This is a genomic window from Anabaena sp. UHCC 0187, from assembly GCF_009712035.1.
In the GTDB taxonomy this organism is placed as follows: domain Bacteria; phylum Cyanobacteriota; class Cyanobacteriia; order Cyanobacteriales; family Nostocaceae; genus Dolichospermum.
Map to the genome: position 1 here is coordinate 216339 of NZ_VILB01000001.1, position 57671 is coordinate 274009.

At 35.7% G+C, this 57671-nt stretch carries 46 protein-coding genes, 1 tRNA gene and 1 riboswitch (1 of these 48 only partly in view); of the genes, 20 read left to right on the forward strand and 27 right to left on the reverse strand.

Annotation, left to right across the window (positions count from 1 at the left end; translation table 11 throughout):
• Positions 1-545 precede the first annotated feature (545 nt).
• Positions 546-1694, forward strand: coding sequence for a phosphotransferase family protein (locus tag FJR11_RS01070; protein ID WP_168501873.1), 1149 nt, complete (start codon positions 546-548; stop codon positions 1692-1694).
• A gap of 34 nt (positions 1695-1728) precedes the next feature.
• Complete coding sequence (locus FJR11_RS01075) at positions 1729-2811, forward strand: T3SS effector HopA1 family protein (RefSeq protein ID WP_168501874.1); 1083 nt, start codon at positions 1729-1731, stop codon at positions 2809-2811.
• 98 nt (positions 2812-2909) lie between these two features.
• Here the strand turns inward: FJR11_RS01075 and FJR11_RS01080 are convergent, their stop codons facing one another.
• The 11 genes from FJR11_RS01080 to FJR11_RS01130 form a co-directional block, all read right to left on the reverse strand.
• Positions 2910-3674 carry a peptidylprolyl isomerase gene (locus tag FJR11_RS01080; protein WP_168501875.1) on the reverse strand — a complete coding sequence of 255 codons (765 nt, stop codon included), beginning with the start codon at positions 3672-3674 and terminating at the stop codon, positions 2910-2912.
• 321 nt (positions 3675-3995) lie between these two features.
• Positions 3996-4262, reverse strand: coding sequence for a hypothetical protein (locus FJR11_RS01085; RefSeq protein ID WP_168501876.1), 267 nt, complete (start codon positions 4260-4262; stop codon positions 3996-3998).
• Positions 4263-4336: 74 nt separating this feature from the next.
• Positions 4337-4606 carry a hypothetical protein gene (locus FJR11_RS01090; RefSeq protein WP_168501877.1) on the reverse strand — a complete coding sequence of 90 codons (270 nt, stop codon included), beginning with the start codon at positions 4604-4606 and terminating at the stop codon, positions 4337-4339.
• A gap of 139 nt (positions 4607-4745) precedes the next feature.
• Positions 4746-6278, reverse strand: coding sequence for an HlyD family efflux transporter periplasmic adaptor subunit (locus FJR11_RS01095; RefSeq protein WP_168501878.1), 1533 nt, complete (start codon positions 6276-6278; stop codon positions 4746-4748).
• Positions 6279-6375: 97 nt separating this feature from the next.
• A complete protein-coding gene (locus FJR11_RS01100; RefSeq protein WP_168501879.1) occupies positions 6376-9111 on the reverse strand; it encodes a peptidase domain-containing ABC transporter in 2736 nt (911 codons plus the stop codon).
• 21 nt (positions 9112-9132) lie between these two features.
• Positions 9133-9729, reverse strand: coding sequence for a helix-turn-helix domain-containing protein (locus tag FJR11_RS01105; RefSeq protein WP_168501880.1), 597 nt, complete (start codon positions 9727-9729; stop codon positions 9133-9135).
• Between the two features lie 1416 nt (positions 9730-11145).
• Entirely contained in the window at positions 11146-11529 is a 384-nt protein-coding gene (locus tag FJR11_RS01110) for a HetP family heterocyst commitment protein (RefSeq protein ID WP_168501881.1), read from the reverse strand.
• A 449-nt stretch (positions 11530-11978) separates the two neighbouring features.
• Positions 11979-12116, reverse strand: coding sequence for a hypothetical protein (locus tag FJR11_RS01115; RefSeq protein WP_168501882.1), 138 nt, complete (start codon positions 12114-12116; stop codon positions 11979-11981).
• Positions 12117-13986: 1870 nt separating this feature from the next.
• Positions 13987-16410: a GH116 family glycosyl hydrolase gene (locus FJR11_RS01120; protein ID WP_168501883.1), complete on the reverse strand. Its 2424-nt coding sequence runs from the start codon at positions 16408-16410 to the stop codon at positions 13987-13989.
• 81 nt (positions 16411-16491) lie between these two features.
• Positions 16492-16564 (reverse strand) — tRNA-Arg (locus tag FJR11_RS01125).
• A gap of 51 nt (positions 16565-16615) precedes the next feature.
• Entirely contained in the window at positions 16616-17824 is a 1209-nt protein-coding gene (locus FJR11_RS01130; protein WP_168501884.1) for a M23 family metallopeptidase, read from the reverse strand.
• Between the two features lie 346 nt (positions 17825-18170).
• Here FJR11_RS01130 and FJR11_RS01135 point away from each other — a divergent pair, with 346 nt between their 5' ends.
• Complete coding sequence (locus tag FJR11_RS01135; RefSeq protein ID WP_168501885.1) at positions 18171-18620, forward strand: hypothetical protein; 450 nt, start codon at positions 18171-18173, stop codon at positions 18618-18620.
• On the opposite strand, the gene FJR11_RS01140 is transcribed toward FJR11_RS01135, so the two are convergent.
• The 4 genes from FJR11_RS01140 to FJR11_RS01155 all read right to left on the reverse strand — a co-directional run bounded on the left by FJR11_RS01140 (position 18617) and on the right by FJR11_RS01155 (position 23993).
• Positions 18617-19825, reverse strand: a complete 1209-nt coding sequence (locus tag FJR11_RS01140) for a NupC/NupG family nucleoside CNT transporter (protein WP_168501886.1) — start codon at positions 19823-19825, stop codon at positions 18617-18619. The genes FJR11_RS01135 and FJR11_RS01140 overlap by 4 nt on opposite strands.
• A 36-nt stretch (positions 19826-19861) precedes the next feature.
• Positions 19862-21589 carry a gamma-glutamyltransferase gene (gene ggt, locus FJR11_RS01145; protein ID WP_168501887.1) on the reverse strand — a complete coding sequence of 576 codons (1728 nt, stop codon included), beginning with the start codon at positions 21587-21589 and terminating at the stop codon, positions 19862-19864.
• A 199-nt stretch (positions 21590-21788) separates the two neighbouring features.
• Positions 21789-22529, reverse strand: a complete 741-nt coding sequence (locus FJR11_RS01150) for a phytochelatin synthase family protein (protein ID WP_168501888.1) — start codon at positions 22527-22529, stop codon at positions 21789-21791.
• Between the two features lie 63 nt (positions 22530-22592).
• A complete protein-coding gene (locus tag FJR11_RS01155) occupies positions 22593-23993 on the reverse strand; it encodes an amidohydrolase (RefSeq protein WP_168501889.1) in 1401 nt (466 codons plus the stop codon).
• Positions 23994-24075: 82 nt separating this feature from the next.
• Here FJR11_RS01155 and FJR11_RS01160 point away from each other — a divergent pair, with 82 nt between their 5' ends.
• Positions 24076-24846, forward strand: a complete 771-nt coding sequence (locus FJR11_RS01160; protein ID WP_168501890.1) for a cysteine hydrolase family protein — start codon at positions 24076-24078, stop codon at positions 24844-24846.
• 31 nt (positions 24847-24877) lie between these two features.
• Complete coding sequence (locus tag FJR11_RS01165; protein ID WP_168501891.1) at positions 24878-25333, forward strand: cupin domain-containing protein; 456 nt, start codon at positions 24878-24880, stop codon at positions 25331-25333.
• Between the two features lie 124 nt (positions 25334-25457).
• Here the strand turns inward: FJR11_RS01165 and FJR11_RS01170 are convergent, their stop codons facing one another.
• From FJR11_RS01170 to FJR11_RS01180, 3 genes are read right to left on the reverse strand one after another with little or no spacing between them, the layout of a single operon-like run.
• Positions 25458-26729 carry a hypothetical protein gene (locus FJR11_RS01170; RefSeq protein WP_168501892.1) on the reverse strand — a complete coding sequence of 424 codons (1272 nt, stop codon included), beginning with the start codon at positions 26727-26729 and terminating at the stop codon, positions 25458-25460.
• Positions 26730-26746: 17 nt separating this feature from the next.
• The gene (locus FJR11_RS01175) at positions 26747-27553 is read right to left on the reverse strand and encodes an SDR family oxidoreductase (protein ID WP_168501893.1); all 807 of its coding nucleotides are present in this window, start codon (positions 27551-27553) and stop codon (positions 26747-26749) included.
• A gap of 38 nt (positions 27554-27591) precedes the next feature.
• Positions 27592-28053, reverse strand: coding sequence for a hypothetical protein (locus tag FJR11_RS01180; RefSeq protein WP_217358202.1), 462 nt, complete (start codon positions 28051-28053; stop codon positions 27592-27594).
• Between the two features lie 86 nt (positions 28054-28139).
• Between FJR11_RS01180 and corA the strand changes: the two genes are divergently transcribed.
• On the forward strand, positions 28140-29291 hold the full coding sequence (corA, locus tag FJR11_RS01185) for a magnesium/cobalt transporter CorA (RefSeq protein ID WP_168501895.1): 1152 nt from the start codon (positions 28140-28142) through the stop codon (positions 29289-29291).
• Positions 29292-29811: 520 nt separating this feature from the next.
• Here the strand turns inward: corA and FJR11_RS01190 are convergent.
• The 3 genes from FJR11_RS01190 to FJR11_RS01200 form a co-directional block, all read right to left on the reverse strand.
• Positions 29812-30168 (reverse strand): Rieske (2Fe-2S) protein, encoded by a 357-nt coding sequence (locus tag FJR11_RS01190; RefSeq protein ID WP_168501896.1) that lies wholly within the window; start codon positions 30166-30168, stop codon positions 29812-29814.
• 83 nt (positions 30169-30251) lie between these two features.
• Positions 30252-31304, reverse strand: coding sequence for a hypothetical protein (locus FJR11_RS01195; RefSeq protein WP_168501897.1), 1053 nt, complete (start codon positions 31302-31304; stop codon positions 30252-30254).
• 35 nt (positions 31305-31339) lie between these two features.
• Complete coding sequence (locus tag FJR11_RS01200) at positions 31340-31744, reverse strand: hypothetical protein (protein WP_168501898.1); 405 nt, start codon at positions 31742-31744, stop codon at positions 31340-31342.
• Positions 31745-31912: 168 nt separating this feature from the next.
• Here FJR11_RS01200 and FJR11_RS01205 point away from each other — a divergent pair, with 168 nt between their 5' ends.
• From FJR11_RS01205 to FJR11_RS01220, 4 genes are all read left to right on the forward strand, one after another.
• Positions 31913-33400, forward strand: coding sequence for a dolichyl-phosphate-mannose--protein mannosyltransferase (locus FJR11_RS01205; RefSeq protein WP_168501899.1), 1488 nt, complete (start codon positions 31913-31915; stop codon positions 33398-33400).
• Between the two features lie 240 nt (positions 33401-33640).
• Positions 33641-35950 carry an ATP-binding protein gene (locus FJR11_RS01210; protein WP_168501900.1) on the forward strand — a complete coding sequence of 770 codons (2310 nt, stop codon included), beginning with the start codon at positions 33641-33643 and terminating at the stop codon, positions 35948-35950.
• A complete protein-coding gene (locus FJR11_RS01215; protein WP_168501901.1) occupies positions 35895-36341 on the forward strand; it encodes a response regulator in 447 nt (148 codons plus the stop codon). Before FJR11_RS01210 ends, FJR11_RS01215 begins: the two co-directional genes overlap by 56 nt.
• 72 nt (positions 36342-36413) lie before the next feature.
• Positions 36414-37577, forward strand: coding sequence for a hybrid sensor histidine kinase/response regulator (locus FJR11_RS01220; protein WP_168501902.1), 1164 nt, complete (start codon positions 36414-36416; stop codon positions 37575-37577).
• A 93-nt stretch (positions 37578-37670) separates the two neighbouring features.
• Here the strand turns inward: FJR11_RS01220 and FJR11_RS01225 are convergent, their stop codons facing one another.
• On the reverse strand, positions 37671-39266 hold the full coding sequence (locus FJR11_RS01225; RefSeq protein ID WP_168501903.1) for a B12-binding domain-containing radical SAM protein: 1596 nt from the start codon (positions 39264-39266) through the stop codon (positions 37671-37673).
• Between the two features lie 124 nt (positions 39267-39390).
• Here FJR11_RS01225 and FJR11_RS01230 point away from each other — a divergent pair, with 124 nt between their 5' ends.
• The 4 genes from FJR11_RS01230 (at position 39391) to FJR11_RS01245 (ending at position 41688) form a co-directional block, all read left to right on the forward strand.
• Positions 39391-39816 carry a hypothetical protein gene (locus FJR11_RS01230; RefSeq protein ID WP_254444644.1) on the forward strand — a complete coding sequence of 142 codons (426 nt, stop codon included), beginning with the start codon at positions 39391-39393 and terminating at the stop codon, positions 39814-39816.
• Positions 39817-39821: 5 nt separating this feature from the next.
• Entirely contained in the window at positions 39822-40139 is a 318-nt protein-coding gene (locus tag FJR11_RS01235; RefSeq protein ID WP_168501904.1) for an RNA-binding protein, read from the forward strand.
• Positions 40140-40352: 213 nt separating this feature from the next.
• Positions 40353-41312, forward strand: a complete 960-nt coding sequence (locus tag FJR11_RS01240) for an SMEK domain-containing protein (protein WP_168501905.1) — start codon at positions 40353-40355, stop codon at positions 41310-41312.
• A gap of 175 nt (positions 41313-41487) precedes the next feature.
• On the forward strand, positions 41488-41688 hold the full coding sequence (locus FJR11_RS01245) for a hypothetical protein (protein WP_168501906.1): 201 nt from the start codon (positions 41488-41490) through the stop codon (positions 41686-41688).
• A gap of 229 nt (positions 41689-41917) precedes the next feature.
• On the opposite strand, the gene FJR11_RS01250 is transcribed toward FJR11_RS01245, so the two are convergent.
• From FJR11_RS01250 to hemE, 4 genes are all read right to left on the reverse strand, one after another.
• Entirely contained in the window at positions 41918-42190 is a 273-nt protein-coding gene (locus FJR11_RS01250; RefSeq protein ID WP_168501907.1) for a DUF2281 domain-containing protein, read from the reverse strand.
• Between the two features lie 137 nt (positions 42191-42327).
• Positions 42328-43284 (reverse strand): NAD(P)-dependent oxidoreductase, encoded by a 957-nt coding sequence (locus FJR11_RS01255; RefSeq protein ID WP_168501908.1) that lies wholly within the window; start codon positions 43282-43284, stop codon positions 42328-42330.
• A 476-nt stretch (positions 43285-43760) separates the two neighbouring features.
• Positions 43761-49046, reverse strand: a complete 5286-nt coding sequence (locus FJR11_RS01260) for an AAA family ATPase (protein WP_168501909.1) — start codon at positions 49044-49046, stop codon at positions 43761-43763.
• 179 nt (positions 49047-49225) lie between these two features.
• Positions 49226-50278, reverse strand: coding sequence for a uroporphyrinogen decarboxylase (gene hemE, locus FJR11_RS01265; RefSeq protein WP_168501910.1), 1053 nt, complete (start codon positions 50276-50278; stop codon positions 49226-49228).
• A 778-nt stretch (positions 50279-51056) separates the two neighbouring features.
• Between hemE and FJR11_RS01270 the strand changes: the two genes are divergently transcribed.
• The 5 genes from FJR11_RS01270 (at position 51057) to FJR11_RS01290 (ending at position 56539) form a co-directional block, all read left to right on the forward strand.
• On the forward strand, positions 51057-51845 hold the full coding sequence (locus tag FJR11_RS01270; RefSeq protein ID WP_168501911.1) for an NYN domain-containing protein: 789 nt from the start codon (positions 51057-51059) through the stop codon (positions 51843-51845).
• Between the two features lie 97 nt (positions 51846-51942).
• Complete coding sequence (rnc, locus tag FJR11_RS01275; protein ID WP_168501912.1) at positions 51943-52629, forward strand: ribonuclease III; 687 nt, start codon at positions 51943-51945, stop codon at positions 52627-52629.
• Positions 52630-53085: 456 nt separating this feature from the next.
• A riboswitch (cyclic di-AMP (ydaO/yuaA leader) is annotated at positions 53086-53199 on the forward strand.
• Positions 53200-53363: 164 nt separating this feature from the next.
• The gene (locus FJR11_RS01280; protein WP_168501931.1) at positions 53364-54008 is read left to right on the forward strand and encodes a universal stress protein; all 645 of its coding nucleotides are present in this window, start codon (positions 53364-53366) and stop codon (positions 54006-54008) included.
• Positions 54009-54122: 114 nt separating this feature from the next.
• The gene (locus FJR11_RS01285; protein WP_168501913.1) at positions 54123-55460 is read left to right on the forward strand and encodes an SLC13 family permease; all 1338 of its coding nucleotides are present in this window, start codon (positions 54123-54125) and stop codon (positions 55458-55460) included.
• Between the two features lie 329 nt (positions 55461-55789).
• A complete protein-coding gene (locus FJR11_RS01290) occupies positions 55790-56539 on the forward strand; it encodes a pentapeptide repeat-containing protein (RefSeq protein ID WP_168501914.1) in 750 nt (249 codons plus the stop codon).
• 314 nt (positions 56540-56853) lie between these two features.
• Here FJR11_RS01290 and FJR11_RS01295 read toward each other — a convergent pair whose 3' ends face one another.
• Positions 56854-57393: a DUF721 domain-containing protein gene (locus tag FJR11_RS01295; protein WP_168501915.1), complete on the reverse strand. Its 540-nt coding sequence runs from the start codon at positions 57391-57393 to the stop codon at positions 56854-56856.
• A 254-nt stretch (positions 57394-57647) separates the two neighbouring features.
• Here FJR11_RS01295 and FJR11_RS01300 point away from each other — a divergent pair, with 254 nt between their 5' ends.
• Positions 57648-57671: the 5' end (the start) of a hypothetical protein gene (locus FJR11_RS01300; RefSeq protein ID WP_168501916.1), read on the forward strand. It continues 1158 nt past the right edge of the window; 24 of the gene's 1182 nt are visible here — the first part of the coding sequence; its start codon is at positions 57648-57650; the stop codon falls past the right edge of the window.

Below are 57671 nucleotides of genomic sequence, written 5' to 3' on the forward strand. Positions count from 1 at the left end.
CTCTCTAGCTAAATCATTTAGCCATAGTCATAGCAATAATTACTCTGGTCATTAAAATTTCTGGGATAAATCAACAAAATTAAATTGCTGATTTATTCCCTAAAAATCTGGTTCAGTCAAGAATTTATCATTCTTATTCTCCTATTATTTAAGAGCAATCAGAATTTTAGATAACTCACTGAACTGGATTAAATAATCAGTTGTCACCTATTGCCTACTTGCATTTTACGGCTATCATAGTAATTAATTGGCATTACACAAATGGCAAGAATTATAATTTCTGACCTAACAATTTCGGAAAAATTATTAATTCATGAAATTAGTAATATGGAATCTGTTTCTATATTCGGTGGAAACAGTAGTAATTTTAATGAATTAGTTAAATTCGGAATTAAGTCCATGGAATTCATCTTGTTAGCCTATGCTATAGATTCAATCTCTTATTTAGCAACTTCATTTAACAAGCATAATTAAACATCATTTTCTAAACAATTAGCCTTCGTCAATTAATCGACCCATTGTTAACTAATTTTCGATTTAAAACCATGCCATTTCTTATAAGCTCTGCTAACGTTTTTGACTACCTGGTTGATCATGAAATTTGTTATCCACAGGATCAATCATTAAGTCAAATTGAGTTAAAACCAGCTAAAAACTTTAATTTATTAATCAGTTTACCAGATGAACGTCAACTCTTAGTTAAACAAGAGCGTCATGATCGAGATGGTAAAACTTTAGGTGAATTTAAAGATGAATGGAGAATTCATGATTTTTGTCAAAAATTTCCAGAAATAAATTATTTACGTTCATATTTATCAGAAGCAGTCTATTTTGATTTAGAAAACTCCATTATGGTGTTTAACTATCTAAATCAATATCAAGATTTGGCAGAATTTTATGCCAAAGATCATATATTTCCTCCTGAGATTGCTGAGTTACTTGGTAAGACTATTGCCGCATTTCATCGAACAACAATAGAGGATCAAAATTATCAAACACTTTTTGGAAAATCCCTAGAAAATCCACAATTAGACAAAGGATTAAATAGAATTACACCACAAATATTTGGTAATCTTCCTGCTGATGGATTAAAGTTTTTTGCTCTCTATCAACGTTACGATAATTTAGCAAAAGCAATTGCCGAATTAAATCGGGCTTTTATGCCTTGTTGCCTGACTCATAATGATCTCAAGCTCAATAATATTCTTTTATCTTTAAACTGGGAAACAGAAATTGAGCATCAATCACCTGGCAATAAAAATATTCTCCGCTTGATTGATTGGGAAAGAGGTAATTGGGGAGATCCTGCCAATGATTTAGGGACAATAATTGCTAGTTACTTGCAAATTTGGTTATATAGCATCGTGGCTAATAAAACCATACCTATTGAAGAATGTTTGCGTTTAGCTGCTATTCCATTACCAATGATTCAACCTTCTTTATCAGCGTTAGTTACTGGTTATTTAGCTAACTTTCCAGAAATTTTAGAACGTCGTCCAAATTTCTTACAATTAGTGATGCAATTTAGTGGTTTAGCATTAATTAGAGCGATTCAGGCTAAACTTCAATATGAAAAAACTTTTGGTAATTCAGGTATCTGTATTCTTCAAGTTGCCAAAAGTTTATTATGTCGTCCCCAAGCATCTATTTCCACAATTTTAGGGACTGAATTTTCAACAACAAACAATTTATAAAAATTTATCTCTTGCTGAGAGAAGGAAATCCTGTATGCAAGTATTAGATTCTCTAGATCGTCAACTTTTCCAACTACCGCAGAAATTACAGACATCACTGCAAAATATTGCTAATCATCTGGAAATCGAATCATTTTATTCTATTAAGCATCCAGAATACAAATTATTGGAATTACCAGAATCAGTAATATCTAGGTTTCAAGATTTACCATTGGATATTCAAAATAAACACTTGAGTATTCAATTACGTAATTTCTTGTACAGTGCTTATTACAATGGTTCTTGGCATAACTCTACTAATGCTGATAAGGAGGACAGTAATCTCAGTAATAATAGCTTATTTGGCATAGATTTGGCTTTTTATGAACGACTACATACAAGTAATGTAGGTCTAGGCTATTGGAGTAAAAATTGGTTAGTAATTAATGAAGAAGCTGATGGATGTTTAGTGGTGCATAAAAATGGTTTAACCTTGCATATTGAGCGTGATTTATATTTATCAGAGATTGATAAATCTGCTACTGTTGGTAATTTAGTTGCCATTAAAATGCCTAAGAATTTAGTTCAAAATGGATTTTATATGGCAGTATCTAATTTAGGAACTCAAGACAATCAAGATATTGTCAGAATTTACTTTAATCTATCCTCAGATGGTGCAGTATCTGTCATGGAGAGCATCACAAGAGAACTCAATAATATTCCAGTTGCTTTCTCATTTAAAGCTCTATATGCTCCTGATGAATATGAACGTTATGATTCAGCAGTGCTTTATTTTAGTAAGCATGAATATAAAACTATTCACCCTATATTACAAAGGGTATATTCAGAAAATCAAGATAGTTTTTCCCCCCAAGTACCGTTGTTTACCAAGCAACTAGCACCAGGATTAGGTTGTGCTGAAGAACCAGAAAATAAATTTGGTGAAAAAGAAAGTTTTGGTACTCATCGTTGTCAAATTATTGCGAATGGTTTAATTGCTGCTTGGCAAGGGGGTAATAATAATCCTGAGAGGAGAATGGAGGCTATTTTTGAACAATTTGCATTGCAAAAAATTAAATTACAATATCCTTATCTTAATACCCATTCAGAGGATATATATATGACCTTAGATGAATGATGATGATACTGATTTTTTGATCATGTAAAAACTGAGAATCTTCAAGTAACCCAAAGATTCTCAGTTTTTTAATTATCTAATTTTAACTAGCTCAATATTTATGCCGAAGAGGAAGAATTTGTATCGTCTCCTAATGTAGCAACAATTTCTAATTTACTAATTTTTTCTTTTAACCAGTTGGTAAATAAATCACTAAGAATTACTACACGGGTTGGGTCATTCAATTGGGGTTCGATGATTTCTTCAACTATAATCAAATGCGCTCCTTTGGGTGTAATTATTGGTTTGAGAACTTCTGGGGGATGAGATGCAAACACTGCGGAAGCAATTTCTGGTCTAAAATCACTACGTTTACGGATACCTTGATATCCTCCAGCCCTTCTTATTTCAGGATTTTGGATATATTGACGAGCAACTTCTTGAAAACTAATTTCTCCTTCTTGGAGAGCATAAAATATTTCTAGGGATAAGTCTTCGTCATCTAATATCACTTCATAGGTAACTGCTGCACTGTAATCTAGTTGGTGAGCGTAAAAGAATGGTTCAACCTTATCAGCAAATAAATGATGGGCTAATTTTGCAGATACAAGATTTAGATGTGCTATTTCTTCAAAATTGTCCAAAGAAAGATAATGTTTTTGTAACCATGCCCAGGTGTCTTCTGCTTTAATTAAATTGTTAGCTAATCGTAAGTTATCTGCGGACTGTTGTAGTTCTGCTATCTCGATAACAATACCTTCTTTTTCAGCAGTTTCAGTAATAATTTTTCTAGTAGCAATTGCTTCTAATAAACTAGGGATTTGACAAGATATTTTAATGTGATAAATAATATCTTCCTTGGATACTTTTATGATATTTGACATGATCTAATTCCTCAATTTACTACATTTATTAAAAATTCATTTTTTGAGCTTGTTTAAATAAATTATTGACGTATTTATTATATTTACCTGATATGTTAGTTTCTTATCTCTATCTAATGATACTTTTAATATTTTCGATAATTTATAAGTAGGTGTCGGTTAGATCAAAAAAATCTGTAAAAAAAAGTAAAATTGCCCAAAACCTTTTTTCTTTTACCTTATCATCATGACAATGTTTAACGCTAACCTACTTAACAGAATAATTACTAAACTTAAATCCCCAATTTCTCCAAGAAATCAGGGATCTGATTATTGAAATATTCAGACTATTAAATAGAGGGCTGTTCTTGAAAAATCAAGAGTAAAAATCTTGTTGTCAGAGAAACTAAATGGACCTCTATATGCTGACTCAACGCTATTTATCCCATCATAAACAGTCGTTATCAGAACATCAGAACTACGCCCAAAAGGTAAAAAACCAGTTAAAATACCAGTACCTAATATCTCCTCTGCTTGCTCTGAAGTTAAGTCATACAAAAATGTTTTCTGCTCAATAAATTGTAAGTCAGAAATTATGATTGTAGCCATGATCTTATTTCCTAATCAAAAAGTGAGCAGTTAGCCTTTATGTGAGAAAATGAACTTTAAATTTGCGGAAATAATCAACGATATATCCGAATATTAGCCGTTCGGGAATAATCTACTGTATTAATTTTATTGTCACGAAAGTTGTTCCCTCCTTCATAGGTTGTTGATACGGTATTGATACCATCATAAACAGTATTTATCAAAATATTCGGATTTAACCCCCAATTAGGATTATTTCTCCAAAATATCCCTCCTAATATAATATTTAGTTCCTTTGGTTCTAAATCATCAATGAAGGTTTCTGTATGAGTGGGATATAAGTCATAAATTACTATTCTTTCCATGAGATTATCCTCTGAATCTTGAGTTAAGTTGACTATTTCATTTTTACATAGCTTGTAAGTTAATGATCTAAAAGTTGCATATTAACGTCTTTTTTGTCAGACATAATTACATGATTTTTGTCTTTAATTTTAATTACTATTAAAGCTCTAAACCATTTTTCTGCAACTTTTTAAATGGATCTAAAATGAAGTCAATAACTCGACGTTGACGGATAATTACTTCAGCACTTGCTGTTTGTCCAGGGATGAGAGCAATCTGCTTGTTACCAACTTGAATATAAGGATTTTCCAAAGCAATATCTAATTCATAAGTTTCTATGCGATTGGAACTATTTTCCTGAATTTTAGAGTTGGGTGAAATCCAAGTAATTCGCCCTGATAAAATTCCATATTCTTGGAAAGGATAAGCATCAAATTTAATTTTTACTGGCATTCCTACCTTGACAAATCCACTATGTTGACTAGGCATCCGTGCCTTCAAAATCAAAGCAGCATTTTTAGGCGCAACTTGAGCAATCATTTGTCCTGGCTGCACTACAGAACCAGGTTTTTTAATAGGTAGTTCAAAAATCGTTCCATCAATAGGAGAGCGGACAATTCGCTGTTTTAGCTGTAACTGTAGGGATATAATCTGTCCTTTTATTTGCGAGATTTCTGATTGAACGGAAATAATTTGATTTTGTAAGTCTTTAAACTGTTCCTGACTTTTTAATAATACTAATTCTCCTCCTTGTATAGAACTTTTATAACTACTTTCTTGTTCTTTTAATCGCAACCTAGCTTGTTCAATATCTGAATTAACTTGATTCATGAGCGACTGATAACGGCTGAATTCTTCTTTTAACCGTAACTGTGCTGTTTGAATATTAAATTTTGCTTCTTGTTGTAATCTTTGACTTTCTTCGGCAATTTTTTCTAATTCCACTACTTTAGTTTGAGGAATTATACCTTGCTTTAAAAGTAGACGATAACGTTCAACTTCAGAAACATCTCGATTTAACCGACTTGTAACTAACCTATAGTTACTTTGAGTAGATTTTATATTTTGTTTTATTTGATCAACTTGTGCTAATTTCTCTAAGTGTTGGAAATTATAAGCACTTTTTTTTGTCTCAAATATTTGTCTGGCTTGATTAACTTGAGCAATTTTTTCTAATGATTGGTATTGGTTTTGTTGACGTTGAATATTAATCGCCATTAAGACTTGATTTTTTAAGATTTCTAGTTGAGTTTGGCGATTTACTAGTCCTTCTAATTTAGCTTCTGCTTGTTGAATTTCTGTTTGTAGAACATCAGATTCCATTTCTACTAAGATTTGTCCAGCCTTAACGGTTGCACCTTCTTTGACATTAACAGTAACCACACTACCAGTGACAGCACTATCTAATTTTTGTGTTGCACCTTTGGGTTCTATTCTTCCTGTAGCATTTCCTGTTTCATCAACCTTAGTTAACATTGCCCAAGGTAAAATAATTGCTGCAAAACTGACTAGTAAATACAACATTGAACGAGTCCATGCTTTTGGTAAAGCATCTAATAATTCTTCTGTACCATAAAACCAATCCTTAGCTTTATTTAATGTCTGGGTTTGATTTGGGACTAAAGCCGTAGATTCAGTTGGATTCTGTTGGCTTCTACTAGTTGTTGTTTGTGTATAAACTGATGGTGGCATAAGTAATTTTAGGGTGCTATATTTTTGTAGTTGTGGTTTGACGGAGATAGATCCCCAGCTTTTTCAAAAAGTCAGGGATCTGGTTATAATCAAACGATTAATTTGTTTGTGCTAATTTGTTGGTGCTAATTTGTTGTTGGTTGAGATAGAAATAATGTCCTTTTTTGCTAATTAATTCTTCATGAGTACCGCTTTCAACTAAAACACCACGATCTAAAACTAAAATTAGATCCGCATGACGAACGGTGGAAAGACGGTGAGCAATAATTACACTTGTACGTCCTTGAAGAATTGTTTTGAGGTTGTTCTGAATAATGCGTTCAGATTCAGCATCCAGGTGGCTGGTGGCTTCATCTAATATTAAAAGTCGAGGATTTCCTAATAAAGCTCTGGCAATTGCTAACCGTTGGCGTTGTCCTCCTGATAACATTCCTCCACCTTCACCAATTTGGGTTTCATAACCCATTGGCATCCTTTTAATAAACTCATCTGCCCCTGCAAGTTGGGCTGCTTCCATAATCTCTTCTAAAGAGGCTTCAGGATGGGCAATGATAATATTTTCCCGAATTGTTCCTCCAAATAAAAATGTATCTTGATCCACAACTCCAATTTGTGATCGCAGGGAATGTAAGGAAATACTAGTCACATCTTGATTGTCAATTAAAACTCTTCCATCTGTCGGTAGATATAAACCCAAAATCAATTTAGAAAGTGTTGTTTTTCCTGAACCACTGCGGCCAACAACGGCTACAGTTTGTTCTGGTAAAATTTCAAAACTGAGATTTTCGAGAATATTGATTTCGCTTTCGGAATGATAGCGGAAAGTCACATTCTCAAAGCGAATACCCCCGATTAATCTCGGTAAAAATTGCCGAGGTTGATGTTCTAAATCTTCCTCTGGTTCTGCTTCTAAAACATCATTAATCCGTTCTGTAGCAACAATTACCTCTTGTAATTGATTCCATAAAATAATTAATCGTTGAAAGGGCTGAATAATGTTACCCAGCAGCATATTAAAAGCAACCAATTGACCAATGGTAAGTTGGTTTTGAATGACTAACCAAGCTCCAAACCATAATAATCCTGTACTTGCTAAAGATTGAATAGTAGCACTAATTAATTGCAGTTGATTACTAACTAATTGACCACTAAAGTTCTTTTTAATTAAATTATTCAGCAATTCTTCCCAATGCCAACGAACTGTTTGTTCAATTGCCATTGAGCGAATCGAAGAAATCCCCGTCAAGCTTTGAATTAAATAACTATTTTCTAGCGTTCCTGCTGTAAATACCTCCCGACTAATTCGTCGTAAAAATGGTGTGGCAAATAATGTTAACAACACAAATGGTGGCACAATTGCTAATGTCATTAATGCCATTGGTGGACTGTACCAAAACATTAATCCCACATAAATAAAGACCGTCAGCAAATCCAAACCAATAGACAGAGCTTCACCAGTCAAAAAACGCTGAATTTTTTGATTTTCTTGGACACGGGAGACAATATCTCCAACATAACGGGACTCAAAAAATGCCAGAGGTAAGCCAAATGTATGTTTAATAAATCCCACCATTAAGGCGACGCTAATCCGGTTAGCTGTGTGATCTAGTAAATATTGTCTTAACCCATTAATGGCGACACGAAACAAACCGAAAATCAACAATCCAAACCCTACAGTGTTTAAGGTTAAGACGCTACCTTGAACAATTACTCTATCTAATAAAAGTTGAGTAAATAAAGGTGTGATTAACCCAAATACCTGAATTAATACCGAAGCAATAAATACTTCTAGCAGGACTTGAAAGTGTGGTTTAACTAAATCTAATAACTGCCAAAATGGTGTGTTAGCTTCTTCTGTTTTTTTGAGTGAAGCTGTAGGCTGTAATAATAAAGCGTAACCAGTCCAACCTGCTTTAAATTGACTAATAGTTAGCTGACGTTGCCCAATAGCAGGATCGGCAATAATTACCTGTTTTTTGGTAATTTCATAGACAACTATGTAATGTCTACCTTCCCAATGAGCGATCGCTGGTAGGGGTTGTTGGGCAAATTTATCTAAACTAGCTTTGACTGGACGGGTAGAAAAACCCAGACTTTCTGCGGCTGCGCTCAAACTCCGCATGGACGCACCACTACGGCTAATATTAGCAAGATCCCGCAATCTATTAATACTCAGGTTTTTACCCCAGTAACGACCCACCATAACTAAGCAAGCAGCACCACAATCAGCCGCACTCTGTTGTTCAAAAAATGGATAGCGTTTGGTAAATTTACGCCACCAATTTTTGGCACTTACAGTAGGAACAGGAAAGTATTGAGAACGTTTTTTTGGTTCTGTCGGTGTGGCAATTATTGGTGGTGTGAAATTGACACTTTTTACGGATCTTGGAACTTCGATAATCGGAATTTCTGGAGATTGGGGAGTATTAATTAGTTGGGCTTGATTCAGCAACCGATCATAAATACTCGGAAATTCTCCCATGAGCTTATTCAACGTTTTTTGGGGAATATAGGCAATCTTTAAATTCACAGAAGCTCTAGCCACATAATTGCTAAACTCTTGTTCTGGAAATAAAGTTAACTCCCCAAATGATGACCCTGGTGTGAGGGTATTAATTAAATTATTGGCACTATCCAGCAATCTCACCTTACCCGTCAGTACAATATAAATTCCTGGGTTTGCTGTTGTAGCTTGCCAAAATTGCTTTGCTACTGGTGGTTCAATAATTTCTAAAGCCTTGATACAACTTGTAACTGCTTGATCTGATAGCGCATCACCCAAGGTTTGCTTAATGTGTGTAGCTAATTGCTCCTGAGAAAACGCTGATAGCATTTCCTAACCTCCAAAACACTATTATTTATTGGTCTGAATCAGATTAAATGACCAATGAAAACTAGATTCAGGAGCAGAATGCAAATCACTAATTTTAATTGCTAAATCCTGATTCTCAGTAGTTATCAAGGGGAAATTTTTGCGTTTAGTAGAAAGTCCCATTTGTTTAAGTAGACGGTTAATGTGGCGATCGCTAATTTGAATTCCCAATTCCTTCGCTAAATGTTTACTCAACCATTGAGCAGTCCAATCACTAAAAGCATAGCCATATTCACGAGGACTACAATTAACTAATTCTTTCAATCTTTCAATATATTGATGATTAACAATCTTTGGTCTGCCTAATGGGCGCTGATTCCATTTGTGCGCCATACCTGCCTCAGCAATACCTATCCAATACCTGGCCATTTCCTGGGAACAACCAATCATTTCACAAATATGAGTTTGCGATTTTCCCATATCTGCTAACAACATAATTTCAATCCGTCGCCGATATTCTGGTTGCGAATTACTTTGTAAATTTTTTAGCAAAGCCTTCCGCTGAAAAGGTGTTAAAAACTTACTTTCATAAGCATCGTAAATATTAACAACCTGATCTTGATGAGAATAAGATGACATAATTCTTACCAATTGCCTTCTACTTTCAAATTTGGGAAAATCTATCTGTTACAACAGTAGACAAGGCGGTTAGGACATTCAACGATGCTACAACTTAGGCTTTTAGCACTGTCACCTGTCACCTGTCACCTGTTATACATCCATTGCTCAAATACAGATGCAAAAAATTTCACAGATATTCAGTATTTAATCTGTAGGATGTCTTACGAGTATTCATTTAATTCTCAATATCTATGCAACAGGCATAGCTGTTTTGTCCCCCAATAAACAGCATTGTCTGGTAAAACACCTACAGATAAACTCCAAAACTTTCTCTTTCTAATGCCAGATTGATCTACATTAGTTAATCATGCCAAAAATCTACTTAGAGCATGATATTATCCCTAATTTAGATTTAAGGATATTTATAAACACTGGTATTCAGGTTAATCAATCAAACCGAAAATATTTCAGTTTATGCAGTTTTAATTAACCAATAATTACGCAACACCTGTTCCAAAACTTGCAGCCTTAAAGTAGATTAGGTCAGGAAGAATATAATCTATCCCTTACACTAACCTAAAATCAGAAAATTCTCATCAGCAGACTTTCTTAAATATAAAATTGTCTGTCCGATAGCCTATGGTTAACGCCACCCTAGAGCCATTCAGTTTAGATAAAAAAGTGACAAAGCTTTAATTGTTATCTTTAAATTCTGCTATATCTTCTTCTAAAATTTATATAAAAAATGAAATCTTCATCTAAACTTCATGAAAACTTTACATAAAATTTATATAAACTTACATTTGATAAAAATATGTTTGGTAATTTCTAGTAAATCCTTTTGGATAATTTTATATACATGAGAAAAGAAGCTGTAATAAATTTACAGCCTCTCATTTTTGTTATATCAATTGCCAGTTGACATAACAGTAATAATTTGAGAGTAAGAGAATGATTTGATCATGACTTTTCCCTTTCCCCATCTACCTTAGTAACTAAAGTTAGCCAAACCTTAGTTACACCAAATTTAGTAGCAGAAATTCTCTAGCCATCTCAATGTGATTAGGGCAACCCACCACCCTAATTGAAAATTGCTCAGACTTCCTGGGAAAAAGAACCACCTTTAGTCATGGTTCATCAGTCTTGATGTAGAATTTATTTAATTAATCAGAAACTGAATGCTCAAGCAATCAGCTTGGGTTTTTTATGTACAGACAAAAACACTTTTTTTGGGAAAAATGTTATTAGTCCGCCATGAACCTTCGTTTAGGTGACTAAGGTATCTGAATTTTACGCTTACCGAGTAATTCTATAAGATGTTATCAGTGTATATTTGCCATTCTGGCAGATTTTTACCAAGGACTCAGTAATTGCAGTTACTCACATTTCCCATTAGCTGATCTGAGTAACAAGCAATTACGATATGATTGACCACTATGCCGACTTTTTTTCCCTACTGTTAGCGCGTGCTTCTGCCTTTTGCTTGCCGCCCACTTCCATGTAAGCTATATCCTTAATCTTGCTTAAACAGCTAGATGCTAGATTGCTTTCGGATCTTTTCTCTGTGGGTGATTTAGCAATTTTCAGACTTTCATTATTTTGTGGGTTTGAGCGACTCATGCGGGCGTTTTCTTTCAGTATCCGGTTATAAGTGCGATAGGGGATATAGTGCATCGGATTATAGCCCACGAACCGCAACATTAAAAGACAAGCCCAAGAATACTTCCCTGCTAAAATCGCTTCGACTACTTGGTCAAACTGTTCCGGATGAATTTTCTTATCTAAGTTGTTACCGCTGCCAGCAATATCTTGATTCATAATCTTAGTTGTCGTTGAATTGAGTAAATTAGTCCAGTTTCTGCAAATGCGATGGTCTTAATGGCCGCTGAACGACAGCTTCAGCCAAATTGCTGTTGCGGGAATGACCGGAATCTATAGGTAATCAATTCGTGGCAGATAAGAGTAACAACTTTTCGTAAAAGTACGGTACTTGCGAATATGAATACCTGACGGGAATGGAATTCAGAGAGCTGCATCTCTGAAATTACCGATGGAATTGAACTAAAAGACGAGTTTGACCTGACGATTTTTTTCATAACCTGACCTGTGATTGAAAACCTGACTGTTTTTAATCAAGCCTGTGTACTTTTGTTTTTGGTCGCATATACCCTGATTTTCCGAGTAGTTTTACTGTTTTCATCCAGTAATACTTATTTTCCTTTGAGGTAATGTGTATTAATTACTTCTAGGCTTTTGGTTTGTACTTACTAATGAATCATTCTGGTTTCTACCTGGAGGATGGGAGTGCGACGTAGCTTTTCGTAGATGCTGTTGTGTACTGTGGAAATTTTCCAAGTAGAAATTTTCTGCTTTTCCCTGGTTACTGCTGTATAACTTCTTGCCATTCATTACGGTGCTTTTAGGTAAAAGCTCATAATTGCTGAATGGAGTCAGGAAAACCATTGATTTCTTAATTTCAACAGCCACATTTTTATTTATACTATTTTTTGTCGCTAATGTCATCTGCCAAACTGGCAAGATTTAAGTTAAATTTACTGAACATATCTAGATATTTACTTATGTCTTGTGCAGGTTTAAGTTTTGTCCCCACTTCTAAAAAAATAAGGGGTGACACCCCCCACTTTAATCTGATTGGCAGATGCTATTATCGTTATACAAAGCAAAAATACTACCAATCACTTCTATCTATGTTTCTAGTACATAAATAATGAAAGCTACTATCTTTAATAGTCAAATCAATATTTTAATGCAATAAATGTTGATGTTCTAAATATAAATTTCTCGTAAAAGTTTTATCTGAAATACCTACTATACAAGGCTTGTAGGGATTTCTCTTATAAATAAATTTGCAGACAATAGGTATGAAGATAAGGCAAGAAATAATTTAATTTTTATTAGTAAAAGTTATTTTTAATCTTCTGATTTTAGATATTATTTTAATTTACTGGTATGTTTGTCTTTACATTAAGACAAGCCTCTAATCAGATGTGTTTAGCAAAAAATGTATCATCATGAACCTTTAGTGATTATCTAATTTATTTACTGATAGCCATTTATTAATGAAGTAATATTGCTATTTGCTGAAATAACAAACTTGGCAATTATATATATACAAATTATTGATATCAGTAAGATTGTAGTGATAGTTATTAAGTTGGGTAAGCAGGAATAACTATCATAATTTATTGCCAATTCCCGCTGATGATGCTGCCAAAAGCAGATACTTCGGTATAGAATCAGGGTTGACTCCGTATACTTAAGTAATTGTCAATAAATTAAATCTTCTCAAAATTTCAGTATGTAAACCCCTAAGATTCAGGGTGGGAAGGAAATTACTAACCCAAATTTTCTGGCAGCATTCCCAAAAAATCACCTGGGAATTAGTTGACAACTAGCAATGAAGAGGTTATAGTGTAACTCCCAAGGCTGATTAACTTTTTTCAGCGGCGGAAACAAAGTTCAGGAGCGATCGCCAGATCAAAATTTTGATCATATCCAAACTAACAGGGAACTTATTACCTAAACTGCGAGTCGTAGATACCAACTAGATTTGAACCTGACAAACCTGACAAAATAGATTGATAAAGCTACTGCTGTCCTTGCTTTATTCAACTAGCCTGTAACTAATCACATTCTTAGATAATTGAATTCCGCTGGTAAATTCTCATCTCTCTCAAACTAGAGTAGAGAATTTTTAAAGTGAGTAATTTTAATCTTTTTATCTGCTATAACCCTAAATTAAGTAGGGAAATGGAGATGTTATTTTGGTGACTGGGCTAAAAAATGTACTTTAACTAATCACCAACTTAAGCAAACGAGTTAAGAATCTAATGCTCATCGCTTAAACTTACCATCATTGCCACAGCCGCTGCAAAACGCAATTATTGATGTGATTTATTGCTAATTGCTGATTTTTCATTTTTCAGTGGCTTTGCGAGTGAAAGTCAACCCACTGATAGTTGAGCAGAGAGTTTACACAGTGATTGATTAACATTCCTGAGAACGACGGATTTCATACTAAATCAGAGAAAAGAGGCATATCTTAAAGCATTGGTTTTCAGATTTAAATTCCTCAACTCTTAAACATTACTGATTTTTTCGGTGAATTCCGGAAATAATCAGGAAAATAAAATTTCGGTAAAAATCCCATAAAAATCAAATAATTAAGAAATTGTGTATTTTTTCTATATATTCAGGGATTGATTTAAGATCCCCGACTTCTCTAAGAATTCGGGGATCTTAAAAATGTTGAATTTAGCGAATTAGTAAATAAATACCCCAAATAGCCATAGCGCGGAGATAGGTACTAGCGCGGAAAGTACCATTAGCGGTGATAGCTTCCGGGGTGCGGAATTGCAAACCATTGTCATAAATTTGCCTAACCACAGCCTCAGTTAACCGCATAGCTTCATTTTTCATATCCATTTGCACAAGAAAGGCTGCTAGACCAAAATTGATTCCCGTCCACACCTCCAAAGGATGAGTAGAATTGGGATTTTCTGGTAAACCATTGGGAAGAACACCGTTAGCAGCGCCGAATTTACCATTTTGGAACTTGAGAAAACAGGAATCATATACTTTTGTTAAAGCAGATAAAGCGCGATCGCTGGGGACAATATCTGGTAAACTCAATAACCTAGCATAAAATTGCCCACACAACTGATCAGCCATCACCACATCAGAACCACTTTCACTATCCAAACGGTAATATTCACCATTCCAAAGCTTTTCCTGATAAATTGGCCTTGATTGATTCAACCAACCTTGATAAATAGACCCTTGCACCTCCACCTCCGCGTCCTCTGCGCCTCTGCGGTTCGTTAAAATCCGAGAAATAGCAATAGCAGCTTCCAAAGCAGCTAACCACAAACCACCACAATAAGCACTGACACCTTGTAAACGCCAATCATCAAAAGTTTGGTCAGGAGCGCCAGAATTTTCCGGTATACTGTCACCATCGAGATCAAAAGTTTTCACATAATCGAGAGTTTGGACAATAGCATCCCAACAATCTGCTAAAAAGGTAATATCGTTTGCACCGGTAAACAGAAAATCTCGATATACCTGCAAAACAAAATCACAACCTAAATCTTTCCACAGGTTGCAATCTTGATAACTAGTGTAATTGGTTTTTTCCCAAACGTGTTCATTAGGTGCGCCTAAATCGTGGGGTGTCGCACCGGCGATTTTCCGAATTGCGTTAGGACTTTCAGATTTGATAGTCAGATAATAACCGATAATTCTAGTTCTATCATCACTTTGGGGAATTGCCCTAGCGAAAGCGCGAATTACCGATTTTTCCAATTCAGGAAATAGCATCAACAGTCCAAAAGAACCGTATAACCGGACATCTAGACTTTCATACCAACGGTAATCCAAACATTCTAACACAGCGAATTGACCAACGGGATCAATTTCTGAAGCCGCACTCCAGAGAGTTCCCCCGCTGGTTAAATCGTAGAGTTCGTTAAATAATGCCATTTTGAACCAGTCAGGTAAATCTGATTTTTCTAAAATGGGATTTTGCCAATCTTGAATGAGCGATCGCCAATTTTGATATTCTTTAAGAGCAGTAGTGGCAATCTGCCAAGCATTCTCACCATTACAACCAAAAAAGTCTGTATATCTGCGGTAATAGTTGACTCCCGCTGCAAATTCTGTGACGGGAAAATCCCAACTTAGCACAAAGGGAACTTCTAAATTTTCCCCAGGTTGCAAAGTGAAACGTACCGCAATTGCCGCACCTAACCTTGTATTTTCATCTGCGGGAGTTTCATCTATATAATTAGGTAAAGAACCATTTTCTGAGAAACTTTGCCAAACATCTTCACCATTACCCACAGGATTAAATCGGGAATGATAAAATATTTCCACTTGAGGATTTTTTGCAGTGGCAATACACCAAGTTCCGTCTCCTTCTTGGACAGTTTGACTATGAGAAACTTGACCTAAAACGCAACCAAAATATTGATCATCTTCTGCTAAACAGTTGTAATTGCCTTGACTTTCTCCCCAACGTGGTAGATATTCATAAACAGGACTACCATCATCTCTAACTCGCACTTCGGGAGATTTTAAAGTATTAGTAAACCAACCCACCATATTTTCCCAAGTTAGCATAATGCTCATGGTAATTGGGGAATTGGTGGGGTTGTGGGCTTTCCACAAAAAAACTGCAACAGGATAACTACTTTCTTGATAATTATCTGCCCAAATCGGGGAAAATTGCTCACAGGTTAATTGTGTTTTTAAGACATTGTCATAAACAAACCAACTGCGGGGATAAAGTGCATGATATGTGCCTATATTTTGTGGGGTGGGCATCTTGCCCGCCTCTAATTCTGATACAGTTGAAATAGGCTGATACCATTGCCAAGATTGCAGTGTATGATCTTCTGGAGGTTGGGTAGATAAAGCGTAAGCTTGTCCAGATTCAAAGATACTAAATTGACAAGCGGGAACGTGTTTGAAAGTATGTTCTCCCCCGTCAATGTGCCACAGGTTAAAATCTCCCCGTGAGGAACGGCCTATACAACCTGCACCAAAGCCACCAAGGGGCATTCCGTGCCAGGGACCATCATCAATATTACTAGGATAACGGACGGTGTAGGGTTGATCCCAACCTAAGCCAATGGGACGATTCCAGGTACAGGGGGGTATTTGGGGGTTGGTTGTCATGGTTTAAGTTTCACAGATTGACGCTAATGAAGACTAGCGCGATGTGTGATTTTTCTCAAGTCAAAAGCCTAATAAATGTAATGAGCGCGGAGGGATTCGAACCCCCGACCTACAGGACCGGAACCTGTTGCTCTATCCACTGAGCCACGCGCCCTCATATACATTTGGAACTATAACATACTTTTTGAATTTATGCAGAATTTAATTACAAGTAATTTGCAGGGTCAACTGGTGTACCATCACGGCGGACTTCAAAATGAAGGTGGGGACCTGTGGAGAAGCCTGTAGAACCGACAAGGGCGATTGGTTGTCCTTTTTGTACGGTTTGTCCTTCGCTGACGGATAATTCGCTGGCGTGTCCATAGAGGGTGGTAATGCCCTTACTGTGACTGATAATGACGGCTTTGCCATAACCACCATACCAACCGGCAAAAATCACTGTCCCTGAATCGGCTGCGCGAATTGTACTCCCATAGCTGGCTGCAAAGTCCAAACCGGCATGAAAACGCCGATAACCGAGGATGGGATGTACACGCCAACCAAAGGGGCTGCTGGTGGGTGCGTCGCTGGGAAATGCAAAGATACCTGTACCGGGAATAATCACATTTTTACTAGCAGTTTTCGCCCTGGCTGCTTCCCTTGCTTGTTGTGCAGCAATTCTTTGTTGTTGGGCGATTTTTTCTTGAATTAAAACAGTGAGGTTTTGAGAATCTTTGTCTAGTTGATTTTGGGCGGCTTCTAAGGCCAAGCGATCATTATTTAAACGTTGCACTAATTCCGTTTGTGATTGTGCTTGAGTTTGATAATCGGCTTTTTGGGCTAATAATTGTTCTCTAATTAAAGCAATTTGATTTTTCTGTCCGGCTACTTCTGTTCTTTGTTGAATCAATAAATTTGCTTGTTGAGATAGTCGGGCTAAAATTCGTTGATCTGCCTGATAAACTAATTTTAGGCGATAACGACGACTGATAAAATCGTTAATATTTTGACTTTGTAATAAAACCGCCCAGCCTTGAGAAGTGGGGGAACGCTGGAGAAAGCGTAACCGTTCTACTGTAGCCATTTGGCGATTTTCATAATCACGTTCTGCAATAGTCAAATTAGCTTCTAACTGTTGGAGAAGTTGAGTAGCTTGTTGTAATCGTAGCTCACTATCTTGAATGTAACTATTGGTAGCTTGCAGATTTTGGTTCAACCCGCTGAGGTGTTTTTGTGCTTGTATTTGTAAATTAGTTAAGCGATTTTGTTCCTGAATCACATTCTGACGTTGTTGCTGAACTTGCTGCTGTTGTTGTTGGAGGGTGTTAATAGAATTTGCAGATACTGGTAACAGGATGACAATAGACCAGACAAGGGCGCAAGATATCAGGAATAACCACCATAAGCTAATTTTTTGAAAAAATACCCGTTTCATTTAGTTATATTCAGCCTAAGAAATACAAACATAAACAGTATTATGCCCAAACTTTGGCAAAATTTAACACAATGATTAACTAAACTGGGTGTCTATTCAATACCTTGTCCAAATTGGAAAAAGCCTTGATTCGTAGGTATGAAACCCAACAAATGCGTTGGGTTGCGCTGTCGCTTAACCCAACCTACAGAAAATGGCTAAGGTATTGCTATTGCGAATAATTTTATTTTTAGGGATTACGGGTACTGAATGATCTGTTAAAGATCGTAGGCGAACGCACTTTATTATTTTGATAAAGTTAGTAAAATCAAAACTATAGGTAAAAACATAGTTATTGATATTAGCAGTGCGAAAACATCAAATTATTTATCTCTTATTTACCTGCACTTTAGTGGCGACTATTGGCTTTTACAATTTCTTGGGGAAAGTACCAACTATTCCCTGTGAAAATTGGGGATTTATAAGCATTAACACCACAAAATCTGAGATTCATCCTGAGAAAGTTATAGTTAAGCCTTGGTTAGGTCGGCATCATATATATGCTATATTCATGGTACCAAAAGGTCATTTATATGATAATTTTATGACAGTTAATTTAGGAACTAATCAGACTTTTTGTGGTGATATCAGCAAAACTGGTCAAAGTGCAGATGGCATTATTGCCCAGCCCGGATATGATCTTGCTAAGGGGTATTTACATACTCGCACGGGAATCAAGTTTATTTTGGCAGGTAAAATTAACGACATAAAAAAAGTGAACAATTGGCGATTAGGTGTGGCGATAGAGAAGAATTAAATTAACATTCCTGCAATCCCAGCGGTGATAAAACTTGCCAATAATCCCCCAATCATCGTTTTTACACCCATTCTTGCTAAGTCTTGTTGGCGGTTGGGTGCTATTGCAGTCATCCCTCCAATGGCAATTCCTATGGAGCCAATGTTAGCAAAATTACATAAAGCATAAGTAGCAATAATCGCTGAACGTTGAGAAATTGTTTGTTTTTTAATCAGTTCTCCTAAATCTAAATAGGCAATAAACTCATTAAGAATCGTCTTTTTACCTAATAATGCCCCCACTTGTCCACAATCAGCCCAACTTATCCCCATTAACCAGGCGACGGGAGCCATAATAAAAGATAACATCCATTCTAAGGATAATTGCGGGCAACTTATCAAAGTTCCCAACCAACCTAAACAGGCATTGACAGCAGCTAATAAACTCAAAAAAGCAATAATTATTACCCCCACATTAACTGCTAATTTTACGCCGTCTATTGCCCCTGAAGTAGCAGCATCAATCACATTAACATAATTACTCTTGATATCTATATTGACTTTCCCCGTAGTTGCCGATATTTCTGTTTCTGGATACATGATTTTTGATACTATTAAAGAAACAGGAGAAGTCATAAAAAAAGCAGCAATTAAATGTTCTGGTGGAATCCCAAAAGATAAATAAGCACCTAATACTCCACCGGCAATAGTAGCAAAACCACCTGTCATAACGGCGTGTAATTCAGATTGGGTCATATTGGCTACATAAGGCTTAACCATAAGTGCAGCTTCTGTGGGGCCTAAAAAGATATTTCCCGCACAGGATAAAGATTCAGAACCAGATGTTTTCATGGTTTTCATCATTATCCATGCTAGGACATTGACAACCCTTTGCAAAATACCATAGTGGTAGAGAACACTAATAAATGATGAGAAAAAGATAATTGTTGGCAGAATTTGAAAAGCAAAAAGATGATCTTTAAAGTTTTCACCAAAGACAAATTTTGCCCCAACATCAGAAAAAGCTAAGAAATTACCCACGATATTTCCTAAAGATTTAAATATATTTAAACCCCAAGAAGTTTTGAGAATTACTAAAGCCAAAATAAATTCTAACCCTAAACCCCAAGCAACTGTACGCCAACGCACAGCATGACGGTTAACAGAAATAGCGTAGGATATGCCGATAAAAATGCAAATTCCCAGGGCTGAAATAGCACGTTCCATTTAATTTGTAATTCTTAATTTTGAATTTTTAATTGCTTAATAGCCTCTAGGAGAACCATCACCACGAGGATCTGCTGCTCCTTCTAAAGTACCATCTTCTGTAACTGCGATGGCATTTCCATTACCCCAAGGTGTCGTTTCCTTAATTTTGTGTCCCCTGCGGCGTAATTCTACCAAAGTTAAAGCATCAAAACCCCATGCTTCCATTCCCAATTGATCAGGTAGCCACTGGTGATGTATGCGTGGTACAGAAACCGCTGCACCCACATCCATTTTGTATGCCAAAACATTCAAAATAATTTGCAATACTTGGGTAATAATCGTGCTACCACCAGGCGCACCGACAGCCATCCGCAAGCGATTGTTTTCAGTCACAATAGTAGGTGTCATACTAGAAAGAGGCGTTTTTTGGGGGGCGATACTGTTAGCTTCGTTACCCACTAATCCAAAGGCGTTAGGTACTCCTGGTGCAGCCGCAAAATCATCCATTTCATTATTTAAAACGATTCCTGTTCCTGGGGTGACAATTCCCGCACCAAAACCGAGGTTAATTGTAAAAGTTAAACTAACGGCGTTTCTGTCTGCATCAACTACATTTAAATGACTCGTTTCTGTTGATTCATGTAATTTTGATGTTTTCAGTCCAGGTTTTATTTCTGTTGATGGTGTTGCCATATTCATATTAATTTCTTGGCGGCGTTTTTGAGCATAAGCTGGACTAATTAATTCAGAAACTGGGACTTTCACAAAATCAGGATCACCTAAATATTTTGCCCTATCTCTATAAGCAATTTTCATTGCTTCTACCATTAAATGTATAGCGTCGGGATGATGCCATCCTAATGATTGCAAATCTGTATCACCAATAATATTTAACATCTGCAATAAATGAACGCCTCCAGATGATGGTGGTGGCATAGAACAGATTTTAGCTTTACGAAAGTTTCCACAGACAGGAGTTCGCCAAATTGATTTGTAGGCTTTTAAATCTTCAAGAGTAATTAAACCGCCATTTTTTGCCATATCTGAAGCTATGGTTTCGGCGATTTTTCCAGTGTAAAAACTTTGGGGATTCTCCGCAATGGCTGCTAAAGTTTTGCCTAAATCTTGCTGTACCAGCTTTTCTCCTGGTTGATAATATTCACCATTGCGAGTAAAGATTTCTTTTGCTTTTGGGTTGTTTAGTATTGTTTGTTTACGAAATTCGTAAGCTGATAAGGAACGCCAAGAAAGCCTATCACTAATGATAAAACCATTTTTAGCCAGTGTGATCGCTGGTTTAACAACTTCTTTCCAAGGTAACTTACCATAACGACGATGTACCTCATACATTCCTGCCACAGTTCCCGGTGTTGCTACTGCTAAATAACCATCTGTACTCACATTTGGACGCACTTTACCATTAGCATCTAAATACATATTTCTAGTAGCTTTAATGGGTGCGCGTTCTCGAAAATCTAAAGCTTTGATTTCCCCTGTTTTTTGAGAATGTAATAGTAAGAAACCACCACCACCAATACCAGCCGAAAAAGGTTCAACTACGGAAATAGCGAAGGTTGTAGCTACTGCCGCATCTACTGCATTTCCGCCTTTTTTTAACATTGAAAGTCCGGCTTCACTGGCTAAAGGATGGGCAGAAACTACCATCCCTTTTTTACTGCGGAGGGGTACGGTAATGGTGGCTGATACTGCTTGGGTGGTGAGGATGGCAGTCAGGGAGATGAAAGAGAAGATGAGGTGTTGGGTTTTGGTGATTATGGGCATTTTTTACGGTATGTTGTTTTTAGCAGTAATGTGTAATTTCTCACAAAACTATCAGTTTGAAAATACCTCCTCATAAAAAGTCACATATATTTTTTTGAAAGACCAAGATTTGATGGTTTTCGTTAATCAATGTCCTGAATTAAAGGCATTTATCAATACTATTCTGTCTCTCTATGAAGTTGATTTGATTCCCTAAATATCAATTATTCTTACTCACAAATACAAACCCCCGCGTTTTCCCTGCTGTTGAATCAACTGTATTCATTGCTTTCCATAAATCTACTGCTTTAACCCAAACTGGTGGATATTTATAGCGAGAAACATCCATAATTAAAAATCTATCTGTTAACTCATTATATGCTGCTAAAGGCGAAATATGTCCACCTTTTTCTTGACCAATTTCTTTCCGTAAATAGTTAATAATCACAAAGTTTCCTGGTTGTTTTAAATTCTCTGCTGCTAACTTGCGAAACTCTTCTAAATTTGTATCACCAGCATGATAAACTTTAGCTTTTACATCGTAACTTCCTAGCAATCCTCCTAATTCATCTAAAGTCATCCCTTGACGAGAAACAACTTCAGGACTTACTATATTTCTAGTTTTTTCATTACTAAAAAAGTTATCTTGGGTAAATACCCGAAATGGTTTATATTGTGGTGCTTCTGGTGCAGGAATTTTTAAGCTGTTTAACACCATAACAATACTCGCAACTCCACAATATGCTTGATTGTTTTGTGTGAGAAACTGTGTACTTAGTGGAAAAAAATCATTTTTTGATTTACTAGAAATTAATAAAGTTTCACCTTCAGGAGTATCAAAACCAATCAAGTTAGGTGAAAGTGATAATGTTTGGGCAAAAACATGGCCTCCAGCTAAACTAATACCCAGAATTATCACTCTAATTGATGTTTTGATAGGATTGATGTTTCTAAATTTCATAGTTATATGTTCCTTGATTGAGGTTGTAATATCAACTCAGTTAAAAAAATCAATTAATTTGACTTAATCTAATCCCATTACTTGCCGATAATGAGGTGATAACTTATCTACATTAACTGATTTAGGTTGTGTTCCCCAGTGACTACGGTTAAATATTTCTTGGCGCAATTCATCAACATTAATTGTGGTAATTTGACCATTATTAATAATTTGCTTACCATTCACCCAAGCACTATTAACAACGTTAATAGGACGACCTAAAACTAATAAACTAATAGGATCTGTCCGGGGAAGTAATGATAAATTATTGAGATCATATAGAACTAAATCAGCTTGTTTGCCAACAGTAAGAGAACCCAATTGATTTTCTACATTTAAACCTTTTGCACCTCCTAAAGATGCCATTCCTAAGGCTTGACGGGGTGTAATCCAGTTTTGATAATCTCTTTCTGTAACATTGTGCAGAATCGAACCTATTTTAATAGCTTCTAACAAGTCTTGAGAGTCGTTACTAGAAGCACCGTCACAGCCAAAAGTCACATTTATTCCTGCTTGAATATATTTGATAATTGGGGCAATCCCACTACCTAAACGAAGGTTACTTAAAGGATTATGAACGACTGTAGATTGAGTTTGGGCAAGGATATTAATATCAGATTTGCTTAACCATACACAATGTGCTAAAGTTGTGCCACTGTTTAAAAAACCAATTTCTTGTAAATGTTCAACCCCAGTACAACCATATTTTTCTTCAGCCAGTTTTTCCTGGGCTTTGGTTTCTAATAAATGGGTATGACGACAAAGATTGTACTTATTACTTAATGCTATACATCCTGTAAATAAATCATCGCTACATAACTGAATCCCTGTCGGGGCAACTAAAATATTAATTCCTGCTTCCGGTTGATGAAATTGTTTGACTGCTGCTTCAACAATTGCTAAAGTTTCTGCAAGAGGACGAAAATAAGGTTCATGATTTAGTTGTGCCTTGCCATTTGGTATGCCCGCACTCAAAGATTGATCTTGAATTAGAGGGGCAATAAAAGCCCGAATTCCTACTTCTTGATACGCGCGAACTGCTGTGGCAATGGTTTCTAATTCTTTTCCAGGAATTAATACTAAATGATCTACTACACTTGTTCCCCCAGAAAGTAGAGTTTCTACCGCTGTTCCCAAAGCACTAAGATAAATTTGTTCTACCTCTAAAGGAGTAAAATCATAGAGATGTGCTAACCATAATTCTAGAGGTAAAGGGGGAATTACTCCTCGTTGCCACATTTCCGAAGAATGGGTATGGGCATTGAAAAACCCAGGTAATAAAAGTTTGTTTTCCCCATTTATTTCTGTGCCAATTATCTCTAAATTAGGGGCAATAGCGGTAATTTTACCATTTACAACCTGTACATCTGTAGTGATGTAATTATCTGTAACGCTAATTAAAGCTTTTTTGATCGTCAAGTTCATGATTTTAACCTTAATTAAGTAATTGAGACTTTACCCTAATTTCAAGCTATAAATTAAACAACTATATTGAGAATTGGCATTTATGAATCTACCCCTTCGGAAATTAGGAATCTTCCCCAATACTTGGCAAGTAAATCAGACATTTGCAGATATTACCCGTCCAGAAAAAACTCCACAACCAGTTATTTTAGAGACAGAAACTAAAACTCTCCGCTGCGATTTATCCAAAGCTGCTATCATTGTCATTGATATGCAAAATGATTTTTGTCATCCTGACGGTTGGTTAGCGCACATTGGTGTAGATGTTACCCCTGCCCGTCAACCGATTGCACCTCTGCAACAATTATTACCACAATTTCGGGCTGTTGGTGTCCCTGTAATTTGGTTAAATTGGGCAAATCGTCCTGATTTACTAAATATCAGTGCTGGATTACTGCACGTATACAACCCCACAGGAGAAGGTGTCGGATTAGGTGATCCCTTGCCCAGCAACGGTGCTAAGGTACTAATGAAGGGCAGTTGGGCTGCTGCGGTAGTGGAAGAACTAGAACAACTACCAGAAGACATCAAGGTTGATAAATATCGCATGAGTGGATTTTGGGATACACATTTAGATAGTATTTTACGCAATTTGGGTTTAACTACAATATTTTTTGCTGGTGTAAATGCTGATCAGTGTGTTTTATCAACTTTGTCTGATGCCAATTTTTTAGGATACGACTGTATTTTAGTCAAAGATTGTACTGCAACAACTTCACCAGAATATTGTTGGTTAGCAACTTTATATAATGTGCAACAATGTTTCGGTTTTGTAACAGATTCGACCGCAATTTTAACGGTAATTAATAATTAAGTCAATTGGCTAGAAAATACCAATTACAAATATGTACGATACTAGTTGTGTAATTCCAGTTATCAAATCTCCTCAAGATTATCAAGCATATCGGATTAGTCCCCATGACTCTAACCGATTAGCAATTATCTTTGATTCTGCCAGTGCTAATACTTCTTTAACTTGTTGTATTGAAATCTTTGATGTCGGTGGACAAACGCCACCAAATCGTCATGAATGGGCTGTAGAAATGTTTTTTATTCTTAAAGGAGAAGGAATTGTCATTTGTGATGGTAAAACCGTAGGTATCAAAGCTGGAGATAGTTTATTAGTGCCACCTACAGGTACACATTTGATTAGAAATACGGGTGGAAATCGTCTTTATGCGTTAACAATTATGGTTCCCAATGAGGATTTTTCGGAACTTATTCGCAGTGGGATTCCTGTAGAATTAGATGCTGAAGATATGACTGTTTTAGGAAGATTAGATTCTTTGAAGTTCTTTTAGTCAGGCTGGGCAACTGGAAGTCGCGGCTATAAAAACAAAACCCACCTGCGTGGGTTGAATGTCTTTAGTCCACGCAGGTGGACTTTGCTTGTGTAGTAGCGATTTCTAATCGCCCAATATTTGACTAATTTTTCCCAACAATACCACCATTATCAATTGCACTATAAGTATCATTGTTGACTAAACCCAGCCAAGGATCAGAACTAGGTGTTAAAAACAATTCAGCATAGACTTTTTCATTCAGTTGATTAACATTTGATGTTTGATTTTCTGCTAAAAACCATTGATGAATTTGTCTATGTAGCATATATTCGTTTCTGACTGTATCTAATGCCATGACGGTTTCAAAGTTGCGAATTACTCTGGATAGATTATTTTTATCTGTTGGATTTGGTAACTTTTTATCTTGAATTAAAGTTATGCTATTTTTATCAAGTTTGGCATCATTTTGGTATAGTCTGGCTAATTTGTCCCAAGTTTCTTTATCAAGAATTTCTGAGGAATTATCTGATGTTTCTGCTTGCATAGAATTAAGTATTGGTCTTTCGACTACTGCTTTGGAAACTGCTAAAGAACTTGCTAATCTAGCACTAGGAGGTGAGGTTGAATTATTGGGACTTTCTACTAAACGGGGTGGAGATTGAATACCTAATTTAGATAAATCTGTTCTCCATTGGTTTTGAATTTGATCAAGACGGCGTAAATGGTATTGTTGTAATAATAAATTGTATTTTTCACCATTTTGGTTACTCAAAATTTTGGCTATTACTTCCCCTTGCTGGAGTTGTTTAAGAAAGGCTTTTGGTCCATAAAGTCCAGGAATGGCATCAATGGGACGACCAGAACTATCTAAAATGTAATGAATACTATTACCTGTGATTGTTCTTTCTAATTTGCGTCCGTCACCAAAATCAATGGTTATTTTGGGAACAGGACGGACTGTTTGCCAATGTAAGATAAACTTGTCTCTTAATTCTTGAGAAATCTCGGCATTTGGATATAATGCTACTCTAAAAAATCGGCTATTGGCACAACTGAGGTCTGTATCTAATCTCCCTAATAATCGTAAGGAAAGTATGGGTTTACCACTAATTTTAGCAGCGGTTTTAGCTTGTTCTAAATCGGTATACCAATATAATTTGGAGGCATAACAATCTCGTTGTTGACACAATTGGTCTAAGGCTGTTTTAATTTGTGGTTCCGGTGGAGATGTTAAGTTATGAATATGGGATTTGAGAAATGTTTGTAATCCAGTTTGTCCTTGTGTCCGCAGTTTTGTAACTTCTTCAGATAGTTTAGATATTTTTGATGCGGGATTTTGGCTATAACCTGCGGGTGAAAAAATGAAACTAGCAAATATTAAAATAAAGGGGATTTGTAAATTAGTCAATTTCATGTTTTTTGCTTTCTTGGTTATAATTGTGAAAAAAGACTTTGCCAATCAATTATAGTCGGTCTATTTCCTTGATTGACCATTTCAAAAACTTTATTAACAGAACTTTGATAAAATAAACTTTCTACACAAGTTGCAGCTACATCAATTCGGCTAGTATCACCGGAAATTGTATCTCCTATTCCGAAAATGACGTTTAATTTACCTTCACTTGTGGCTTTGAGTAGGGTATTGAGATCATAGGATGTATATGGTCCATCAGTTAAACGTCCGGGACGAATGATAGTATAAGGTATGCCCGAATTAATAATTGCTTGTTCTCCTTTTTCTTTAGCGTCAAGTACACCAAAAAGATTGAGAATACTAAAAGGAAATTGATGTTTCCGCAAAATTCCGCAGGAGGAAACAAACACGAAGCGATTTAAGTTTTTTGGGGCTGCGGAAATTAGATTAATTACACCTTGAGTATCAACTTTAGTCGGGGTATTTTTCGCTTTATCTTCTAGGAATTGGGGATTAAATGCAGCAATTCCTAATTCGATAATATTGGGGGTTTGATTAAATTCCCATCTTGCAGAAGGAAAAGCGGTAGTTCCTGTACAACAAATAATAGAGGTAATATTTGCCATTGCTGCTGTCAATGTACTGGGTTGACAGATATCACCAACGGCAATTTCTACTTTGTTATTAAACATTTTTGCGGCTTTTTCGGCATTCCTGGTGAGAATACGAACGGGTAAGCCTTTTGCTAATAGTTTACCAACTACAAGTTGTCCGACTCCACCGGTAGAACCAACAACTAAGATCAGATTTTCACTAGTATTCATAAATGGAAAATTTTGGGATTTTTTTGAATAGGGTATATTTAATCTACAACAATTTTGGTTTTACCTTTATGTCCATGAATTAATTTAATTTGTTCCCATCCTTCATTATACCAGGCTGTGGATTTAGGTGCTGTCAACCATTGCATAACAGCAATATTACCGGGATTTGGACTCAAATCTTGATTAAAAAATTGAAAGTAACATCCTATAGCAACTATACCAATACCGCTGATACCTGTCACATCTTTATCTCTAACTAGTTTAAAACTTTGTAGATGATAACTATCTGGTGAATTTTCCCCAAATATTAATTTTCTCCCTCTTTGATTTTGCAATTGTTGAAAAGATGCTAGAGATGGAAAAGTAGCATAACTGAAATGTGGTAAAATTCTAGCGATAGCTACTTGTCCATCTGGTAAAATAAAACCACCACCTATAATCTGTTGTGATGGTTTTACTTTAGGTCCAATTAACCAAAATTTTTGCTGGTTTAGTTGCATAAGCATATTTTTTATCTAGATAAACTAGAAGTATTATATAATATGCGTTAGAATTTTAATCACTAATATCTATAGATTAAAAATTTATGGTTAAGAAAATTCGCCGAATTTCCAAAGCTATTAATAAGTCACATGATAAGGATTTTTTTCACCAAGCAGGAACTCCACCAGGGACAATTATTGTTGATGAAAATGCTGAAAAACCCATAATTTTTTTAATTGACTATAACCAAACTGATCTGATTCATAAACAAATAAGTTACCCAGAAGAATGTCTTAACTATTTGGATACAGAATCTGTTTCTTGGGTAGATGTCCAAGGTTTAGGTAGTAAAGATATTTTACACCGTTTAGGTCAATCTTTTGATTTACATCCTTTGGTTTTAGAAGATATTGTTAACATGGTAGAACGGCCAAAAATTGAGGATTATGAAGATCAATTGGTGATTATTGCCCACATGGTTGTACCTAATCACAATAATGGCAGTTTTTATAGTGAACAAGTAAGTTTGGTATTAGGCAAATACTATGTGTTAACAGTGCAGGAAGAACCGGAACATGATTGTTTTGATGGGGTAAGAATGAGAATTGATAAAAATAAAGGTATTATCCGCAGACAAGGTAGTGATTATTTAGCTTATTCTTTATTAGATGCAATTATTGACGGATTTTTCCCAGTTTTAGAACTTTATGGCGAACGCATTGATGAGTTAGAAGAAGAAGTAATTGTTAATCCTAGTCAGAAAACATTGCAAAAAATATATCAAGTTCGGCGGGAATTATTGCAACTTCGCCGGGCAATTTGGCCACAAAGAGATGCCATTAATTCTCTAATTCGAGATGGTAGTGAATTAATTAGTGATGATGTGAGAATTTATTTAAGAGACTGCTATGATCATGCAGTCCAAGTTATGGATATAGTGGAAACTTACCGAGAATTAGTAGCTGGATTAATGGATGTGTATTTATCAGCAATTAGTAATAAAATGAATGAAATTATGAAATTGCTAACGGTGGTTTCTTCTATTTTTATTCCCTTGACTTTTATTGCCGGGGTATATGGCATGAATTTTAACACAGAAAAATCACCCCACAATATGCCTGAATTAAATTGGTATTGGGGCTACCCATTATGTTTGGGAGTTATGGGATTAATTGCAATAAGTTTACTATACTTTTTTTGGCGACGGGGTTGGCTGACTAGTTCTATTAATATCCAAAAAGATTCTCATCGCTAAAACCTATAAAATAGAGACGTTTTATCAAACATCTCTAAGTGATGAATACAATTAAATAACAGGGGCGGCTGTGAATATAAACCACAGTAACAAAGCTAAAACTAAGACACCGATTTTAACGAGTAGATAAGTATAAGCGTGAGGGATTAGGAAATTTTGGGTTGTCATATTCCACCTCTACTTACTAGCAACTAACTAGTTATTTAATAGAAGGAGTTTTTTCTCAACTCCGTTTTCTTATGTTTCTATTATCGCTTAAAAATAGGTGAGAGACAGGTTTGCTAAAGCTTCGTTAACATTTCTTAGCTTGTCGGCATTCAAACCAGGATGATGGATTTGATTGTGCTATGGCTTGATTAGCTAACTGTTTAATTGTTTGATGGATTGGATCTTGCCATTGAGTCATATTTTTATATTTTGGACTAGGACGGGCTAGAAGCCCATCCCACAAGAGTTATATATTTTCTGTGGGGTGGGCATCCTTGCCCGCCCATGTTCATATTTAATTGTATCTACCTAATTATGCTGCTGGTACATCAATCAAAATATTGCCTTCTTCCACTTTCAGGGGATAGGTTGGCAAGGTTTTTTCTGAAGAAACCATTGACAGTAATTTACCAACTACGGGTGGAAACGGACACCAGGTTTTTACTTCACCATTACCTAAGTCAAATGCACTGCGGTGGAAGGGACAAACAATCGCCCCATCTTCGATTTTTCCTTTTTTCAAGGACATTTTTAAGTGAGGGCAGGTATCATCTACAGCATAAAGCTGATTTTCGTGGTTTAAGAGTAGGATTTTGCGATTACCTACTTTGACTACTTCACGCGCACCGGCAGCCAGTGCGTTAGCAGCTAAAACTTGAGTCCAAGCCATGAGATTCTCCTAATTTTCATAGAACTGTTCTTAGTTTCCCGCAATTCTGCCCTGTGCGATCGCTAATATTGAGAAATTTAGATTTAGGCAAACTCAATAGTGCTGACAAAATCTAAAATACTGCGCTTTATTTTCTCAGCTTCTGCTTTCACAGAACCAGGTATTTCACCATTTAAAAAGCTGCGTTGACTACTAACTATATACAAACATTCATTATTGACAAAAGACAATAATCCTCTATAGGCATCTAATCTCATTCCATTGCCATTAGTTTCATGCTTAGATATAGTTGAACCTTTGGGCATATTTACTAATACATAGTAATATTTTTCTAAAGTATTTTGCAAATATTCTGTATACTTGACTTCAGCACTAGGAACATGAGAAATAATCGCTTGGGGGACATATTTATCTATAATAACTCCATGCAGATATGTTTCCTCTTCTTGGGATTCTAGATCATCAATTTGTTCGGGAGAGAGAGGATAATAATCAATTCTGAGTAAAGTGCCAATATCATCAGAAAAGTTCACCATGCCTTCTTCACTTTGAATTTTTCCCCCCTGTTCAGAATCCAGAGGAATAGGAACTGTAAAGTTACCCAAAGGTGATTGGTAAAATTGTTCACCAGCTTCATTTAATATGACTGCTTCATATTCTTCATCTAGATATTCTTCCTCATCTCCGGCTTCAATTGCGGCAATTATTTCTTTGATAATTTCTTCTGCTTCTTCATCTTCTAGTTCTAAAGCCATTTGTAATTGTTTCAGAAAAACCTTTTTATTTGCAGGAATAATCAAATTTTCCGCATCTAAAAGCATAATTACTCCAGCCGCAAAACCATCTAGAACTGCCTCATCAGAAATCCCCGCATTAGCAGCATTAAACAAAGAACCTAATCCAGCTTCTCCGGCAATTTCTATCAGTCTATCCACGGTTTCTAACATTTCCTCTTCTGAGTATTCATCAAATATTTCAAACTCCCAAAGAATATCAGCTAAACTTTCCGCATCTATATTTTCACTGCCAGAATCAACTATTGTTGTAATCACAGCAATTGCCGTAACAGCTTCTTGTTCATTCAATGATTCTTTGATTGTTTCTTTTGATTGGAAAATATAATCATACTTTGTCATCACTTCTATCTCCTCAATTAATTTGTTGTTTTTACTTAATTACTTGGTTGAGAAATCCGGGTTTCAATATCTTCTAATGTCCGTAATAATAGGCGATTTGCCTGTAATTGCCAACCCCATTGTTGAATCCTAAAAGCCGCTACAGTTCCCCCGATAGCTGCTAATAAGCCAATGGGTTGATTTAGGGAAATCCCCAATAACAAACCCAAACCAGCAATTCCCCAAAATGGCAAGGCCACGACTTGTCTTTGCTCCTCCACAACTCCTGCAATTTTACTAGATGGTATTGTAGCTAATAACGCTGCCTTTAGTTGCCGCTGTTCTGCTAATGATACCGATAAACCGATCTTTCGGCGGAGTTTTTCCATTTTGCGGGCATCAGTGCTATACTCCGTGAGTTCATCTTCTGCCATTTTTAGCAATCGTTCTAATTGTGACATGGTAAATTAAGTTTTCTGACTGTGTTAGGGCTATTATTCTACATTTGGACTCAACTACCAATAGATGAATCAGAATTTTTTTAGTTCTTGGGATCATCGGCGGTTCATCTGGTTATAGAATAGTATGGAACTCCTGCTATTTCAAAAACACCAAAATAAAAATAAGAGATGAAAAAAAATTGGTTTAGATTAGGAATAATAGCAATATTTCTGCTTTCAATTAGTTTGCGTTTTTGGGGAATAAGCCGATTTAATACTTTAGTATTTGATGAAGTTTATTTTGCCAAATTTGGTAACAACTATCTTACTCATACACCATTTTTTAATGCTCATCCACCCTTAAGCCAATATATGATTGGGTTGGGGATTTGGATGAGTAAATATATTCCCATTGGCCGAGATACTGTCAATAGTCTCACAGATTCTTTATTATCCCCTTGGAATTACCGTTGGGTAAATGCTCTCATTGGTTCATTGATTCCCGTAGTCGTGACTTTATTGACTTATCAATTTAGTCATCGTCATCGTTTCGCTTTATTAGCAGGATTGTTTACAGCTTGTGACGGATTATTTTTAGTAGAATCTCGTTATGCTTTAAGTAATGTCTATATAGTTATTTTTGGGCTATTAGGACAATGGTTATTATTATTAGCTTTAGAGAAGCAAAAACGGTGGTTTTGGTTAATTCTCTCCGGAATAAGTTTTGGTGCTTCTATTGGGACAAAATGGAACGGTCTCTGGTTTTTAACTGGTACTTATGGTGTGTGGATAGCAGCTTGGATAATTCGCTGGTTGCAATCTTTTGATAATACATCCCGTGTGCCATTATTTTCTTATTTGCGATTTTTTCAATATGCCAATAATTCCCCATCTGATCCTATAAAAATACCCTGGCAAAATCTGACTAAATTAAATATTTGGCAGATGTTTTCCTATTTAGGAATTATTCCCGCAGTTATTTATAGTCTGATTTGGATTCCTCATCTCCAACTTGATAAAAGATATGGATTTATTGAAGTTCATAAACAAATTTTACAATTTCATCTGCAATTAGGTGGAAATAGTCCTAGCGTTCATCCTTATTGTGCAGCATGGTATAAATGGCCATTGTTAACTCGTCCCATGGCTTATTATTATCAAACTGCTCAAAGTATCAAAGATTCCTTACCTGTCTTTGGGCCTCCCTTACCTGATGGTGCTGGTAAAGTAATTTATGATGTTCATGCTATGGGAAATCCTTTTTTATGGTGGTTTGGTTTGGCTGCTATAATCTTTTTAATTGGGATGGTGATTATAAACATTACGATGCCGGGAATCAAAAAAAAGCGGTTATTTATTCCTAAAAATCTTACCATTGATACTTGGATTGGGTTATTTTTAGTCATAAATTATGGAGCTAATCTCCTCCCTTGGGTGAAGGTAACAAGGTGTGTTTTTATATATCATTATATGTCTGCGGTTATTTTTACATTTATAGCGATCGCTTGGGTTGTTGATCAATGTTTGCTGAGTTATTATCGCCCACTTCGGGCAGTAGGTGTAACCATAACTTTTATAATTGTCGCTGCTTTTATTTTCTGGATGCCTATTTATTTAGGTTTACCTCTCTCTCCTGATGGTTATAGAATGCGGATGTGGTTTAGTTCTTGGATTTGATAGAAATTTCTTAATATATATACACAATTTCTGTAGCTTTAACCATCTTACTTTTTACATTTCTTATCTATATATTTGGTAACAGCTAGTTGTTCTGTGCAAAAATAGTAGGTAAGAGCAACTATATCTATCGGCTTTGCTACTATCAAAGGTACTAAATCAAAGATGATTTTTAGAGGTGTGAGGAATTTAGATTAAATCCACATATTTTATGCTCCAACATTATGGAGGAAAGGCTTTATGGATATCAATGTCAAGCAGCAAAATATTAATATCACTAGCTTAAAAGAAGCACCAATACATCTGGTTAGTGAAATTCAACCTCATGGGATTTTATTAGTCTTACAAGAGCCAGATTTACAAATATTACAAGTTAGTGAAAATACTTTCAGCACTTTTGGCATATATCCAGAAGATGTGGTACAACAGGAATTAGAAGATTTATTAGATCCTTACCAAATTCAGAAAATTAAATTTTGGTTATCAGAAGAAAATCTAGATTTTATTAACCCTACAAAAATCTGGATTAAGAAACAAGGGGATGAATATACAGTATTTGATGCCACTTTTTACCGTAATTTAGAAGGATTTTTAATCTTAGAGTTAGAACCTACAGACTCTCAAGAAAATATTCCCTTTTTAAGTTTTTATCATTTAGCTCAAGCCTCAGTTAATCGTTTAGAAAAAACTAAAAGCCTCCGCGAATTTAGTCAAATCATTGTCCAGGAAATCCGCAAAATGACAGGATTTGACAGGGTAATGTTATATAAATTTTGTGATGATGACCACGGTTATGTCATTGCTGAAGAAAAAATAGATACTTTAGAACCCTATTTAGGTTTACATTATCCAGAATCAGATATTCCTCGGCCAGCACGAAAATTATTTCTAGAAAACTCTATTAGAGTTATTCCCGATACAAAAATTCAATCATCAGCCGAACTGTTTCCCAAAATTAACCCAGTCAGCGGAAAACCGATTGATTTAACTAATTCCATTCTCAGAAGTGCTGCACCTTGTCATCTAGAATATTTACATAATATGGGTGTAGGTGCATCTTTGACGATTTCTTTAATTAAGGATAACAAACTTTGGGGTTTAGTTGCTTGTCATCATCAATCACCCAAATATGTTTCCTATGAATTACGGAAAGCTTGTGAATTTTTAGGAAGAATCATATTTTCAGAAATTTCTGGCAAAGAAGAAATAGAAGACTACGACTATCAAATAAGTTTAAAAAAAGTTCAATCACAATTGGTTGAATATATGTCTGAATCAGAAAACTTTATTGATGGTTTAGTCAGAAATCAACCAAATCTGCTCAATTTAACTAATGCTGAAGGTGCAGCAATCTATTTTGGTGGTAAGTATACCTTGATTGGAAATACTCCTCAAGAAGAAGAATTGAATTTTTTAGGAGAATGGCTGAAAAATAATGTAAAAGATGAGGTATTTTTTACAGATTCTTTACCGCAAATTTATCCAGACGCGATTGGCTTTAAAAATGTTGCTAGTGGGTTATTAGCTATCCCCATTTCTCAGAAAAATTATGTATTATGGTTTCGACCAGAAATGATTCAAACTGTAAATTGGGGTGGAAATCCCAATCAGGCTTTTTCAGTTGATCAATCAGCAGGAAATGTCCGTTTATCTCCACGCAAATCATTTGATTTATGGAAAGAAATAGTTAAATTAACATCTTTACCTTGGCAAAATGTAGAAATTCAAGCTGCATTAGAATTGCGAAAATCAATCATTAATATTGTCCTCCGTCAAGCTGATGAATTAGCCCAATTAGCTGAAGATTTACAACGTTCTAATGCAGAATTGAAAAAATTTGCCTATGTCGCTTCCCATGATTTGCAAGAACCACTCAATCAAGTAGCCAATTATGTCCAACTTTTGGAAATGCGCTACGAAACAGAACTAGACACAGATGCAAAAGAATTTATTGGTTATGTCGTCGAAGGTGTAAGTTTAATGCAGACGTTGATTGATGATGTACTTGCATACTCCAACGTAGATACATTAGGAATTGCTTTTCAAGTCACTGAAGTAGAAGCAGCTTTAAATCGAACTTTGAAGAATTTACGTCAACGCATTGCGGAAACCGACGCAATTATTACCCATGATCCTTTACCCACAGTTATGGCTGATGAAACACAATTAATTCAGCTATTTTTAAACCTCATTGGTAACGCTATCAAATTCCGCAGTAGTCAACCACCAAAGATTCATATTAGTGCGAGAAGATTAGAAGATGAATGGTTATTTTCAATTCAAGATAACGGTATTGGTTTAGATCCACAATTTAGCGATCGCATTTTTATTATCTTTCAACGTTTACACACTAGAGATGAATATCCAGGTACAGGAATGGGTTTGGCTATTTGTAAGAAAATTATCGAATGTCATCGTGGACGAATCTGGGTAGAGTCACAAATTGGACAAGGTGCAACTTTCTACTTTACGATTCCCATTAAAGGATTTGATCATGAGCGTCAAAATGGCAGAAACACAGAAAACAATCTTTTTAGTGGAGGACAATAAAGCTGATGTTCGTCTCATTCAAGAAGCATTAAAAACCATTTCCTTACCCCATCAAGTAGTTACAGTTACAGATGGTATAGAAGCTATAGCTTACCTCCGTCAAGAAGGTAAATATGCTAACGCAGCACGTCCTGACTTAATCTTATTAGATTTGAATTTACCTCAAAAAAATGGACTAGAGGTATTAGCCGAAATTAAATCTGATCCTCGACTAAAACGCATTCCTGTCATAGTGTTAACCACTTCTAAAAATAAAGATGACATTTATCGTTGTTACAACTTACACGCCAACTGTTACATTGCCAAACCTCGTAACCTCAATCAGCTATTCCAAATCATCAAGAGTATAGAGGAATTTTGGTTTTCTACCGCAACATTACCATTAGAATAACCTGGTAAATCATTAAATCATTTAGAAAAAAAGTCTCCGGTACTCAAAACTGACAAGAGGTAAAACCAGAAAATGATCACAGCAACTTCCACATTGAAGATCCTATTAATCGAAGATAACTTAGCAGAAGCCAGGTTATTAAAAGAGTTTATTAAACTGACAAAATCTCAAAATTTTAGTTTAGTCCATGTCCAAAGACTCCAAGACGGAATCAACCAATTAAACAGCGAAAAATACGATGTAATTTTGTTAGATTTAACCCTTCCTGACAGTCAAGGATTAGTTTCTATCCCGCAGTTACTCCAGCAAAATCCTAGCAACCCCATCATAGTTCTGACTAACACAAATGATGAAGAATTAGCCATTGAAGCCGTCAGACAGGGAGCGCAAGATTATCTAGTCAAAAGACACATAAATCCAGATACATTGGTGCGTTCTGTGCGATATGCTATAGAACGCAAACAATTTTTAGAACAATTACATCAAGTTAATCAAACATTAGCAACTAAAGTCGAAGGAAAAACTACGGAACTCTTAAAATCCCAAGAAATTAATCAGCTTAAATCTGAATTTGTTTCTATGCTTTCCCATGATATTCGTAATCCTTTAAATACTATTCTCCTAGCAGCAGGATTACTACAAAAGCATAATGAAGGATTAACAAATGATCCAGACATTAATTATTTACAACTCATTCGTTCCGCTATCAAAAATGTATCAAATTTATTAGATGAGGCATCATTAATTGGTAAATCTGATTCAGGTAAATTATTCTACGAATCACAAACACTCAATTTAGAAAAATTATGCTATGAATTAGTAGAACAATCTCAATTAGCTGCCCAAGAAAAACAATTGTGTTTAATATTTACCAGTTCTGAACACTGTTTTGAATTTGTGGGAGATGAAATTCTATTAACGCATATTATCGCTAATTTACTCAATAATGCCATTAAATATGCAATTCCCGGTGGTACAGTCTTATTTGAATTAATCAAACAAGAAAAAACCGTAATTTTAAAATTTCAAGATCAGGGCATTGGCATTACAGAAGCAGACCAAAAACAACTATTTCAACCATTTCATCGAGGACAAAACGTGGGGATAATTCCTGGTAGTGGTTTAGGGTTAACCATCGTCAAACAATGCGTTATAGCCCACGGAGGGGAAATTACAGTTGATAGTCAAGTGGGAGTAGGTTCAACATTTACAGTGACTTTGCCGATTAATATCTAGCTAAAAAATCCATGTCAAACCTAAATACGATGAATGATGACGCAAAGTATCCAGATTATTCTTAATGCCTTTGCGTCTAATTTTGCGATATCCCTAAACTACCGCTTCTGCTTTTTCTTCGACTTTTTCCTTCACAGGTACGTAAGGTGTTTCTGCACCTTGGGCTAAATACGCGGCTAATTGACTTTCGATTTCATCGCGGACAATTTGCCGATATTCCATGAAATGCTCAATGTGAGCGCAGGTAGAAACGTATTGTTCGATTACCTTGGGATTATGCTTGAGAATACTAAAGAAGTGATGCCAGAATTTCCAACGAGTTTCCCGTTTAAATCCTTGTCGCCAAATGACAATTAATAAGGCTCTAACAACTACCCATTCTGGTGTTTTTGCTGGTGGTGTCCATTTGGGAGAACCTAACATCATAAAACAGCGATAGGTGCGATCCAAGTAGGCAACAGGGTCATATAAAGCACAGAAAGCTTCCACATATTCCCTCGCCAATTCTTCTAGAGGACGGGTAGGAATGAAATTCATCAATGTAGTTTGATTGATGTTTCCATCTTGGTTTTCCCGCAATCTGCCTTCTTTGGTCAGCCGATGCCATAAAGCGGTATTAGGTAACGCTTGCAACATGGCAAAGGTAGTAGAAGGAATAGCTGCTAACTCTGCAAAACGGACAATGCGATCGCCTGCACCCGCTTTTTCACCATCAAAACCAATAATAAACCCAGCCATTGGCCGCAGTCCAGTTCTGATAATGGTTTCTACCGACTCAGTTAAGGAACTGCGAGTATTTTGGAATTTCTTCGTTAGTTGTAAACTATCTTCATCTGGGGTTTCAATCCCCAAAAATACCGCTTTAAATCCACAATCAACCATCAACTCCATCATTTCTTGGTCTTGCGCCAAATCAATGGAAGCTTCTGTGTCAAAATTGAAGGGATATTGATGATCTTCCATCCAAACTTTCAACTCTTTCAGCAACAATTTCACATTCCGCTTGTTGCCAATAAAGTTATCATCCACCATAAACACACCCCGCCGCCAACCCAAATCATAGAGATAATCTAACTCGGCTAAAAGTTGTGCAGGAGTTTTAGTTCTCGGTTTGCGTCCATATAAAACAATGATGTCGCAAAATTCGCATTGGAAGGGACAACCCCGCGAAAACTGCACAGACATCATATCATAGGCATTAAACTCTAATAAATCAAAGCGGGGAATGGGTGTACTGGTAACATCAGGTTTTTCAGCAGCCCGGAAAACTCCCGATTTTTCCCCCCGTTTGACTGCTTCCACAAACATGGGTAAAGTCAGTTCCCCTTCATCCAGAATCAGGTAATCTGCCCCTGCGGCTTCGACTTCATGGGGTGTGGAGGTAGGATAAGGACCACCCAAAGCCACCAGCTTACCCCGTCGTTTCGCTTCCCGAATTTGCTCAAGTAAGTCTTGTTTTTGGACAATCATGGCCGAGAAAATCACCATATCTGCCCATGCCCACTCTTCTTCTGTGGCAGGGCGAATGTTACGATCTACAAGCTTAAATTCCCATTCTTGGGGCAAAATAGCGGCTACCGTCACCAAACCCAAAGGTGGTAACAAAACCTTTCTGTCAACTAGCGCCAGAATTTTCTCATAAGACCAAAAGGTGCTTGGAAATATTGGATAAACTAGCAAAACACGCATAGTATCACCCCTCACGATTTATTTGTGATCTAACTGTAACCAAAATTAAGACTATTTGACTTTTTTCTCAATTTGGCTGTTGTATGGGAGGATGTCAGAATCAGGATGACCAGGATTTAAGGATTTGCAGGATGAAAACTGGGAACAATTAAAAAATACAAATAGTTTTGAGCTTATTCTACTCATGCAGTCTGGTCAATTAGCATCTACTCTAAGCGTTACAATTTACAAAGCACCACAAAAAGGTAAAGGTCAAAAATTATTACAGGAAGGCTTTCAAGTCGCTGATTTTCCCTATAATCCCCCCTACCTTGATGGAAGTTGCTACTTTGCAGGATCAAATGACAGAAGCATTGCTGCGGAGTTCAACGAGAGCTATCAAGAGGGGATTCTTGAGGTATATATTGATCAGGCAAGCTACGAGCAGTATTTCAAATCTCTTGAGTGTCGTTATGATGAAAAAGATGGTTGTGAGCGAATTGAGGTGGTTGTTCCTCAAAGTTTGTTTCCCATCCTTAACCAATTTCCACGCGTCCTTAAATCACGGTGAATATTATGGATAGTACAAGTTGGGAAAATATTAAATCTACGTACAAACTAGGTCAGTTTGTTCTGGGAAAAGTTGAGTTTCAAACACCTTTTGGCGTTTTTGTCAATATTGATGATTCTTTAGTTAAGGGGTTGATCAAAATCCCAGATTTTTTAGATGAAGGGGGGATGAGTCCAGAAATGTATCCAGAAATTGGTACAAATATAGGCGCGGTTGTGGTTGGATATAACGAGAGTAATTGCCGTGAGGTATATTTAAGTGCAAAACCTAGTGTACTGCATAAAGCTCTTGTGCCTTTGAAAATTCCTGCTTTAGCTGGTTAGGACTGATTGAATTTGCACCTCAGTTTACAAGGGATATGTTGCATGGAAGCAAGAATCCGTAGTAATATAAGTTGTTAGTTAGGGAATTTGTCTGAATCAGGATGTCCAGGATTTAAGGATTTACAGGATGAAGATAGAATTTTATCACTAACTACGTATCATTATGTGTACAAGTCTTGAATTAATAATTAGCAACTTGGGTTAGTATCAACTATGCTGAAAAGGGAAACTTTTCTAAAAAATATTACGCGTGGACTTGGTCTATTAAAATATACAACAGAATATAACGCAGAGTTAGACCTCTACGATCAGAATATTATTGCTGAATATTTTGTTGTCAAGCTACTAAATATAATATATGGTTATAACTTAATTAATTTAAATTCTAAGGATAAATCATGCGCTGCAATTGATTTGGGTGATTACGAGAGAAAACTTTGTTTTCAAGTTACATCTACTTCTCTTAAAAACCATCGAACCAAAATACAAGAAACAATAAATTTATTTATTGGAAAGAAAAAATACCAACATTTCGATCATCTGAAATTTTTATTTTTGGGAGACAAGCAAAAAACATATCAAAAGGGATTTGATACCCAAAATTTATTTACATTTGATCCAAAGAAGGATGTTATAAATTTAAAGGATTTAATACGTGAATCAAAATCCCTTTCAGATGAAAAACTAGAAAAATTGAATCATTTAATTGAAAGTGAAATATTTTATGACAATTTATCACTAGAAATGCAGATCCTACAACAAAGAGATATTGAAGCATTAAAAATATATAGAGACGCATTTGATAGACCAGCACTCCAAGATTCATTTCACACAGAATCAAGCTATCAGGACTTTGAGGCTGCTTTAACAGATTTGATATCTCTCTTGAAAACAGGACTTATAAACGGAAAATTGCTGGCAAAACCCATTCCTAAATTTGATGACAAAAATTTAGAACACGATCTTAACAATCTTTATAAGAAAGTAAGAATATTAAGAGAATCATACAACAAGTATAAAACAATGGGTGAAATTATTCCAGATCAAAACATTACTAGATTTAAATTACCAAATACTCCTGTCCTTTTCAATACGTTTAAGCAAGACGTAATTGATACTATAAATTCAATCTTAGAACAACATAATATCCGCCCCATAGATGGGGTTTCCTGAGTGCGATAAACCCCATTGTAGAGTTTTATTTTATTAGTGCAGTTATCTTGTTTGCGTGGGAGCGATAGCCGTATTTATAAAGAACAGCGATCGCATGAAATAAACTGGAGGAATGCGATCGCGTAAGCGCTGACTTGTCAGTTCGCCATTGATTATGCTTTAGAGGTTTAAATATATGACAAACCGTGAACAATTAATCCAAGAAATCGAAGAAACTCCTGATGATATTGTACAACTTTTACTAGATTATTTACATCGTGTGAAAGCTACAGGCAAAGATCATCCCCTAGCTAAATTTGCAGGGATTTTAAGCGACGCAGAAGCAGCAGAGATAAAAAAGTCAATTGCAGAATCTCGGCAGGTAGATACAAATTAGTGGTAAAATTAGTTTCTGTACTTTCCTATTTCATATATTCATACAATTAATAATTATGGATGGGCAATCTCGAATTACCATAGACCCAAATATCTTAGTCTCTGAAAAAATCTACGCTATTCCGTCATTGGAAAAAATAGCATAAATTAGTCCCTATTTTCATCCTGTTAATCCTTTAATCCTGGACATCCTGATTCAGACAATTATTAATTAGTATCTAGCAAATAAATCATGCAGCTTCTTCTCTTTGGGCAAAATTATCCTCATCATCAATAATAATAGGATCATCTTGACAACTACCATAAGTTTGTTCAAAAAAACCAGGAGGCCAGCCTAATTCCTCTGGTGATTTTTGCTGAGATTTACCTTTTGTATCTATATCCTGCTTTTGTGACTTGAACTGTAAAAACTCAATAAAATTTAAAACCTCCTCCTGTTGTTGAGGCGTTAGATTTTGGACTATTTCTAAAATAGATTTTTGCCTTTCTACTGCTTGAGTCATAATTAAAAATCCTCCTCTTCTAAATTTACAACTATTGTAGGTTAGGTAGATGCAAGGAAACTCCACACTATGATTTATTTTATCTAATATGTTCGGTTGTGGTGGGATATAACGAGAGGGCTAATGCCTGAAATAGCTTAAGTCTTGCCTTTCACACCACTAATTTTCAAAACATCACTCATCGTTGCACAGTAATTAGGTAAATTGAAACTACTAGGATTAATGGCGTTAGCATAGCTAAAATGACGATAATTCATACAGAATCTATCCCAAGCTGCCATTTGAATACGGAAAACAGCAATAATCACATTAGCTAAACCTAAAGATAGAGGAATGCGGAAATAAATCTTTTTACTTAAATAAGCACAAACTTCTTCAATGGCTTGATTAGCAGTTAACGCCGATTGTCCTAACACAAATCGGCGGGGATCTCCCTGTTGGGGGGGATAATCAATTAAATATTGGATAACTGTAGCAATATCTCGCCCATGAATGAAGTGAAAACTGCCATCTGCTTGCAAAAAACGAATGATATTAATATAGTTAGTAACTTCAGGAATACCAGATGTGAGATGAGAATAGGGTTTTTTGTCATCACCACCTAAAACTAAGGTCGGAAAAACCGTGGTAATTTTGGGAAAAATCGCTAACTTTTCGATTTGATGTAAACAATCATATTTAGAACGGATATAATCTGTGCCAATTTCTCCCGCTTCCTTGAGTGGTTTGTTTTCGTTATTTAAAACACTCGCAGTGGAAAAATAAATTACCTGCTCACACTTTTCAGGATTTAGCAGGTTCATTAACTCTAGAGTTTTAAAGACATTAATATCAAAAATGCCCTCACCACCCCAAGAAGTGGCTGTTAATACGGCAACATCAATAGTTTTGAGTAAATTAGAGAATTTACCAATTTCCTGCATATCACCCTGAAGAATGGTGATACCGGGACGGACTGTAGTATCAACTTGGAGTTTATTGGGGTTTCTAACCAGTAGATACAATTCGTGATTGGTGTTTTCAATTAAGGCTTCACTGATATAGTGACCGACACAGCCACTTGCACCTGTAACTAAAATGCGTTTTTTAGACATAAATTGGGAAATTTTGATTAATAATGTGATATCTAGCCAAGTTCTAAACTTGTTACCCCAAAGATGCAGTTCATGGGTAAATCTGGAGTTTCTTTAGTGTACATCCGAGCGGTTTCAAATCCTGGCTACATTTTGTGACGTTGCACTCAGGCGAGGAAACCGAAGTGCTGGTTGTAAGCAACAGCCGAAATACACCCAATTGGTTCACCGTTTAACTCACCTAAAAAAAGCCCTGGGGGTCAGTCTGATAGAAAGACTCAGCATCATAGATGCCTGGATTTCAGCCTTCAATTTTTGCCCATGCAATGGCTAAATCTACTTCTAAGCTGTTCATGGGACGAATTATGAAAGTATCCATAGTCATAATAGTTTTTTAAATTTTCTTAGTAATTAGATTAACATATTTTTCCTGTTAAATAGCATTTAAGTTAGATTTAATTTACTAAATTTTTATAAACTCTGAACATAATCAAGACTTAATGAGATAGACAACGTTGTAAATAAATCTGAGCAATGTTATCACTAGGATTTATCCGTAAACAAGCTTCAAAACCTTGAATTGCTGCGGCAAAATCTAGACGATAATAATCTTCGCAGGCTTGATTAAAAGTAGATAAAGTTGCTAATTTTTGTTCTTTAATATCAGGAGTATCAGCATCAAAAACTTCATAAATCGTCACTGTTTCTAATTTACCTTTAACCTTCACTTTATCAACCTGACGAATAGCATAATTTTCTGGTTTTTGTAATCGCTGAAAGGTTTGTTGAGAAATTAATAAAGATACCCCATATTCTTTGGTCAAACCTTCAATCCGTGAAGCTAGATTTACCGCGTCACTAATTACTGTACCATCCATGCGGTTATTTCCTCCCACAGTTCCTAACATTAATAAACCTGTGTTAATACCAATACCATTTCTAATTGGTTCTAAACCATAATTAATTCGTTCTTGATTATAAAGGTTCAAGCGGTTTAACATGGCAATTCCTGCTTGAACTGCATCGTCTGCTTCACCGCTAAACAATGCCATAATTGCATCACCAATATATTTATCAATAAAACCTTGATTTTCAATAATTGCTGACTCCATGCGTGATAAATAAGCATTAATAAACTTGAAATTTTCTTCAGGAGTCATTTTTTCAGACATCCTGGTAAAATCTCGAATATCAGAAAAAAGTACAGACATTTCTAACTGAACTTGATCACCTAATCGCACATCAATAATACTTTCTTTCTGCAAAAATTGTAGGAATTGACGGGGAACAAATCGTTCATAGGCTTTATTCAGTTCTGCCATTTTCTGATAAAATCTAGCATTTTCAATAGCAATGGCGGCTTGTCCTGATAATAATTTAATAATTTGTACTCTTTCTTCTGTAAATGCGCCAGTAGTGAGATTATTTTCTAAGTAAACAATACTAATAAGTTTCCCTTGATTAATCAGAGGTATACAAAGAATAGATTGAGGTTGGTGATTTTGAACATAATAATCATTAGTAAATTGACCTTCTTTCGTAGCGTTATTTAAAACTATAGTTTCTTGAGTTCTAACTACATATCTAATGATAGATACTGAAAATTTGTTACTGTTTTCCAAAGGCAGAGATTGCAAAACAATAACTTGATCAATATCAATTTGTCCTTCGGCTTCAATCAAAAATCTACCTTGATGTTCTAAAATCAAAAATCCTGTTTGCGCTCCGGCATTTTCGATGAGAATTTTCATTAAACTAGATAATAGTTTATCTAGCATAATTTCCCCGGAAATTGCTTGAGAAGCTTTAATAATGCTGGCAATATCTAAATTAGTATTTGAGCCACTGCTGGTGACTCCTACCAATGTTGTATTCTTACTAACACTTCCTTGAGTTGCAGTTAGTAATTGAGGATATTGATTTTCTAACTGTTTAACTTTAACTTTAGCACCCCAACGCTGATAATAATAGCGAGCTTCTTGCATATATGCTCTAGCTGATAGCTCTTTTTTTTGAGATAGATAAAACTTAGCAGCAAGTTCACAAGCTAAGGCAACTTCTTGGATATATCCATTGTCTTTTGCTCCAGCAATAGCTTGATCATAATAATCAATTGCTGCTAACTTTTCTCCTAAAACTCGGCATTTTTCCGCTTCTACCAATTGCCATTTATGTAAATAATTCATCGGGGCGTGTTCTGCCCAAAATTGTAACTTAGATTGATTCTCTTTAACTGTTTGCTGTTGCTTGTCTACCTCATCTAAAGAAGATGGTACAATAGCTAGGGTAATCAGAGAATCATAAAAATATAAACCAGCTTCAATAATTCCGGCTAAAATGCCTAAGATATATTGTCTGGCTTGAACCGCATCTGCTGAAGCCTGAATAATGTCTCCCATCAAAAATTGCAATATTGCTCTATACAGATAGAAAGCAAATATTCGGTAAATATCTTTAGCAGCAAGAGATTGAGAAACCAGTTGTTCTTCATCCCCAGATTGTTGAAAAGAAATGTTGATTTTTTCTGGATTACCTAACAGAAACAGCGTTGTTTCCCAAAGAAGTGAACAATAATTTGCTGTGGTTAGTTGCTGGAAATCAAGTAATTGCTGACGGTATGCCCGAATTTGTTTTTCTAATTCTGTTAAAGGTTGTCCACACCAAAAGGAATTTAAACAAAATCCATGGCCATTATATCCAACATAATCTAATTGACCTGTTTCTAATCCGGCTTGATAGCCAGCCTGATTAATAGCTAACATCAACCGCAAGTGAGATTTGCGATGATGGAGATAAAAGCCAATCATCGCATAGGTAGCAGAACGCACGTTTTTACCATCTGCTGCGGATACCATTTGATAAGCTAATCGGCTAAAACTATCCGCTATTGTGACATCCTCTGTAAATATATTCAAAAAAGTTCCGTAAGAAGCATAACCAAAGGCTGAAGTAGAACTATTGCCATATTGAATTGATAAACTTACTTGTAAAACAATCACCAGAGGTAACAGGGGAGAAGCAACTATAATACAAACAGGACAAATACTTGCCGCTACCTGCATAATGGCCAATTTTTCAGTATCTACCATATTTGGTAGGTGAATCAATTCTTCAATAGAGTGATTTTCCATCAATATATTTATAGACTTGATCACCTCTTGAATATGTTGCTCAGAGGGATGATCAGGAATGTCAACTCCTAATTGTTTGAGAATAGATTGACCGATAGAAATTGCTTCAAAAAACTTATTTTGGGCAACTAATGAATGAATTTTGACAATATAAACACTAACGCGCTCTAAGGCAGTTTCTGCATGATCAATCACGGCATTAAACCACCCATTCATCTGTTCAAATTCACCACACAGTGAAGCCAATTCTACCGCTATTTCGTGCAATTTCAAAGTCATTTCATACTGTCGTTGCCAAGCCGAATCTCTATTTTCTAACGAATTTAAACCGATTTGGGCATAATCTTTAGCAGCTTGATAAGCGGTAGCATTTCTGGCTTTATGTGCAGCAAAAAGATTAAGTTGTGCTAGTTCATCGCGTTCAATTTGATTGTTAATTAGCTCAATGCCATAATTTAACTGATTAACTACTCTAAATATTTGTTCATCTATAGCTGTGGATGCGGTTTGCTGGAGGAGCAATTTGCCAATTTGATAATGAGTAATATTTCTCTCTTGTTCAGGAATTAGAGAATAAGCAGCTTGTTGAATCCGATCATGGACAAATTTATATTCGGGTAATTGATAATTTTCTGATTCAGGATCAAGAATTGCTAATTCTATTTCTTCATTACTGCCCAAAGGGATAATTAAACTATAATTAATGGCTGATTCTAAGTTATCAATTATTTCTCTTAAAGGTTTTTCTATGATTAAACTGAGAGTATTCAGATCAAATTGATTACCAATACAAGCTGCTAACTTTAATATCTGTTGTGTATTTTCTGGCAGTTTTTGAATTTTGCCGGACATTAATTCTACAACGTTATCACTAAATCCTCTACTGTTAATTTTCTCTAAATCCCATTGCCAATGCAAACTATCAAAGTTAAATTCTAATAAATTTTCTGTATACAAAGATTTCAAAAACTCATTAATAAAAAAAGGATTACCCTCAGTTTTCAATTGGACTAAATCAGCCAATTCTTTGATTTGCTCTTCTGGACATTTAAGAGTATCACTAATAATTTTTCTGGTTGTATTTAATGTTAATGGTAATAAATAAATGCTATTAATAATTTTTTCATTGCTGGCAATTTCTTCTAATGTTAAGATTAATGGATGGACAGCAGAGACTTCATTGTCTCGACAAGCACCAATTAAAAATAATCCTTGTGATGAAGAACTCATCAGCAACTCCATTAGTTTCAATGATGCGCTATCTGCCCACTGTAAATCATCGAGGAATATGACTAGAGGATGTTCTGGTTTGGTAAAAACTTGAATAAAGTTCTGAAAGACTAATTTAAACCGATTTTGTGATTCATTGCCGCTAACTTCCGTAATTCCTGATTGTTTACCAATAATTAGTTCTAATTCGGGGATAACATCAATAAGAATTTGTCCATTGATACCTACAGATTTTAAAATTTGCTTTTGCCATTTCTGCAATTGTGCTTCTGGTTCTGCTAACAGTTGTTTGATTAATTGTTGAAAAGCATTAACTATGGCACTATAGGGAATATTGCGCTGGTATTGATCAAATTTACCTGATATAAAGTAACCACGTTTTTGTGTAATTGGTTTATATAATTCTTGCACTAATGCTGATTTACCAATACCTGAGTAACCGTTAATTAACATCAATTCACTAGAATTGACACTGACTCTTTCAAAAGTGTTCAACAAAGTCCCAATTTCTTTTTCTCTACCATAGAGTTTTTGTGGAATTTGAAATTTATCAGATATATCTTGATGAGATATAGAAAAATTAGCAATACTACCATTGCTTTGCAGTTGATTTAAACATTTTTCTAAATCTGCTTTAATTCCCACGGCACTTTGATATCTTTCTTCAGCAGTTTTTGCCATCAATTTAAGAATGATATCAGAAACAACTTGAGGAATTTCTGGGTTAATTTGAGAAGCAGATAATGGTTGTTTAGCAATATGCCAATGTACTAATTCTAAAGCATCTGTTGTGGCAAAAGGTAATTGATTCGTTAAAAGTTCGTAAAAGGTGACACCTAAAGAATAAAAGTCTGTACGATAATCTAAACTGCGGTTCATTCTGCCGGTTTGTTCTGGAGATATATAGGCAAGTGTACCTTCTAAAACATGAGGATTTTTCAGGATAGGATTTTCTTTAGTTAGTAGGGTAGAAATACCAAAATCAATAATTTTTATTTCCTGAGTGTGAAAGTTATAAACAATATTAGCTGGGTTAATATCTTTGTGGATAATATTTTCTCTATGAATTTGAATTAAGCTATCTGTTGTACCAATGGCAATTTGCAGAAATTCTTTTAAATTAAAAGTGCGATTTTCTATCCATTTTCTTAATGATTCACCACCAAAATCATCAAAAATAATAATCAATCTATTCTGATATTTTTCTAAACTCAAAGAACGGCAAATTCCTGTTATATTTAGGTTATGAGTAATTTCATATTCTTGTTTATAACGAACTAATTCTTCAGGAGTAGGATAACTCTCTTGTAAAAGTTTAAGAATAACTGATTGATTATCTGTGGTACGTTTAGCTCGATAAACTAAAGAATTAGCACTTTCATAGATCAGAAGTAAGTTTTGATACCCAGGAATAATTAGCATACGGAAAAACAAATGGCGATAATCATAAAATATCAGAGAATTGCTCAGATACTTATAGTATAATTATAATCATAATGCTTCCTGTAGCTTGCTCAAAAATCGGCGAAAAATCATGTTTAAATGCCGATGGGTAAGTCCTATTTAATTAAGAATCAGGTGGGCATTGCCCACCCAACTGACTAAACCAAAGCGTTGAGTTGCTTTGCGGTTTCAAAGAAGAAAGCAACGTTTTCCTCTGGTGTTTCTGGTAATACACCATGACCGAGATTGAGGATATGTCCCCAGTTGCCGGCTTTGCGAACTGTATCCAAAACGCGATCGCGGATAAATTCCTTAGAACCAAATAACACACCCGGATCAAGATTACCCTGTACTTTTACGTGCTTACCTAATCTAGCTCTGGCATCTGCCATATCTACTGCCCAGTCTACAGTAATGATATCTGCACCAGAAGCAGGCATTCTTTCTAAAAGTCCGGCACTACCTGTCACCAACAAAATTAATGGTGTGTCAGGATGAGTTGCCTTAACTTTATCAAACACCATTTTTTGATAAGGTAGAGCAAAGGTATCATAATCTTGAGGGCTTAATTGTCCCGCCCAAGAATCAAACATTTGCACTACTTGAGCGCCACAATCAATTTGATAGCGCACATAATCAGCGATAGAATCAGCTAATTTAGTGAGTAGCTGATGGAGAATCGTCGGATCTGAGAAGGCCATATTTTTGATGATGGAATAGGTTTTAGAACCTTTACCTTCCACCGCATAAGCCGCTAACGTCCAAGGTGCGCCGACAAAGCCTAACACCGTTGATTGAGTACCTACTTCCTGCCGTAATGCTTGCAAAATCGTTCTGATAAACGGCAGTGCTGCTTCTGGATCTAAGGGACGCAGTTGTTCAATTTGTTCTTGAGTACGTATGGGCGAATAAATAATCGGTCCCTTCCCTTCCGCAATATCCATGTCAATCCCCATTCCTGGTAAGGGAGTGACAATATCGGAAAATAAAATTACTCCGTCGGGTTGGAAAGCTCTCCAGGGTTGGAGGGAAACTTCGATGGCTACTTCAGGAATTTCTGAGCGATCGCGGAATGAAGGATATTTTTCCCGCAAATCCCGATAAGCTTTCATGTAGCGTCCCGCTTGTCGCATCATCCATACAGGGGGACGATCTACCTGTTCACCACGAGCAGCCCGAAGGAGGAGAGGAGCCGTTGAGGAAACACCCATTTAACACTTCGTCCTAAGTCACTTTTATATGTCACCATTTAGCTTACCATCCTCCGATTCCCCTTGATACGTCTATCTATACAGGTCTTAAGGTTGCTTGATTTAACTTAATAAAACTTAATAGCAAATGCCAGAAGTAAAACCCATATCTCTCGTAGGGGTTTAGCACTGCTAAACCCTTACAATATCGGTCTGTTTACGATCAACATAATCATTAATAATACATTCGCCAAATTGAAAAAGGACTTGATTGGTTCATGGGTTGGATTGTTCACGTCAGCGTTGCCAAGCAATGGCACAAAACCCAACAAATTATTTTATAAGCAGGAGTATTGACAGTTTTAAAATTGCAGCGTAGAGTTATAAATAAGACAGCTAAATAATTACAATATCAAGCAATGCTCTAATGCGTAAGCTTCGGTGATTGTCTTAGCAGTAGTATTACTTTTTGACAAGTCCTGCATTATGTCTTTGTTTGGATATTTATTCCCGAATGAATATTCAGACAAAGATATAATGCAAGATTTATCAGAAAATAGTTCTGTTACTAAGACTGAAACTGATTAAAACAGCGAAGCTCAATGAGGGAAAGCCGATTTCTTGGTTTTCTTTTCCACATTGCTTTGTCACTATAGCGGTTCTCTCTTGAGTCAGATACAAAAACTCGTCCTGGAAATTGGGAAGGAACTATGATCTAGCTCATTTAAATACATACCGCTATAACAGATATGTGATTTAACCTGTTGATTTTAATTCAAGAAATCAAGGAATTAATCAAATGACAGTTTCTTCTTTACAAACAACTGAAAAAGCTAAACAGCAACAATTGAAAGTTTCCATCTATTGCGATTTTCAGAATGTTCATTTAAATTCTGAGTTATCAACAGAACTACTAGAGTTGGCTGAATCAAAAGGTCGTTTGATTACAAAAAAAATATATTATAATTCATTAGTTGACAATCTATCTGGAATCAAGTCCAGTTACGAAAATATCGGTTATCAAATGCTAGATGTTACCTGTTCATTAAAGAATAGTGTAGATAATCAACTTAAATCTGACGTAATTGATGATATTTGCCAGAATAATGCACCAGATGTGGTTATTTTGGTCTCAGGAGATGGTGATTTTGCTAATTTGGTTAAAGTTGTCCGAGACAAAAGTAAATATGTCATAATATTTGCTAGAAAAGGCAATCTTAAAAAGAGTTTGAAAGATGTTGCTAATGAATTTCACTTTATAGATGAATTACCTCAGTTAGTTGGAAAAAAAACTCAACCTCAAACTACTGTCATTAATCCTCAAATTAGTTACAATGAAGCTTTAGGATGTTTGATTGAAACTGTCAAGCAGACAATAAGCCAAGGTAAACCTACAAATTACAGCTATATTGATAGATTGATGCGTCAGCTTTACCCGAAATATCAAGGTATTTCTTCTATCTCTACACCCAGTGGTAAGAAATTTAAGAACTTTACTAAATTTGTTGATGCTGCTGTAAATTCAGGTAAAATCCAAAGGCAAAATCAGGAATTATTTTTAATCAAGTTAAATGAATTAGCAGCCTGATATAGCCTTTAAAACCTAGTTAAATAAACTGGATTTTACCAAAACTACCGCACCTTGCGGTTTTTTTCATTTTGAACATAGTTAATCTAGAAAACAAATGCACAAACTACTCACATTTAATAACGAAAAACTTCTCCGTCAAGCACTCACCCACCGTTCTTACGTCAACGAAAACCCCGGAGAAGGAGAACATAACGAACGCTTAGAATTTCTTGGTGATGCTATTCTCAATTTTATCAGTGGACAATATCTTTATCGTCGTCACCCCGAAAAAGGAGAAGACGAATTAACTCGTCGCCGTTCCGCATTAGTAGAAGAAAAACAACTAGCAAAATTCGCTCTTGAAGTAGGTTTAGACTTCAGAATGAGATTAGGAAAAGGGACAATTAGAGATGGAGGTTTTCAAAACCCTAACTTACTCAGTTGCACCTTTGAAGCTGTAATTGGTGCTTATTATTTAGATAATAATTGTAATGTTGAACCAGTTCGCGCTATTGTTGAACCATTATTTGATTCCGCATCAGAACACATTGTTGAAGCTCGCTCAAATGTAGACTCCAAAAACCGTCTTCAAGAATGGGTACAAAAAGAAATTACCCCAAATCCCCCTAAATATGTGACAGAACACATCGGTGGACCATCTCACGCGCCAGAATTCATTGCTAAAGTATTAATTGATGGTAAAGAATACGGTGAAGGAAAAGGACGTAATAAAAAAGATGCAGAAAAAGCTGCTGCTGAAGACGCACTAGCTAAATTAAAAAAACGAGGTTTACTAAATTGATGATTATTGATTTCAGATAAAGACGCTCATAATAATTTTACGTCTTTGCGCGAAATTAAATCCGCATATATCAAGGTAGCAGTAAACGAAGTGCTAAAAAATGCTAATTATTCTCCAGAAATTAGCATTGTGAACAAACACTAGCTAATGATATGCTTAACATCAACAACTAATAAGTATGATGAATACAGTAGCAGAGGTATAAAACCAGAAGTTAATTTTTCCTAAACTTTAGTAAATAGCCATTAAACATAGTTTAACAATGAATTATGGCTAGATTCTGACTTCTGAATTATTACTAGGTTAAAGTAATTTAAATCATTAAATATTAGGGAAAATAGGGGAAATCAGTAATTAAGCTGCTCACTACAAGCGTATCCTCAATATTCTTAAACTTGACTTTATCTAAACCTAGTGTAATAGTATTACTATATTTTTAGTGGGTAGCCTAATCCAAATTCATGAAAGCTGAATTTGAAGCGGAGGAACCAAGTATTTGGGGCTAATCTTATGAGAGACACCTTCCAGTCTTAGCCCGTCAGCTAACTCCGTCGGCAATGGAAGGAACCTCCAAAACTTTGGTTGTAATACCAGTTATAATTGGGGCTTCCTTAATCAATTTTAGATTGCGGATTTTGGATTTAAGATAAATCTAATATCTAAAATTGTTATCCCTGCTTCTCGTTGGTTAATCGTTTCAAGGGAGAGAAGTTAAAACTGTGAAAATTAAAACAATGTTAGCACGGTTGCAAAGTGCTATAGGTCGTGATGACCTAATTGAACAAATGGTATTATTACCAGAAGCTCAAAAATCATTTTCTCAAAGAGTTTCCCAGGCAAAATCAGCTAACTTAATTGTTGCCTATAATGGTTCACCTCGAAGTCATACAGCCCTAGATATTGCCTGTTGGATTGCCCACCAAACGAGTTTAGCTACTAACTCTCAAGTTACAGTTCAAGCCGTTTATGTAGTAGCAGAAAATTACAATCATCAGTCTCTTGATATATTCAATATTGCTGATAATCAAGCTCAATTAGAATGCCAATTAAGCCAGATATCAAAGCCAATCACCTTGCGATTAAATCAACCAAAAGGAACAGCAATTTTACCGCAGTTAGAAAGAGAATCGAGAACTTCTCTCAAGGAAGCAGATAGAATTATTTGGCAAGCAAAAACTCTAGCTGAAGAATGGCAAGGTTCTTTTAAATCACATTTGCGGTTTGGCAACATTGCCAAAGAACTTAAGAAGGTTGTTCAATTAGAAGCTGCTGATATCCTATTTTTAGGCTGCACATCTACCAATCATCCTCTGATTGAAACACTAGGTCATAATTTTCCTTGTGCAGTTTTAGGTATTCCCAATTGCATTGACGAATAATTCCTATTTTCAATTGCAGTGATTTGTCATTAAATTCAAATCATCAAAGAGTCACTTATACTTTAAGTGGCTTTTTCCTTGCTATCCAAACAATAATATTTTCAGGGTGATACGATGGAAAACTGGCAAGCTATTTTAAGTGTCATCATATTTGTATCTGTAATTGTTTTAATCATGACCGAATGGTTACATCTAACAATTGCCGCTTTATTGGGAGCATTATTACTCGTTTTTACTAACATCATGACTTTGCCAGAAGCTGTTGTTTATATCGGCAATAGTCATGGAACACTAGGGCTATTTTTTGGCGTAATGATATTAGTGAGGGCATTTGAACCAACTAATATATTTGCTTATTTAGCAACCCAAATTGTCATTCTCGCTCAAGGTGATGGGAAGAGATTATTGCTTGGGATTGTAGGGATAGTCACCCCCATTTGTGCAGTGTTACCTAACGCTACCACAGTCATGCTATTAGCACCATTAATTCCACCAATGGCACAAGAAGTAGGGGTAAATTTTGTCCCTTTACTAATTCTCATGGTGTTAATTGCTAATAGTGCAGGATTATTAACATTAGTAGGAGATCCAGCCACTTTTATTGTTGGCGATGCTATTAATATTAGCTTTACAGATTATTTATGGCAACTGAGTTTAGGAGGAGTAATTGCTATTATTGCTGTGGTGGTGACACTACCAATTTTATTTCGCAAAATTTGGAATACAAAATTAGATAATCTCACAGAATTACCACATCCACAAATAAATCATCCGAGAGTTTTAATGGTGGGTGCAGTAATAGTAGCTTTTGTGTTGTTATTTTTTGTCATTGGTGAATCTTTACCTGTACCTGTATCACCTGCTGCGGTAGCTTTGTTAGGTGCTGCTTTAGCTTTATTGCTATCTCACCATAGCAGAATTGATACTGTTAACAACATCTTGCGGGATATAGATTGGAGTACATTAATCTTTTTCATGAGCATTTTTGTATTAATTGGAGGATTAGATAAAACAGGTGTGATTAAAGGTTTATCAGCAGTATTAGCAACTATTTTGGGAACAAATATTTTACTAGGTTCTCTATTTTTGTTATTTTTTGTGGGCATATTATCTAGCGTTGTTCCTAATATTCCTTTAGTTGTAGCGATGGTTCCTTTGCTAAAACAGTATCTTGTTAGTGTTGGATTAGCACCAGTAGAAGTTTTAGCACAAAATTATCAAGGACAGTTTCCCCCAGAAGTTTTACCACTGTTTTACGCCATGATGTTTGGTGCAACATTAGGAGGTAATGGTACTCTCGTCGGTGCGTCTTCTAATATTGTTGCTGCTGGGATTTCTGAACAGCATGGAAAAAGGATTTCTTTCAAGACTTTTTTACACTACGGTATTCCCACAATGTTATTACAACTTGTGACTTTGGCTATATATGTATTAGTCCGGTTTTTGCTGTGAGTTTCGGCATTGCATAGATCCAAAATGAATTAAAATTTAAAATTTTTGTACAAGTCCAGTTTCATAAACAGGAAGTAGAGAGCAAAAAACAAAAACCCCCTGATTATTTTTGGGGGTTATTTTTGGTTTCTTTACCTTCCCCTGAATGCTGATGCAATATTATCAGGATTTTGATTAATGATTACGTATTAATAAACAGGAGTCAGCATATAGTTAATGTCTACTGGAAAAATCCCACGAACTTATGGAAATGTAGATTAATTTTATGTTGATTAGTATCATAACTCACATATTCAAATTAAACAATCACAAAAGACAGTATTTCCATTATGTTGAAAGTATTTTTTATTGCCCGTCATTTTCTTAACAAAATAAATACTCATATTAACAGTATTTTGGAAAATAAAATCAGTCCTAAGATTATTGAAATTCAGCAAAAAAGCAAACACACTCAACAATATCAAGATCCTAAAAATTATTTAGCAAAAGTAATCGAACAACTAGAGCAATATCCTATGAATACAAACATAGATACAATTCACGATTTAGAGCATATTGCTGATATTAATCCCCAATATCATTGGGTAATTATGAATATGCTCACCAATCTTGTCAGAAATAATACTGTTCCTGCTACCAAGCAAAAAATCACCAATAACTCGGCAGATAAAATTAGCCCATTTATTCAAGCAGCTATTACTGTTATTGCCAGAAGAGACACCACAAAAGACCCCGAAGATGAGCAAATTGATTTAAGTTACACAGATTTAAGAGGTATCAATTTGCAGGGAGCTAATCTCAAACAAATAAACCTTTATCAAGCTAATCTTTCTGGGGTTAATCTTGCTAATGCTAACCTAGAGGGAGCTATTCTCACTGCTGCTAACTTAGAAGGTGCAAACCTCAATCTTGCTAACCTATCTGGTGCAATTCTCAGTGCTGCAAACCTCGATAAAGCTAACCTTGCCGGCGCTAATCTACAACGAGCTAATCTATATTTAGCTAGTTTACAAGGTGCGATTTTAAATGATACTCTTCTTGAAAGCGCAAACTTGCGGGAGGCTAAATTTACAGTTTAAACAATTGAATATATTCATTCCAGCATATTTATCTAATCTTGCATCACCTCTAAAAACATAATTATTTCATGGGCATCACTTTTCATATCCCCAGCTTATTCCTAATTCTTCCTTGGCTAAAAAGACGTGATTTCGTTTATTTATCCAATAGTAATGGCAGAGAATTATGCAAAAAGTTGGGGATTTTGTTATTTATAAGTAATAATAGATCGCTATTAGTAATATAAAAAATCATCATTTTGTCATAAAAATATATTTTATTTTTGATATTTTCCATTATTTAAATATTTACAATCAGGGCTTAGAATCTACCTTCACAGCTTAGAGCAGCAGAGAGAACAAACATCCCAGCGTTTAAGTTCACCTGGTGGAGTGGGACATTGACATTGGGGACATAAAGGTAGATGATGCGATCGCTCTTGCATCTTTTTAGCCCAATTCTCAAAACCACCCAAAGCATTGTCAATGTTGGATTTTACTAACCTCTCACCAGTCAAATCATCAGCCACATAACTAGGATGTTCCGAGGCTGAAACAGTTGGTTCTGTTGCCGTCGTTGATGAACTTTTCCACTCCGCTGTCGAAAAGCGAATATCTACCAAAGACGTGGACAGTTTATCATTTAATTTTACCAAGATAGTTTTCCGTCCAAAAGTCAAATTTTGCGCCCAAGCAGCACTAGAAGTTGCTACCCACACTACATCACGCTGAATTGACAAAGGACGAGTTTGAGCAGCAATTGGAGTCCCCACAACTTCCACCCAACACTTCAGCAAACGTAGAAATACTTGTTCTTGCCATTGTGGTGAACGTTGAATATTCCCTAAAACCTGATCAATTGACTTAAAAGACATATTTTGTGAATAGTTTTACTATTTTAACTATTGTGGGATGGGGATCTTGCCTGTGCAAACTGTCCAAACTGTCCAAATTGTGCAATTTGAATGCATTACAAGCTGAAATTGCTAGTTAGGGAATAGGCAAGAGAAGCGTATTGTCAGCTATACTTCTAACCAGTAACTTAAGTAAAATAGCTGAATCCTGACCAACAATTTTCGCTAGTATATTGAAAATTAATTTAATCATCTACCTGACTCCATCTTAAACAATGAATCAAAATCCTCTTATAGAT

Coding starts and splice junctions, on each gene's coding strand:
- hemE (WP_168501910.1), bottom strand. CDS start 50,278: ATGGGTGTTTCCTCAACGGCTCCTCTCCTCCTTCGGGCTGCTCGTGGT.
- FJR11_RS01150 (WP_168501888.1), bottom strand. CDS start 22,529: ATGAAATTTAGAAACATCAATCCTATCAAAACATCAATTAGAGTGATA.
- FJR11_RS01160 (WP_168501890.1), top strand. CDS start 24,076: ATGAATCTACCCCTTCGGAAATTAGGAATCTTCCCCAATACTTGGCAA.
- FJR11_RS01280 (WP_168501931.1), top strand. CDS start 53,364: ATGTTAGCACGGTTGCAAAGTGCTATAGGTCGTGATGACCTAATTGAA.
- FJR11_RS01080 (WP_168501875.1), bottom strand. CDS start 3,674: ATGTCAAATATCATAAAAGTATCCAAGGAAGATATTATTTATCACATT.
- ggt (WP_168501887.1), bottom strand. CDS start 21,589: ATGCCCATAATCACCAAAACCCAACACCTCATCTTCTCTTTCATCTCC.
- FJR11_RS01115 (WP_168501882.1), bottom strand. CDS start 12,116: ATGGCAAGAAGTTATACAGCAGTAACCAGGGAAAAGCAGAAAATTTCT.
- FJR11_RS01155 (WP_168501889.1), bottom strand. CDS start 23,993: ATGAACTTGACGATCAAAAAAGCTTTAATTAGCGTTACAGATAATTAC.
- FJR11_RS01220 (WP_168501902.1), top strand. CDS start 36,414: ATGATCACAGCAACTTCCACATTGAAGATCCTATTAATCGAAGATAAC.
- FJR11_RS01195 (WP_168501897.1), bottom strand. CDS start 31,304: ATGACAAAGTATGATTATATTTTCCAATCAAAAGAAACAATCAAAGAA.
- FJR11_RS01110 (WP_168501881.1), bottom strand. CDS start 11,529: ATGAATCAAGATATTGCTGGCAGCGGTAACAACTTAGATAAGAAAATT.
- FJR11_RS01175 (WP_168501893.1), bottom strand. CDS start 27,553: ATGAATACTAGTGAAAATCTGATCTTAGTTGTTGGTTCTACCGGTGGA.
- FJR11_RS01285 (WP_168501913.1), top strand. CDS start 54,123: ATGGAAAACTGGCAAGCTATTTTAAGTGTCATCATATTTGTATCTGTA.
- FJR11_RS01130 (WP_168501884.1), bottom strand. CDS start 17,824: ATGAAACGGGTATTTTTTCAAAAAATTAGCTTATGGTGGTTATTCCTG.
- FJR11_RS01095 (WP_168501878.1), bottom strand. CDS start 6,278: ATGCCACCATCAGTTTATACACAAACAACAACTAGTAGAAGCCAACAG.
- FJR11_RS01215 (WP_168501901.1), top strand. CDS start 35,895: ATGAGCGTCAAAATGGCAGAAACACAGAAAACAATCTTTTTAGTGGAG.
- FJR11_RS01250 (WP_168501907.1), bottom strand. CDS start 42,190: ATGACTCAAGCAGTAGAAAGGCAAAAATCTATTTTAGAAATAGTCCAA.
- FJR11_RS01255 (WP_168501908.1), bottom strand. CDS start 43,284: ATGTCTAAAAAACGCATTTTAGTTACAGGTGCAAGTGGCTGTGTCGGT.
- rnc (WP_168501912.1), top strand. CDS start 51,943: ATGCACAAACTACTCACATTTAATAACGAAAAACTTCTCCGTCAAGCA.
- FJR11_RS01225 (WP_168501903.1), bottom strand. CDS start 39,266: ATGCGTGTTTTGCTAGTTTATCCAATATTTCCAAGCACCTTTTGGTCT.
- FJR11_RS01120 (WP_168501883.1), bottom strand. CDS start 16,410: ATGACAACCAACCCCCAAATACCCCCCTGTACCTGGAATCGTCCCATT.
- FJR11_RS01190 (WP_168501896.1), bottom strand. CDS start 30,168: ATGGCTTGGACTCAAGTTTTAGCTGCTAACGCACTGGCTGCCGGTGCG.
- FJR11_RS01085 (WP_168501876.1), bottom strand. CDS start 4,262: ATGGCTACAATCATAATTTCTGACTTACAATTTATTGAGCAGAAAACA.
- FJR11_RS01210 (WP_168501900.1), top strand. CDS start 33,641: ATGGATATCAATGTCAAGCAGCAAAATATTAATATCACTAGCTTAAAA.
- FJR11_RS01165 (WP_168501891.1), top strand. CDS start 24,878: ATGTACGATACTAGTTGTGTAATTCCAGTTATCAAATCTCCTCAAGAT.
- FJR11_RS01240 (WP_168501905.1), top strand. CDS start 40,353: ATGCTGAAAAGGGAAACTTTTCTAAAAAATATTACGCGTGGACTTGGT.
- FJR11_RS01100 (WP_168501879.1), bottom strand. CDS start 9,111: ATGCTATCAGCGTTTTCTCAGGAGCAATTAGCTACACACATTAAGCAA.
- FJR11_RS01245 (WP_168501906.1), top strand. CDS start 41,488: ATGACAAACCGTGAACAATTAATCCAAGAAATCGAAGAAACTCCTGAT.
- FJR11_RS01235 (WP_168501904.1), top strand. CDS start 39,822: ATGGATAGTACAAGTTGGGAAAATATTAAATCTACGTACAAACTAGGT.
- FJR11_RS01290 (WP_168501914.1), top strand. CDS start 55,790: ATGTTGAAAGTATTTTTTATTGCCCGTCATTTTCTTAACAAAATAAAT.
- FJR11_RS01260 (WP_168501909.1), bottom strand. CDS start 49,046: ATGCTAATTATTCCTGGGTATCAAAACTTACTTCTGATCTATGAAAGT.
- corA (WP_168501895.1), top strand. CDS start 28,140: ATGGTTAAGAAAATTCGCCGAATTTCCAAAGCTATTAATAAGTCACAT.
- FJR11_RS01170 (WP_168501892.1), bottom strand. CDS start 26,729: ATGAAATTGACTAATTTACAAATCCCCTTTATTTTAATATTTGCTAGT.
- FJR11_RS01105 (WP_168501880.1), bottom strand. CDS start 9,729: ATGTCATCTTATTCTCATCAAGATCAGGTTGTTAATATTTACGATGCT.
- FJR11_RS01075 (WP_168501874.1), top strand. CDS start 1,729: ATGCAAGTATTAGATTCTCTAGATCGTCAACTTTTCCAACTACCGCAG.
- FJR11_RS01180 (WP_217358202.1), bottom strand. CDS start 28,053: ATGCAACTAAACCAGCAAAAATTTTGGTTAATTGGACCTAAAGTAAAA.
- FJR11_RS01270 (WP_168501911.1), top strand. CDS start 51,057: ATGACAGTTTCTTCTTTACAAACAACTGAAAAAGCTAAACAGCAACAA.
- FJR11_RS01295 (WP_168501915.1), bottom strand. CDS start 57,393: ATGTCTTTTAAGTCAATTGATCAGGTTTTAGGGAATATTCAACGTTCA.
- FJR11_RS01070 (WP_168501873.1), top strand. CDS start 546: ATGCCATTTCTTATAAGCTCTGCTAACGTTTTTGACTACCTGGTTGAT.
- FJR11_RS01200 (WP_168501898.1), bottom strand. CDS start 31,744: ATGTCACAATTAGAACGATTGCTAAAAATGGCAGAAGATGAACTCACG.
- FJR11_RS01205 (WP_168501899.1), top strand. CDS start 31,913: ATGAAAAAAAATTGGTTTAGATTAGGAATAATAGCAATATTTCTGCTT.
- FJR11_RS01140 (WP_168501886.1), bottom strand. CDS start 19,825: ATGGAACGTGCTATTTCAGCCCTGGGAATTTGCATTTTTATCGGCATA.
- FJR11_RS01090 (WP_168501877.1), bottom strand. CDS start 4,606: ATGGAAAGAATAGTAATTTATGACTTATATCCCACTCATACAGAAACC.